The sequence below is a fragment of the Tangfeifania sp. genome, assembly GCF_055108615.1.
This window is the reverse complement of sequence record NZ_JBSQIC010000026.1, coordinates 1-42,915: the sequence shown is the minus strand read 5'-3', so window position 1 is coordinate 42,915 and position 42,915 is coordinate 1. Positions and strand designations below refer to the sequence as shown.

The 42,915-nt window shown below is 41.3% G+C and carries 39 protein-coding genes and 2 tRNA genes; 17 read left to right on the top strand and 24 right to left on the bottom strand.

The features are described from left to right. The first annotated feature begins 233 nt into the window (after window positions 1–233). Entirely contained in the window at window positions 234–1,094 is an 861-nt protein-coding gene (locus ACTCNA_RS07950) for a sigma-70 family RNA polymerase sigma factor (protein ID WP_073171987.1), read from the top strand. 120 nt (window positions 1,095–1,214) lie between these two features. On the opposite strand, the gene ACTCNA_RS07945 is transcribed toward ACTCNA_RS07950, so the two are convergent. After that, the gene (locus ACTCNA_RS07945; RefSeq protein ID WP_462947372.1) at window positions 1,215–2,711 is read right to left on the bottom strand and encodes an OmpA family protein; all 1,497 of its coding nucleotides are present in this window, start codon (window positions 2,709–2,711) and stop codon (window positions 1,215–1,217) included. Window positions 2,712–2,911: 200 nt separating this feature from the next. Further along, window positions 2,912–4,318 carry a 23S rRNA (uracil(1939)-C(5))-methyltransferase RlmD gene (gene rlmD / locus ACTCNA_RS07940; RefSeq protein ID WP_462947371.1) on the bottom strand — a complete coding sequence of 469 codons (1,407 nt, stop codon included), beginning with the start codon at window positions 4,316–4,318 and terminating at the stop codon, window positions 2,912–2,914. Between the two features lie 397 nt (window positions 4,319–4,715). On the opposite strand from rlmD, the gene abc-f reads away from it, so the two are divergent. Together abc-f and rlmB are read left to right on the top strand one after the other, a co-directional pair. Beyond that, window positions 4,716–6,668 (top strand): ribosomal protection-like ABC-F family protein, encoded by a 1,953-nt coding sequence (gene abc-f, locus ACTCNA_RS07935; protein ID WP_462947370.1) that lies wholly within the window; start codon window positions 4,716–4,718, stop codon window positions 6,666–6,668. After that, the gene (gene rlmB, locus ACTCNA_RS07930) at window positions 6,668–7,402 is read left to right on the top strand and encodes a 23S rRNA (guanosine(2251)-2'-O)-methyltransferase RlmB (RefSeq protein ID WP_462947369.1); all 735 of its coding nucleotides are present in this window, start codon (window positions 6,668–6,670) and stop codon (window positions 7,400–7,402) included. The genes abc-f and rlmB overlap by 1 nt, the downstream gene beginning before the upstream one ends. On the opposite strand, the gene ACTCNA_RS07925 is transcribed toward rlmB, so the two are convergent. From ACTCNA_RS07925 to ACTCNA_RS07915, 3 genes are all read right to left on the bottom strand, one after another. Beyond that, a complete protein-coding gene (locus ACTCNA_RS07925; protein WP_462947368.1) occupies window positions 7,399–7,866 on the bottom strand; it encodes an Lrp/AsnC family transcriptional regulator in 468 nt (155 codons plus the stop codon). The two genes, rlmB and ACTCNA_RS07925, sit on opposite strands and share 4 nt — an antisense overlap. A gap of 84 nt (window positions 7,867–7,950) precedes the next feature. Continuing rightward, window positions 7,951–8,433 carry an Lrp/AsnC family transcriptional regulator gene (locus ACTCNA_RS07920; RefSeq protein ID WP_462947367.1) on the bottom strand — a complete coding sequence of 161 codons (483 nt, stop codon included), beginning with the start codon at window positions 8,431–8,433 and terminating at the stop codon, window positions 7,951–7,953. Window positions 8,434–8,584: 151 nt separating this feature from the next. After that, on the bottom strand, window positions 8,585–9,904 hold the full coding sequence (locus ACTCNA_RS07915; protein ID WP_462947366.1) for a mechanosensitive ion channel family protein: 1,320 nt from the start codon (window positions 9,902–9,904) through the stop codon (window positions 8,585–8,587). Window positions 9,905–9,965: 61 nt separating this feature from the next. On the opposite strand from ACTCNA_RS07915, the gene ACTCNA_RS07910 reads away from it, so the two are divergent. Next, on the top strand, window positions 9,966–11,234 hold the full coding sequence (locus ACTCNA_RS07910) for a M64 family metallopeptidase (RefSeq protein ID WP_462947365.1): 1,269 nt from the start codon (window positions 9,966–9,968) through the stop codon (window positions 11,232–11,234). Window positions 11,235–11,287: 53 nt separating this feature from the next. Here the strand turns inward: ACTCNA_RS07910 and ACTCNA_RS07905 are convergent, their stop codons facing one another. Then, window positions 11,288–11,458 (bottom strand): hypothetical protein, encoded by a 171-nt coding sequence (locus ACTCNA_RS07905; RefSeq protein WP_462947364.1) that lies wholly within the window; start codon window positions 11,456–11,458, stop codon window positions 11,288–11,290. A gap of 18 nt (window positions 11,459–11,476) precedes the next feature. Between ACTCNA_RS07905 and ACTCNA_RS07900 the strand changes: the two genes are divergently transcribed. Further along, window positions 11,477–11,854 carry a hypothetical protein gene (locus ACTCNA_RS07900; protein WP_462947363.1) on the top strand — a complete coding sequence of 126 codons (378 nt, stop codon included), beginning with the start codon at window positions 11,477–11,479 and terminating at the stop codon, window positions 11,852–11,854. Between the two features lie 8 nt (window positions 11,855–11,862). On the opposite strand, the gene rfaD is transcribed toward ACTCNA_RS07900, so the two are convergent. Beyond that, on the bottom strand, window positions 11,863–12,828 hold the full coding sequence (rfaD, locus tag ACTCNA_RS07895; RefSeq protein WP_462947362.1) for an ADP-glyceromanno-heptose 6-epimerase: 966 nt from the start codon (window positions 12,826–12,828) through the stop codon (window positions 11,863–11,865). 204 nt (window positions 12,829–13,032) lie between these two features. On the opposite strand from rfaD, the gene folE reads away from it, so the two are divergent. After that, window positions 13,033–13,656: a GTP cyclohydrolase I FolE gene (folE, locus tag ACTCNA_RS07890; RefSeq protein WP_462947361.1), complete on the top strand. Its 624-nt coding sequence runs from the start codon at window positions 13,033–13,035 to the stop codon at window positions 13,654–13,656. A gap of 4 nt (window positions 13,657–13,660) precedes the next feature. On the opposite strand, the gene ACTCNA_RS07885 is transcribed toward folE, so the two are convergent. The 3 genes from ACTCNA_RS07885 to ACTCNA_RS07875 all read right to left on the bottom strand — a co-directional run bounded on the left by ACTCNA_RS07885 (window position 13,661) and on the right by ACTCNA_RS07875 (window position 17,957). After that, window positions 13,661–14,779, bottom strand: coding sequence for a lactonase family protein (locus ACTCNA_RS07885; protein WP_462947360.1), 1,119 nt, complete (start codon window positions 14,777–14,779; stop codon window positions 13,661–13,663). Window positions 14,780–15,352: 573 nt separating this feature from the next. After that, the gene (locus ACTCNA_RS07880) at window positions 15,353–16,903 is read right to left on the bottom strand and encodes a beta-N-acetylhexosaminidase (RefSeq protein ID WP_462947359.1); all 1,551 of its coding nucleotides are present in this window, start codon (window positions 16,901–16,903) and stop codon (window positions 15,353–15,355) included. 127 nt (window positions 16,904–17,030) lie between these two features. Then, complete coding sequence (locus ACTCNA_RS07875; protein ID WP_462947358.1) at window positions 17,031–17,957, bottom strand: metallophosphoesterase family protein; 927 nt, start codon at window positions 17,955–17,957, stop codon at window positions 17,031–17,033. Window positions 17,958–18,147: 190 nt separating this feature from the next. Between ACTCNA_RS07875 and ACTCNA_RS07870 the strand changes: the two genes are divergently transcribed. From ACTCNA_RS07870 to ACTCNA_RS07835, 8 genes are all read left to right on the top strand, one after another. Next, the gene (locus ACTCNA_RS07870) at window positions 18,148–18,849 is read left to right on the top strand and encodes a class I SAM-dependent methyltransferase (RefSeq protein ID WP_462947357.1); all 702 of its coding nucleotides are present in this window, start codon (window positions 18,148–18,150) and stop codon (window positions 18,847–18,849) included. 52 nt (window positions 18,850–18,901) lie between these two features. Next, window positions 18,902–19,120: a PLD nuclease N-terminal domain-containing protein gene (locus ACTCNA_RS07865; protein ID WP_462947356.1), complete on the top strand. Its 219-nt coding sequence runs from the start codon at window positions 18,902–18,904 to the stop codon at window positions 19,118–19,120. A gap of 180 nt (window positions 19,121–19,300) precedes the next feature. Then, window positions 19,301–20,227 carry an aldo/keto reductase gene (locus tag ACTCNA_RS07860; RefSeq protein WP_462947355.1) on the top strand — a complete coding sequence of 309 codons (927 nt, stop codon included), beginning with the start codon at window positions 19,301–19,303 and terminating at the stop codon, window positions 20,225–20,227. A gap of 269 nt (window positions 20,228–20,496) precedes the next feature. Then, window positions 20,497–20,949 (top strand): type II RES/Xre toxin-antitoxin system antitoxin, encoded by a 453-nt coding sequence (gene parS, locus ACTCNA_RS07855; protein ID WP_462947354.1) that lies wholly within the window; start codon window positions 20,497–20,499, stop codon window positions 20,947–20,949. 3 nt (window positions 20,950–20,952) lie between these two features. Next, a complete protein-coding gene (locus ACTCNA_RS07850; protein ID WP_462947353.1) occupies window positions 20,953–21,405 on the top strand; it encodes an RES family NAD+ phosphorylase in 453 nt (150 codons plus the stop codon). A 33-nt stretch (window positions 21,406–21,438) separates the two neighbouring features. Next, entirely contained in the window at window positions 21,439–21,639 is a 201-nt protein-coding gene (locus ACTCNA_RS07845; protein ID WP_462947351.1) for a helix-turn-helix domain-containing protein, read from the top strand. Window positions 21,640–22,255: 616 nt separating this feature from the next. Then, entirely contained in the window at window positions 22,256–22,576 is a 321-nt protein-coding gene (locus ACTCNA_RS07840) for a hypothetical protein (RefSeq protein ID WP_462947350.1), read from the top strand. A gap of 127 nt (window positions 22,577–22,703) precedes the next feature. Then, complete coding sequence (locus ACTCNA_RS07835; protein ID WP_462947349.1) at window positions 22,704–23,288, top strand: hypothetical protein; 585 nt, start codon at window positions 22,704–22,706, stop codon at window positions 23,286–23,288. A gap of 171 nt (window positions 23,289–23,459) precedes the next feature. On the opposite strand, the gene ACTCNA_RS07830 is transcribed toward ACTCNA_RS07835, so the two are convergent. Beyond that, window positions 23,460–23,534, bottom strand: a tRNA-Pro gene (locus tag ACTCNA_RS07830). A gap of 16 nt (window positions 23,535–23,550) precedes the next feature. Further along, a tRNA-Ser gene (locus ACTCNA_RS07825) sits at window positions 23,551–23,639 on the bottom strand. A 249-nt stretch (window positions 23,640–23,888) separates the two neighbouring features. Between ACTCNA_RS07825 and ACTCNA_RS07820 the strand changes: the two genes are divergently transcribed. Next, entirely contained in the window at window positions 23,889–25,628 is a 1,740-nt protein-coding gene (locus tag ACTCNA_RS07820) for an alpha/beta hydrolase (RefSeq protein ID WP_462947348.1), read from the top strand. Here the strand turns inward: ACTCNA_RS07820 and ACTCNA_RS07815 are convergent. From ACTCNA_RS07815 to ACTCNA_RS07800, 4 genes are all read right to left on the bottom strand, one after another. Beyond that, window positions 25,625–26,377 (bottom strand): patatin-like phospholipase family protein, encoded by a 753-nt coding sequence (locus ACTCNA_RS07815; RefSeq protein WP_462947347.1) that lies wholly within the window; start codon window positions 26,375–26,377, stop codon window positions 25,625–25,627. The genes ACTCNA_RS07820 and ACTCNA_RS07815 overlap by 4 nt on opposite strands. A gap of 147 nt (window positions 26,378–26,524) precedes the next feature. Next, on the bottom strand, window positions 26,525–27,466 hold the full coding sequence (locus ACTCNA_RS07810; protein ID WP_462947346.1) for an aminotransferase class V-fold PLP-dependent enzyme: 942 nt from the start codon (window positions 27,464–27,466) through the stop codon (window positions 26,525–26,527). 103 nt (window positions 27,467–27,569) lie between these two features. Continuing rightward, window positions 27,570–27,830, bottom strand: a complete 261-nt coding sequence (locus ACTCNA_RS07805) for a type II toxin-antitoxin system RelE family toxin (RefSeq protein WP_462947345.1) — start codon at window positions 27,828–27,830, stop codon at window positions 27,570–27,572. Continuing rightward, window positions 27,827–28,021, bottom strand: a complete 195-nt coding sequence (locus ACTCNA_RS07800; RefSeq protein ID WP_462947344.1) for a hypothetical protein — start codon at window positions 28,019–28,021, stop codon at window positions 27,827–27,829. The genes ACTCNA_RS07805 and ACTCNA_RS07800 overlap by 4 nt, the downstream gene beginning before the upstream one ends. A gap of 169 nt (window positions 28,022–28,190) precedes the next feature. On the opposite strand from ACTCNA_RS07800, the gene htpG reads away from it, so the two are divergent. After that, the gene (gene htpG, locus ACTCNA_RS07795; protein WP_462947343.1) at window positions 28,191–30,245 is read left to right on the top strand and encodes a molecular chaperone HtpG; all 2,055 of its coding nucleotides are present in this window, start codon (window positions 28,191–28,193) and stop codon (window positions 30,243–30,245) included. A gap of 106 nt (window positions 30,246–30,351) precedes the next feature. Here htpG and ACTCNA_RS07790 read toward each other — a convergent pair whose 3' ends face one another. From ACTCNA_RS07790 to ACTCNA_RS07755, 8 genes are all read right to left on the bottom strand, one after another. Next, complete coding sequence (locus tag ACTCNA_RS07790; RefSeq protein ID WP_462947342.1) at window positions 30,352–31,080, bottom strand: nucleotidyltransferase family protein; 729 nt, start codon at window positions 31,078–31,080, stop codon at window positions 30,352–30,354. A gap of 9 nt (window positions 31,081–31,089) precedes the next feature. Further along, the gene (locus ACTCNA_RS07785) at window positions 31,090–31,533 is read right to left on the bottom strand and encodes a DUF4293 domain-containing protein (protein WP_462947341.1); all 444 of its coding nucleotides are present in this window, start codon (window positions 31,531–31,533) and stop codon (window positions 31,090–31,092) included. A 44-nt stretch (window positions 31,534–31,577) separates the two neighbouring features. Then, window positions 31,578–34,808, bottom strand: coding sequence for a UvrD-helicase domain-containing protein (locus tag ACTCNA_RS07780; RefSeq protein WP_462947340.1), 3,231 nt, complete (start codon window positions 34,806–34,808; stop codon window positions 31,578–31,580). A gap of 56 nt (window positions 34,809–34,864) precedes the next feature. Beyond that, on the bottom strand, window positions 34,865–35,401 hold the full coding sequence (locus ACTCNA_RS07775) for a hypothetical protein (RefSeq protein ID WP_462947339.1): 537 nt from the start codon (window positions 35,399–35,401) through the stop codon (window positions 34,865–34,867). A 95-nt stretch (window positions 35,402–35,496) separates the two neighbouring features. After that, window positions 35,497–36,663 (bottom strand): Wzz/FepE/Etk N-terminal domain-containing protein, encoded by a 1,167-nt coding sequence (locus ACTCNA_RS07770; RefSeq protein ID WP_462947338.1) that lies wholly within the window; start codon window positions 36,661–36,663, stop codon window positions 35,497–35,499. A gap of 35 nt (window positions 36,664–36,698) precedes the next feature. Beyond that, window positions 36,699–39,035: an SLBB domain-containing protein gene (locus ACTCNA_RS07765; protein WP_462947337.1), complete on the bottom strand. Its 2,337-nt coding sequence runs from the start codon at window positions 39,033–39,035 to the stop codon at window positions 36,699–36,701. 155 nt (window positions 39,036–39,190) lie between these two features. Beyond that, a complete protein-coding gene (locus ACTCNA_RS07760) occupies window positions 39,191–39,715 on the bottom strand; it encodes a UpxY family transcription antiterminator (protein ID WP_462947336.1) in 525 nt (174 codons plus the stop codon). Window positions 39,716–39,830: 115 nt separating this feature from the next. Next, a complete protein-coding gene (locus tag ACTCNA_RS07755; protein WP_462947335.1) occupies window positions 39,831–40,643 on the bottom strand; it encodes a hypothetical protein in 813 nt (270 codons plus the stop codon). Between the two features lie 69 nt (window positions 40,644–40,712). On the opposite strand from ACTCNA_RS07755, the gene ACTCNA_RS07750 reads away from it, so the two are divergent. Further along, complete coding sequence (locus ACTCNA_RS07750) at window positions 40,713–42,833, top strand: acetate--CoA ligase family protein (protein WP_462947334.1); 2,121 nt, start codon at window positions 40,713–40,715, stop codon at window positions 42,831–42,833. Window positions 42,834–42,915: the final 82 nt, after the last annotated feature.

The window sequence follows — 42,915 nt, the reverse complement described above, 5'->3', positions numbered from 1 at the left end:
AAAAACCTATTTACGAGGTATCAGATTTTAAGAGAGAAGTTGGAAATGCGAGAGGAGGAATTTTGGTTGAAGGTGTTTATCCGAATGGTGAATCAGCATATTATGTTTTTGGCGTTGATTAATAAATGTATTTGACACCTTTAAATAAGTATTAACAATATTTATACGATGGATTCCACCTTGATCGCTAAATAATAATATTCTATATTTGCACGTTTTTTTAAGGAGAGTTTATGAGACAGCTAAAGATCACAAAGTCTATTACCAATCGCGAAAGTGCTTCGCTGGATAAGTATTTACAGGAAATTGGCAAGGAAGAATTAATTACTGTTGAAGAAGAAGTTGAACTGGCCCAGCGTATTAAGAAGGGTGATCAGGCTGCTTTGGAGAAATTGACACGGGCAAACCTGAGGTTTGTAGTGTCTGTTGCTAAACAGTACCAAAATCAGGGGCTTAGTTTGCCCGACCTTATTAATGAAGGAAACCTGGGGCTGATTAAGGCAGCAGAAAAATTTGACGAAACCCGTGGTTTTAAATTTATTTCTTATGCGGTTTGGTGGATTAGGCAATCTATCCTCCAGGCTCTGGCAGAGCAATCCCGTATTGTCCGGCTGCCGTTAAACCAGGTGGGGTCATTGAATAAAATCAATAAAGCTTTCTCCAAATTCGAGCAGGAACACGAGCGGAAGCCCTCTCCCGAAGAGCTGGCCGATTCGCTTGAATTGCCTGCCGATAAGGTTTCTGACACGCTGCGCGTATCAGGAAGGCACGTTTCGGTTGATGCCCCATTTGTTGACGGGGAAGACAACAGTTTACTCGATGTGTTGGTTAACAACGATTCGCCCAATGCCGACCGTACCCTTATTCAGGAATCGCTGGCGCGGGAAATCCACCGGGCACTGGCTACGCTAACCGAAAGAGAAGCCGATATTATCCGCTTGTTTTTTGGAATTGGCTGCCAGGAAATGACCCTCGAGGAAATTGGCGAACGGTTTGGTTTAACCCGTGAACGAGTTCGTCAGATCAAGGAGAAAGCCATTCGCCGGTTAAGGCATACATCGCGAAGCAAGTTACTTAAAACGTATTTAGGATAAACTTTGTGTAAGAAGATTTTATGTGGAACGGTGTCATTTATGGCACCGTTTTTTTTTTTGCGAAAAAAAAGCTGACTTAAAAATTAAGACAGCTTTCAAAGTATGGTAATTCTTTTGATGTTAGTCCATGCCCAAAATTGTAAATTCAGTACGGCGGTTTTTCCGGTGTTGTTCTTCCGTGCAGTCAACGCCATCGTCACATTCATTTACAAGCTGGGTTTCACCATAACCTTTTGCAGTTATGCGGTCTCTGGAAATTCCCTGCGAAACGATGTAATTTACAGCAGAATCAGACCTTTTCTGGCTCAATCTTTCATTGTAGGCATCGCTTCCGCGGCAGTCGGTATGCGAGCCCAGTTCAACTTCCCAGGATGGGTTGTCTTTCATGATTTTCACCAGCTTGTCCAGCTCAACTTCCGATTCAGGTAAAATGTCCCATTTGTCGAAATCGTAGTAGATATTTTCCATTACAAATTTTTGTCCGACCTCAACTTTTTCAATATTCAAAACAACCTCAACTGTGCCATAAGGTTCGTTTTTGGTTGAAAATGTTTTAGATTCGTTTTGGTAGCCTTCATGTTCAGTAATGGCTGAGTAATCCGTATTGCTTTCAAGGTCCCTGGTAATTATTCCCTGGTTGTTTGTATAAAGCGAGGTGTTATCATTAAAATTAACTTTAACATTGCTGATGGGTTCGCGGGTTTTGGCATCCTGAACCAATAACCTGAGATCGTATTCGCCTTCAAAAATAACTTTGTAGATGTCGTCGTCACCTTCTCCGCCGGATTTTCGCGAAACAAAATAACCAACTTCGCCTTCAGGATGGATAACCAGCCCAAAGTCATCTTCAGGTGAATTTAATTCCGTTAGGTTTTCCGGTGTTTCAAAGCCGGCTCCTGACATGTTTGCGTAATAAATGTCAAGGTTGCCTTGCCCGGATGATAATCCGTTTGAAGCGAAAATTAAGCGTTTGCCTTCATGCAGGAATGGAAACATTTCATTGTCGCTGGTGTTGATTTTTTCGCCCAGATTTACCATTTCTCCCCATTTCCCGTTTTCCCGAACGGTCATGTACAAATCAGTTCCGCCCATTCCTTTTTCAGGGATGTCGGAAGCAAAAATGAGCGTGTCGCCGGTACCTGAAATTGCCGGATGACCTACTGAATACTTGGAGCTGTTGAAAGGTAAATCACTAACGTAGCTCCATCCTGAGCCCGACTTTTTCAGTACAATAATTTTTAAAGGAATGTTGGCTTTTTGGAAAACCACGTTTTTCACATCCGGATTTTCGAAATTGCTCAATGTTACATACAGTTCTCCGGTTTGTTGGCAATAGGAAACCGGTCCGGCATGATACCCGGCGCTGACATCATCAAGTTTTCCTTCCTTGCCGGTTTGAAGATTTCCTTTTGAATCAACCGGCGAAGCAAAAATGTTGTAGAATACATTTTCGGTTTCACCTTGTTGCAACTTGTTTATTTCAGCATTGTCAAATGCTGAAAACCATAGTTGGTTTTCGACAAATGCAGGTCCAAAATCACTGGCTGCGGTGTTAATTTGTGTTTTTTCAACCTTAATGGTTACGTTTTCCAAAAATTCCTGACTAGTTTGACCCATTAAGTACATAGGTAATAAACCCAATAGAAGTAATAGTGTCCTTTTCATTTTCCCGATTTTTATAGATTTTAAGTTATCAATATACTAAATTTAAGGCAAATAATCTCTCAATTTATAATTTTTTTGAAAGATAAATTTGTTTAGCATAACAAATCTATAATACAATGGTTGGGGCTTTTTGTTTAATTCGGGTTTGCGGGTTAAATTTTTTCGAGAAGTACCACATTTTCTACATGATGGGTGTGTGGAAACATATCAACCGGTTGCACCTTGCTCACCTTGTAAAATTCACTCAATAATGAAATGTCACGAGCCTGGGTTGCAGGATTACAACTGACGTAAACAATTTTATCAGGTTTAATGGTAGTCAAAGTTGTAACCACGTCTTTATGCATTCCTGCCCTCGGCGGATCGGTTATCAAAACATCCGGATGTCCCAACTGATTAATAAATGCATTGCTCATTACTTCTTTAATATCCCCTGCAAAGAAATGGGTATTGTCAATTTTGTTTATTTCTGCATTTATTTTTGCATCGGTTATGGCTTCCGGAACATATTCAATTCCTACCACTTTTTTTGCATTGCGGGCAATAAAATTGGCAATTGTTCCCGTACCGGTATATAAATCATAAACTGTTTCACTGCCTTTAAGGTCTGCAAAATCGCGTGCCACTTTATACAGCCGATAAGCCTGTTCTGAATTGGTTTGGTAAAAGCTTTTCGGACCAATTTTAAACTTCAGTCCTTCCATTTCCTCAAAAATATGGTCGCGCCCGTGAAAAAGTTCAATCTCCTGGTCGGTAATGGTATCGTTCCCTTTTTCGTTTATTACATACATGAGTGAAGTAATTTCAGGGAACTCACCTTTTATCGCCTCAAGCAGTTTTACTCTTTTATTTTCATCTTCGTGAAATAATGAAAGAATTACCATCGTTTCGCCGGTACTGCTTGTCCTGATAATTAATGTGCGCAAAAAACCTTTCTTCTCGCGGATATCGAAAAATTCGAGATTGTTTTCAAGCGCATAATTGTAAATGAAGTTTCTGATTTTATTGGAAGGTTCGGGTTGCAACCAGCATTTTTCAATGTTTATTACTTTGTCGAACATGCCCGGAGCATGAAATCCCAGCGAATCTGAATTGGAAAAATCTTTGCTTGATTCAATCTCTTCAGCTGTCAGCCATTTTTTGTTCGAAAAGGTAAACTCAAGTTTATTCCGGTAGAACGTATTTTTTTCTGAACCCAATATAGGAGAAACCTCAGGTAACGAAACTTTGCCAATTCTTTTCAGTTGATCTTCTACCTGCTTTTGTTTGTAGGTAAGTTGTTTTTGGTAGGGAAGGAACTGCCATTTGCAGCCACCACAAGTGCCAAAGTGTTCGCAAAACGCCTCAACTCTGTCTTTTGAATACTCGTGAATTTTTGCAACAAATGCTTCCTGGTATTTTTTACGTTTTTTGGTAACCTGTAAATCAACTACGTCTCCCGGAATGGCTAATTTGGTAAAAACTATCAATTCACCAACTCTTGCCAGTGCTTTTCCTTCCGATCCGATGTCTTCAATCCGAATTTTCTCGTAATATGGTTTTTTCTTGTTTCTTCCCATTTTTTTTCTGCAAATATAGTGTTTATGCGTTATCTGAGCGTTTTTATCCAATAATCCTTATTCCCAAATAGATACAATTATTCCCATATTGGGAAAACAGTTAGGTCACCCCCCTGTTTTGTCCATATTTGTGGTGTAACTATTTTTATTGTAGAATCTTTTTTACCTATATTTGTTATGATTTAATGGTTGGTTTTATTTTCAGAAATAGAGCTAAAAAAGGGGAAAGCATCTTCTGTATTTATGATTGGTTTTGTGTTTAGGGGTTTGTAAATCATCAATCATCTTCAAAAAGCGTCCATAGCTTTCCCCTTCCTTTTTTTTACCCGCGAGGGTATTTTTTTTGCCCTAAACTTTCTTCATTATCATTATCTTTGGCCACTCTGATTTAGTATTTATGATTTCATTAAATAAAGTAAGCATAAGTTTTGGTGGTTTTGATTTGTTGCATAACAGCAGTTTTTTGATTCAGCCCGACGACCGCATTGGATTAATTGGGAAAAACGGCGCAGGTAAAACCACGCTGCTTAAACTCATTGCCGGAACACTCGAACCCAGTTCAGGAGAAGTTAGTTTGCCTAAAGACACCACAATTGGATACCTCCCGCAGGAAATGAAGTTGACCGATACCCAAACATTGGTTGACGAAACGATGCTGGCTTTCGATAAAATATTAAAAATTGAAAAAAAGATTGCCGCGTTAAACAACGAAATTTCTTCAGAAACTGATTTTCATTCTGATGGCTACCTGAAAAAGCTGGATCATTTATCGGAGTTGAACGAGCGATATTCAATTCTTGGCGGTGACAATTACCTGGCAGAGCTGGAGCAAACGCTCCTGGGACTGGGGTTTGAGCGTACTGACTTTAACCGGCCGACATCAGAATTCAGCGGGGGGTGGCGGATGCGCGTTGAACTGGCAAAACTCCTTTTGAAAAAGCCGGACTTGATTTTGCTCGATGAGCCCACCAACCACCTGGATATTGAATCGATTCAGTGGCTTGAGAATTTTTTGAAAAACTATAAAGGGGCGGTGGTTTTGGTTTCGCACGACAAAGCATTTCTCGATGCAGTTTGTAACCGCACCCTTGAAATTTCGCTTGGAAGAATTACCGATCAGAAAATGAAGTATTCTGATTTTGTGGAATGGAAAAAAGAACAGCGTGAAGTTCAGCTGGCATCCTACCGCAACCAGCAAAAAATGATTGAGGATACTGAAAAGTTTATCGAGCGTTTCAGGTATAAAGCAACCAAAGCTGTGCAGGTGCAATCGCGTATTAAACAACTTGAAAAACTAGAACGGATTGAGATAGAGGAGGTGGATAGATCGGCGATAAATATTAAATTTCCCCCGGTACCACGTTCAGGAAGAGTTGTAGTTGAAGCCAAGGCTATCAGCAAAAGATATGGCGAAAACCTGGTGTTGAATGATATTGATTTGAATGTTGAGAATGGAGATAAAATTGCTTTTGTAGGCCGTAACGGAGAAGGAAAAACCACACTTGTCCGAATTATCCTGAATGAAATTGAACACGAGGGGTTTTTAAAACTCGGACATAATGTTAAGGTGGGGTATTTTGCCCAAAATCAGGCGCAACTTTTAAATGAAAATCTCACTGTTCTTGAAACAATAGATGAAATTGCAACCGGCGATGTAAGGACTAAAATACGCGATATTTTGGGCGCATTCCTTTTTTCGGGCGAAGATGTGGAGAAGAAAGTTAAAGTGCTGAGCGGGGGCGAGAAATCACGACTGGCCATGATTCGGCTGTTGCTTGAGCCTGTAAACCTGCTTGTGCTCGATGAACCAACCAATCACCTCGATATGCAATCGAAAGAAATTCTGAAAAATGCGCTGATCCATTTTTCCGGTACAATAATAGTTGTTTCACACGACCGTGAATTTCTCGATGGAATGGTGGATTGTGTTTTTGAATTCCGAAATAAAAAAATTAAGCAACACCTTGGCGGTATTTACGAGTTCCTTCAGAAAAAGAAAATGGAATCGTTGAAAGAATTGGAGGCAGCAAACAAAAAAAGTCAATCAAGGAAGAGCAGTGCCCCAAAAGCCGTTTCCAATACCCCGGATTTAAGCTTTGAAGAACGCAAGGAAATCTCGAAAACAATTACCCGTTTCGAAAAGATAGTTGAAAATACAGAAGACGAAATTGAAAAGCTGGAAACCGAAATTTCGGAGATGGACGAACAACTGTCATCTTCTGAAGTGGTTAATGATAGTTCGGTATTTAAAAAATACGACGAACTGAAAGCCACACTCGATGAGACGCTAAAAAGGTGGGAAAGGGAACATGAGGAACTGGAAAACTGGGAAAAGAAAAAATACTGGTAATGAATAAAGACGATTTTATTTTTGGAACGAGAGCTGTTATCGAGGCCATTAAAAACGGCCGGCCTGTTGAAAGAGTTTTGATTAAAAAAGGGCTCGAAAATAACCTGTTTCGCCAACTCTTTGAATTGGTGAAGGAGAATAATATTCCTTTCCAGTTTGTGCCGTTAGAAAAAATAAACCGGGTTACCCGGAAAAATCATCAGGGCGTTCTGGCTTTTGTTTCGGCAGTTGAATTTACTGATATTGAAATGGTTTTGCCCGGTTTGTTTGAGTCGGGTGTTGAACCGTTGGTGCTTATACTCGACCAGATTACCGATGTGAGAAACTTTGGCGCCATTGTGCGAACTGCCGAATGTGGTGGTGTGCATGCAATTGTCATTCCCGAAAAAGGAATGGCGCGGATTGGTGCCGATGCCGTTAAAACCTCGGCGGGTGCCCTGCATTTAATCCCCATTTGCCGATCTTCAAATTTAGCTTTGGCAATTAACTTCCTGAAGGATTCAGGCATGAAAGTGGTTGCCTCTACCGAGAAAGCAGAAAAAAAATATACCGAGGCAAAAATGAATGTACCACTTGCTTTGGTTATGGGAGCTGAAGACACAGGCATTTCTCCCGCAATATTAAAACTGGCTGACGAGCAGGTAAAAATTCCGCTATTTGGAAATATTGAGTCGCTAAATGTTTCGGTTGCTGCAGGTTTAATGATTTACGAGGCAGCTCGCCAGCGGGGTTAACTGTTTACGGGAATGGTTCTCTTGAAAGATTCTTCGAGCGATATAAAAGTTTCGGTACTTGTAATGCCGGGTATTTTTTGAATCTGGCTGCTCAGTACCTTTTTCAAATGTTCATTGTCTTTCGCATAAACTTTTATAAAAATTGCGTATTGCCCTGTGGTATAGTGGCATTCCACGATTTCAGGAATCAGCTTGAGTTTTTCAACCACTTCTGAAAAAAGCCCGCCTTTGTCGAGAAAAATTCCAATGTAACTGCAGGTTTTAAAATCAACTTTATTCGGATTTATATGGTACCCGGAGCCAATAATTACATTTAGGTCGATCATTCGGTTTACGCGTTGATGAACAGCGGCTCTGGATACTCCTACTTCTTTGGCAACATCTTTAAAAGGGATGCGTGCGTTTTGGGTAATACTATTCAAAATTTTTAGGTCAACTTCGTCTAAACTATTCCTGAGTGTCATTTTTTACAGTTTCTATCAAATTTAGAAAAAAAATCAAAAAAATAAGTGATAAAAAAAAGCCGGATTAACACCGGCTCATTTGGTTTATTTTATCGGAACCTGCCGTTTAAAGTCCATTTCGAGCGACATAAATGTTTCGGTCCGGGCAATTCCTTCAATATCCTGGAGGTAATTGTCGATAATATGTTTTAAGTGTTTGTTTGTTTTGGTTTGAATTTTTATGAAAATGGCATACTGTCCGGTGGTGAAATGACATTCTACTACCTCGGGGATTTCTCTTAAAGCTTCAACAACCTGTGTGTGAAATTTGGCTTTTTCGAGATGTATGCCCATGTATGCACAGGTGTTGTATCCTAATTTTTGCGGGGTGACAATAAATTCGCTTCCTGAAACAACTCCAATGTTTTGCAGCCTTTGTACCCGTTGGTGTATTGCTGCTCCTGAAACACCGCATTCTCTGGCTACCTCCAGGAAAGGTATTCGTGCGTTTTTGGTTATAAGTTTCAGAATTTTTTCGTCAAGCTTGTCGATATTGACAGCCTGATCGAGGTAATCTGGTGTATCCATTTTTTATATTGCTCTTTTAAAGTTTCAATTTATAAAACAAATGTATCAAATTTTTATGATTGCTAAATAATCATGTTAAATAACATGGTAATTATAACAAATCGTCAGGAGCAGGTTTTGATGAACCAATAATTTGTAAAGCATTTGATGCTCAGTTTTTTGAAATTGCCCTGGTAATATCATTTCCGGTAGGTTCCTGGAATACGCGCAGTTCAAACTCGGGAACCACAGCTAAAATATGATCAAAAATATCGGCCTGCACTGCTTCGTATCGTGGCCAGGCCTGTTCTTTTGAAAACGCGTAAATTTCAATAGGCAGCCCCTTGCCCGAAGGGTGGAGCTGGCGTACCATAAAAATCATGTCGTGGTTCACTTTTTGGTTGTGTTCCAGGTATTTTTCAAGGTATTTCCGGAACACGCCCACGTTCGTTTGCCGGCGTCCGCTGATAACATCTTCGTTGGAAATATTGTGTTTTTTATTGTATTCCTCAATTTCATTTTCTTTTTCAGTCACATAATCACGAATCAGGTAGAATTTTTGAAACCGGTCAAGCATTTCCGATGTGCAAAATTTAATGGTCGTCATATCAATTGTAACTGCTCTTTTAATACGTCTTCCACCCGATTCTTCCATTCCTTTCCAGTTGATGAACGATTCGGAAACCATGGCATAAGTTGGAATGGTGGAGATGGTTTGATCCCAGTTGCGCACTTTTATGGTGTTGAGGGTAATGTCAATAACAGGTCCGTCGGCACCTCTGCTTCGCATCTCAACCCAGTCGCCAATTTTCACCATGTTGTTGGCCGAAAGCTGAATGGAAGCCACAAACCCCAAAATGGTGTCTTTAAATACCAATAACAATACAGCTGCCATTGCACCTAATCCTGCAATTAATCCAGTTGGGTCGCGATTCAGCAAAATGGCTACAATCATTATCCCCGACAGGAAGAATATAAATATTTTAAAAAGCTGAATGTAGCCTTTTATGGGCCTGTTTTTCGAATAGGGCGTGGTATTATAAATATCGAGGCCGGCATTTAAAGCCGAGTTCGATACAAATATCACAATAAATATAAAATACATTTGTGCCAGTTTCACCAGGAAACCCGCCAGTGAAAAATAGTAATCCTGCGAAAGTGTATTTAAAACCGAATCGCTTAGTTCGCTAAGTTCCTGGGTAATATTTGGGTACGAAAAGCCTGAAGTGGAGTAAAGGATTATGGCGGGCACCAAATGGGCCAAACCACTGAAAACTTTTCTTTTAATTAAAATATCATCCCAGGTGGTTTTGGTACGTTTTGCAATGCGCGACATTATTCTGATTAAAACCTGCCGGGTGATAAAATGGGCCAGCCAGGCTATAAAAATTATTAACACGAGTGTCGCAAATGTCGCGCCCGGTTTGGCAAAGGATTCAAGCCCGTTGACGTTGCGAATAGTTTCGAGGAGAAATTTATAGACAGATGTCATAATCCGTTTTTGATGTTATTATTAATTTTAGCCAAAAATAATAAATGCTGCGAATATGAAAATGAACTTAATTTTATTAATTCTTTTTTTCCCATTTCTTTCAACAGGACAAGTTGAGTTTGATGAATTTTTTACGGAAAATGCATTGCGTTTCGATTTTTTGCTGGGTGGAAATGCCCAAAATGTAAATGTATATCCGCAGCAGATGAAACAGGAACCTCACTGGGCCGGCTCAAAAATTAATTTAACTGACACCTTTAATTTTGGAACTTACCGGTTTAGGGTTTTCGATGTGAAAACCGGGAAACTGCTTTATTCCAAAGGTTTCAGTACCCTCTTCCAGGAATGGCAAACCACAGCCGAAGCCAAAGAAAAAGGCCGGACTTTTTACCAGGCAGCAATTTTCCCTTTTCCCAAAAATAAGGTCAGGCTTGAAATTGATGCCCGCCAGTGGGAAGGCGATTTTAAAACGATTTACCATACTGAAATTGATACGGAAGACTATTCCATTTTAAAAGAGAATCCGGCACCATTTCAAACAGTTAATATTATTGAAAACGGCCAGCCTGAAAATAAAGTTGACGTGGTGATCCTGCCCGAAGGATATACCAGTTTGGAAATGGAAAAGTTTTTGGAAGATGCCCGGCGGGTAACAGGGTATTTATTTGAAGAAGAGCCGTTTAAATCGGAAAAGGAAAGTTTTAATGTCCGGGCAGTTTTAACGCCTTCAGAGGATTCGGGGACTGATATTCCGGGTGAAAATATTTACCGCAATACGTTTTACAATTCAACTTTTTATACATTTGATGTGCCGCGCTACCTCACAACCAGCGACATGCAAACCATTTACGATGCCGCGGCAAATGTTCCTTACGATCATATTTATATTCTTGTAAATACTGAGCGGTACGGCGGCGGCGGATTCTATAACTTCCTCAATGTTTGCTCTTCCGATAATCAGTTAACCAGGCAGGTTTTTGTTCATGAATTCGGGCACGGTTTTGCCGGGCTGGCCGATGAATATTACTCCTCGGACGTGGCCTACGAAGATTTTTACAATCTTGAAATTGAGCCCTGGGAGAAGAATATTACCACGTTGGTCCAGTTTGATAAGAAGTGGAAAAACATGGTTCCGGGGGATGTTCCGGTTCCCACTCCCCGAAAAGCAAAATACAGTAAAACTGTTGGTGTTTTTGAAGGAGGCGGATACATGGCCGAAGGAATTTACAGCCCGGTAATGGATTGCCGCATGAAAAGTAATGCAGCCAAAGAATTTTGCCCCGTGTGCCAGTCGGCTATCCGGGAGGTGATAAAATTTCACTGCGAATAAAAAAAGCGGATCCGTTTCGATCCGCTTTCTTTAAGAGTTCCCATAATTTTGGGCTAATCTTTTTTGGCAAGTGCATTGGTAATAAAGTGGGCAACAATTAACCCCAGCCCCCCAAAAAAGAGGATCATGGTGAAAAAAGCTGCAACTTCATTAATTACAGTCGAAAGCGCAAAACCTGTAATAACACCAACTGCAAGGGCAATTAAAAATATTCCCCATTTCAAAAGTGCATATTTTGATCCATGTTCCTTAAAAGCGGTCAGCTTGAATCGCCCGGGCCTGATTTTTCTAACCGGGTAATGAATCGGGTTTTTGAGGAAAAAGCCGCACTTGAGCAGGTGAAAAGTGAACCGTTGCTCGGCAAAGGTTTCTGGATTATTCTGGCGCTTTTTGCTGGTTTAATGGCTGTCGTTTTCGTTTTGCAGGGGAGTGGAATTTCAGGGGGCCAAACCTTTAGCTTTCTGAAAGAAGTGAATACAAGCGCTGTGACAACAGGATACCAGAATTTTTTCGAAAAACTGGGCGCTGTTCCGCTTAGTGTTGCCGGAATTTTACTGGGAACTTCAGTATTACTTTTTCTTGAAAAATATCTAAGCAACCGGAGTTATGTGCTTTCATGAAGAAAATACTAATAGCAAAGTTCTGGTTTTAAGTATTTTCCCACGTATGTATCAATGCCTTCTTCAAGTGGGGTAAACGCTTTGGTATATCCAATTTTCCTGAGCTTTTGAATTTCGGCCTCTGTAAAATACTGGTACCTGCCGCGCAAATCAACCGGTGTATCAATAAAGGTAATGTACGGATTCATTTCGAGGCTGGTAAACACAGCGTTGGTTAAATCCAGAAATGAGCGGGCTTTTCCGGTGCCAACGTTGTAAATTCCGGGGTGTTGCTGGTTGTGCATAAAATGCAGCATCACGTCGGCAATATCATCAACATAAATAAAATCGCGGCTTTGCTCGCCATCTTTGTAATCCTGGTGGTGCGAGCGGAAAAGTTTCATTTTCCCGGTTTCCTTAATTTTTCTGAAAGCGTGCAGCACCACTGAAGCCATCCTTCCTTTGTGGTATTCATTGGGGCCGTAAACATTAAAAAATTTCAACCCGGTCCAAAACGGGGGAGTGCGCGTTTGTTTCAGTGCCCAAACATCAAAATCGTGTTTCGACCAACCATAAAGATTTAGCGGCCTGAGGTTGGACACATTGTTGTGCGAATCGGAAAAACCCACTTCGCCGTTTCCGTAAGTTGCAGCCGATGAAGCGTACAACAGCGGCACCTGAATTTCGGAGCAAATATTCCACAACCGCTGCGAATAAATTAAATTGAGTTGCTGGTAAAGTTCCGGTTCCTGCCCAACGGTGTCGGTTCGGGCACCCATGTGAAAAATAAAATCCACATCGGATGCATTTTTTATCAGCCACTTAAAGAATTTATCCCTGTCAATAAATTTGTGGTACTTTTTTTTGAGAAGATTAAAATCTTTGGCCGGATCGTCGAATCGGTCAACTAACACAAGGTCGGTGTATCCCTCCTGGTTAAGCTTTCCGGTTAAATAACTGCCAATAAATCCGGCGGCACCTGTAATTACTATCATTGCTTTAAAACGGTTTAATTTGGTACAGCATTCAATCCTTCGGATTGCATAGTTTAAAACTATAACTGCTGTATGTTTATATTATTGTATTACTTATAAAGTAAATTTTAACATTTACTAAAAATTGCACAAAACCCCGTTAACATTCATATTTTATTCTGAAAAAAAAAGTTAATCTTTGTGTTGAATTTAACAACAATTGATATGAGTGAACCTAAAATAGTTGATTCCAACGGGTATGAAAAAATTGAAGTTTTTGACGAAGCCGCAATTGACGAACTTGCCCTGAATTACAAAAATATATTGCGGATAATTGGAGAAGATGTACAACGCGAAGGGCTCGGCAAAACTCCCGAGCGTGTGGCCAAATCGATGCAGTTTTTGTTGCAGGGGTATAAAACCGATCCGGTTGAGATTTTACGTTCAGCCATGTTTAAAGAAGATTACCGGCAAATGGTAATTGTAAAAGATATTGAAATTTACTCCATGTGCGAACATCACCTGCTGCCGTTTTTCGGGAAAGCGCATGTTGCCTATATTCCCAATGGCACCATTACCGGACTGAGTAAAATCGCCCGGGTGGTGGATGTTTTTGCGCGCCGTTTGCAGGTACAGGAACGATTGACAACTCAAATTAAGGAGTGCATTCAGGACACGTTAAAACCGCTCGGCGTGGCAGTGGTTATTGAAGCCCAGCACTTGTGCATGCAAATGCGTGGAATCCAAAAGCAACATTCCATTACCACGACTTCCGATTTTACCGGAGCTTTTCAGAAAAATGCCACCCGCGACGAGTTTATTAAACTGATAAGCACAAAGTTCAGTTAACGTTTTAATTGATAAATTCGATGCAAACCGGGGCCGGAACCTGCAATTCATTACCTGTGAATTCAAGCGTTCCTTTTCCCGGATGAATTTTAAAAACACTGATATTGTTGCTGTGCTGATTGGCTGCAAGCAAAAACCTGCCACAAGGGCTAAGTGAAAAGTTTCGGGGCCATTCGCCCTCGGTTGAAACCGTTGAAATTAAGTTCAGTTTTCCTGAAGAATTATCAATTTTAAAAACCGATATGGAATTGTGGCCCCTGTTAGAGCCATAAAGAAATCGCCCGTCGCTTGAAACGTGAATATCGGCACAGTAGCTTTTTTCGCTGTAACCGTCGGGTAAAGTTGAAATCGTTTGAAATGTTTCCCATTTCCGGTTTTGTTTTTTCAGCGCTATAACTGTGGAATTTAATTCATTGATTACATAGATAAAATTACCGTTTGGGTGAAAATCGAAATGCCTGGGCCCTGCTCCCGGTTCCATTTTTGCAAACTGCTGCGTAGCAGGCTGCAGTTCGTTATTTTTAAGTTCAAAAATATTCAACTGGTCGGTACCCAGGTCGGCACTAAAAACTGCTGAACTGAAAGGTGAGAACTTTACCGAATGAGCATGTGGCGACGATTGTCTGGATTTGTCGGCTCCCGAGCCTTCGTGTACAATGGTAGTGCTTGCCGGTTGCAAACTTCCATCTTTATTCACCGGGTACAACGATGTGGTACCGCCGCCATAAGTAGCAATGGCAACAAATTTTCCGTCGGGCGAAACATCAACGTGGCATGGATCTGAACCATGAGAAACCTGTTTGTTCAGAAATTGCAGGTTGCCGTCTTTTTGTATCCGGTAGGCAGAAACATAACCTCCCGATTCTTCAATTTCAATGGCTGGCCGGGTTACTACATACAATTTTTCATTGTCGGGCGAAACTTTCAGAAAAGATGGGTTGTCCACCGCCTTAAATGTTTTCTCCAGTGAGAGTTCCCCGGTTTCGGTGTCAAAACCACACAGGTAAATACCTTCGGCTCCCTCAGAAGTAAATGTGCCCACATAAAACCTTTTCATTTCCTGCCCATTGCTTTGCAATCCAAGAAGGGGGAGGAGCAAAAGAAAATAAATAAATGTTTTCATACTATTCAAAATGAACAATTACTTGCAATAAACGCTTTTTAATAGTAACTTTTTCATTAAAAATAAAAGGTAAAACAAATTATTGCCGATGCCGGTGGTGTTGACGGCCTTGAAAAAAATAACGAAGGCGAATTTGTATTTTCCAACTGGGCGGGACGTATTTTTATCCATAAAAACGGAGAAAATATTAAACTTCATGATTCTACTGCTCAGGAAATTAATACTGCCGATATTGATTTTGCACTGAAATACAACTGGGTGCTGGTTCCTACTTTTTTTGATAACCGGGTTGTGGGCTATAAAATTATTCCGGAGTAAATTTTTAATTTGCATTGATTTGAATATTTTTATTGTAAAATCAAAACTTCTGATAAAAGTAAATAACATACTATTGTGAATAAACCAATGTGTGTACCTTCAAACTTCATTAATTGTATAAATTCATCCCGTTTTTATGCTTCCATCATTTCAGAAATTGAAGAAATTGCCAACCACCATGGCTATTTTTGCATCATTTCTTCCTCCGGCGAATCAATTTATAAAGAAGTAGAGTCGGTCAAAAATCAATAATTTTTATTCCTTCCACGGAACCACATCCGAGCGGTAGAAATTGATGTCCTGTGCTTCAAAACGGCTTCCGAAATCTGCCAGCCGGGTTTTGTATTCATCCCAGTTTCTCAGCTCCGGGGCAGTCCAGCCAATCTCTGCATACCCAGGCAGTTGTGGAAAAACCATGTATTCAATCTCCTCCATATTGGTGATGGTTTCCGTCCAGAGCGGAGCTTCCACTCCCAGAATATCTTCTTTGGTAATGCCTTCTACATAAGTCGCCGGATTCCAGTCGTAACCGGTGTCCACTTCAATGTAAGCAGCCCAGTGCAGTCCGAGGTGGGTAGTTGAATCGTACTGCATATCCATGTAGGCCTTTACTGCCGGCGACATCAGCACCTTGGCACCTTTTTCCACGCCCATGGTGGTATTTTCCACATTGGCCCAGAACTGAACGGCTGCATTATCCACCAGTTCGGCGTTGGCAATTTCGTCCCAGCCAATCACTTTTTTTCCGTGCTTCAAAACAATCTCCTGCACACGGTTCACAAAGTAGATGTAATCGTCTTTGGCCGTTGAATGCGATTCGTCACCGCCAATGTGGAACCATTCTCCCGGTGTTAACGCGGCAATCTCCCTGACCACATCGTCTACAAACTGGTAAGTGATTTCTTTGTCGGTGCACAAGGTGCTGAACCCAACCTCAGTTCCGGTGTACAATTCTGTTGCATTGCCATCGCAGTTTAATTCAGCATAAGAGGCGAGTGCCGCGTTGGTGTGCCCCGGCATATCGATTTCGGGAACGATGGTAACATAGCGTTCCTGTGCGTATCTGATAATTTCCGAATATTGTTCCTGCGTGTAATAGCCTCCTTCGCCACCACCAACTTCGGTGCTGCCGCCAATCTCGGTTAGTTTGGGCCACGATTTGATTTCAATGCGCCAGCCCTGGTCATCGGAAAGATGAAGGTGAAGCCGGTTCATTTTGTAGGTTGACAAAAAGTCGATAAAACGTTTTACATCCTCAACACTGAAAAAATGACGCGAAACATCGAGCATGGCACCACGATAACCATATTCCGGGAAATCGCGAACAGCACCTGTGGCAATTTTTAATGGCTCACCGGCAGCGTATTTTACCGGCAGCGTTTGCAGCAAAGTTTGTACGCCGTAAAAAACACCGGCCGGACTGTTGGCTTTTATGCCTGTCATTTTTTTGCCGATATTCAGATCATACCCCTCCGTGCCCAGTTCAGTATCTTCTTGAGGAACTGACAGGTAAAATCCTTCGCGTGGAAGTTGATTTCCGGCAGCTTCTACCGCCAAATCGGTTCCGTTAATTTTTCCGAGTTCTGAAGAAAGGTATTCTGCCACCTGTTCCAATCCATCAATATCTTCCTGAAAAAAGATGACGGTGGATGCATCAATCTCAAATGATTCGCCGGTGGCTTCAACAGAAACCGGCTTCGGGATAAAGCTGGTTTTGGACAAATCAGTGGGAGGTTCCTGTGTGCAGGAAACCTGTAAAAGCATGGCGATTGCGGTTACCATAGCAAATAAAAATTTAGCTTTCATAATTGTATTTTTTTGATTTTTGAATTTTCAGGCTTTAAAATTACGGAAATGGTTTGGAGATTGGATGATAGAATCCAACTTTTTTAATTTTTTAAGAAGATGGTCATTGCAATACTAAAATTGCTTTTCATTTAAGGTCATCTGGAAAAAGAACTTTGTCAATCACTTGTCCGTCGCGCAACCGCATCCAGGTTTTAAAGTGCCGTTTCCCTTTTTCAAGCACTACAATTCGTGAACCGTGCTGCAAATCGCCGTAGGTAGTTTTTCCACCCGACCAGCGCCCGTAAGCCAAACCAATGCCGTAGTGATTTGCAATGTAATCGTTCACATGATCGTGTCCAACGAATGTCCCCGTTACATCGCCGCCCAGCAGCATGGCTGTAAACATCCCTGTGTTTATATCAGGCGAACATTCGTCTTCGTTTCGCTGTCCTTTTCTCTTCGCTTCGCTATCGAAAGCAGTCTGGTATTCCGGCAGCGGAATGTGAAAATAAGCCAGTGCCGGCAACTTTTTTTCGTTTTTCAGGGCATTTTTCCGGCTTTGTTTCCGGTACCAGTTTACCTGGTCGTGCGAAAACCAACCGTATCCTTCAACACTATCAAGTGTGCTGTAGGCGTTGGAATCGAGAAAATAAAGCAATGCATTTTCATCTTTATTTTCTGCATTCACCTTCACCAGATAGTCGCCAAAATCAGATTTAGCATGTGGTTTTTTACCCACATAACCCGGAAAAGTTTTCAGCAATTCACGAATTTGTTGCCGTGATAAATCGTGCTCGTCGTCGTGGTTGCGCAAAGTGGCAGCAAAAGGTAAATCCGCTTCAATTACAGGAGCCAAACCCGTTTTCCATCCGTCGGCTGCCGGACGGCCGGTAACGATATCTCCCGTAAAAGCCACCAAATCGGGTTGCTCCGTTTTCAGAATGTACTTTATTAATTCCAGTGAAGGTTCAGACTCCGGTGCGCCCGGTTTGAAATGAATATCGGTAAACTGTGCGATTTTGAAGGTGCCGTTTGAATTAAAATGCAGTTTATTCTTTGGTTTATTCACCATTCAGGTGTATTGTTTAAATTTCGCCAGACATTTTCTTTAAAGGTAGTTTTTACTTTTCAAATTTCTTTTTTTGATACTGAAAAGGTGAAATGTATAGATTTTTGTCTTACAGGGTTTTGATATTTTTTCCTTATTTCTTTACTCACATCGGAATAGAAATTATCCTATCTTCGCCCAAAATGAAAAACACATGAACGACCCGATTGGACAGGCCATTGCCGATTTTTATAATAACGGAGAAGCTCCCGCAATAGTTATAAATACCAATTACACTGAGGGCGAGAATCTTCCTCCGTCTTATTTTTTTCGGTCTGAAAATGAAATGCCCGAACTTGAGCTGACTGCTTTAAAAAATTGTTGTGGTAAAATTTTGGATATTGGTGCCGCGGCCGGCTGCCATGCACTGGAACTGCAGAAAAGGGGATTCGATGTGACTGCACTCGAGAAATCCGAGTTGGCCTGCGAGGTGATGAAGAAACGGGGCGTAAAAAAAGTGGTTTGCAGCGATTTGTTTCAATTCGAAGAAACCGGATTCGATACTATTCTTCTTTTGATGAACGGCACCGGCATCGGGCAAACTATAGACGGTCTGAAAAAAATGTTACTTCACCTGAAAAGCCTGCTGAATGAAGGAGGGCAAATTCTTATCGATTCGTCCGATATTCAATACCTTTTTCAGGAAGAGGATGGTTCGTTTTGGGTTGACCTGGCAAACGACAGGTATTACGGCGAAATGGAGTATGAATTAGTTTACAAAACTATTTCAACTCAATTTAAATGGCTTTTTACCGATTTTGAAACGCTTGCAAAAGTTGGTGCCGCTGTGGATTTAAATTGCCATTTGATTGAAAAAGGAGGGCAGGATGATTTTCTGGCAAGATTGAGTTTTTAATTATCAATAATCTTCCTATTTTCACTACTTTTATATCCATAAAAAAATCATTATGATGATACTTGGTTATTTGGGGACACAGGAAATAGTAATTCTGTTGCTTGTTTCGCTTGTTATGTTTGTAATTCCGATTATTGCACTGGTTGACATCCTAAAAAATGATTTTGAAGGAAACAACAAACTGATTTGGGTTTTGGTCATTTTACTCACCTGGTTGCTGGGGGCAATTCTCTACTATTTTATTGGCCGGAAACAGAAAATTGAAAGATAATTGAAACGGATTCATTAAAAACGCCGGAAACCATTGAAAAAGAGGAATCAAAAACATGAATAGTTTTTGTGTATTTTAAGGTAGCACGAAAAAAATTGATATTTACTTCCAATTACATTCGAACAATATTATTTTCAACCGGTTTATTATTAATTAAATTGGCTGAAAAAATATTTTATCATGACAAGTAAGTTGAAAATGCATCGCCGTAATTTTGTTAAAGCATTGTCCTTGGGAACGGCACACGTTTTATTCTCCAATCCTTTGTATGCTGCATCAGGTGGCGGTTTTACAACCGATCCGCTTCAAAAGGTAAAGTTGGGAAAATCGGGTATTGAAACCACTATGCTGGGTTTCGGAACAGGTGTACATGCCGGCAACCGAACTTCTTTTTTAACACGACAAGGAAAAGAGAAGAGCCTGGCATTGCTCAGGCACGCCTGGGATAAAGGCATCCGCTTTTTCGACTGTGCCGACACATACGGAACCCACGGTTTTGTAAAAGAAGCACTGGCAGACATGAACCGCGATGAAATGACACTTTCATCCAAAATATGGGTGAGGGGAGGAGGTATTCCCGAGCCGGAACGCCCGGATGCGGACATTGTAGTTGATCGTTTCCGTAAAGAGCTGGATACCGATTATCTGGACCTGGTGCAAATTCACTGTATGATAGAAGAAAACTGGACTGAAACACAAAAACGTCAGATGGATATCCTGGAGAGCCTGAAAGCCAAAGGCATTATCAGGGCTCACGGTGTTTCTGTCCATTCGCTCGAAGCCATGAAAGATGCGCTTGCCAGCGATTGGGTGGATGTAATTCATGTGCGGATTAATCCTTACGGAATAGCAATGGACAAACCCGATCCGGAAGAAGTTGTTGAAGTCATTCTCCAGTTGCACCAGTCAGGTAAAGGGGTCATTGGAATGAAACTTATCGGGAACGGCGAACTGCGCGACCAAAGTGAAAAAATCGACCATGCCCTGCGTTTTGTTTTGGGACTGAGAAGCGTGGATATGATGATTATCGGTTTTGAAGAAAACGAACAAGTTGACAACTACCTGGCCCGCACCGAAAATGCACTGAATGATTTGAACAGGACCTGAAGAACAATTCCTGAATCAAAGTTTCTGCAATTCGGCCTTTATCATGTTGTATCGGTAGTTCCGGTCTTTTTCAGAAAGTCCGTTGAAATAGTTTTTTTCTTCAGGAAACTCTGCAATCGTGGTTGCTTTTTGAGGGTTGTTTTCAAACCTGACTCGAAATAACCAGTCAGTTACCTGTCCAGAATAATTGACAGCGTATGAATGTGAATATTTGTTGGATTAAAACAAAAAATGATTAACTTCGTTCATGTAATAAAATATATTATCACATGATAGAAGAAAAAACAACTGAGCATTACGAAAAACTTGTAGAAGTCCTTGGTAAAAAATATGTAACGGATTTAATTGAAAGCCCTTTTGACTTTATTCATATTGCCAATGCCGGAATCAATGTCAGTGTAATATTGAATTTTAGTAAATATTTTAATTTGACGAAGGAATTGGTTGCCCAAATACTGGATATTTCTGAGCCAACCTTATACCGCTGGACAAGAATGAATAAGAATCTGGATAGAAACTTCTCTGTGAAACTGTTTGAAATAACTGATTTATTTCTCTATGGTGAAGAAGTGTTTGGAAACAGGGATGCTTTTTTTAAATGGCTAAAGTTTCCCAATGAAGCCCTGGGGGGACTGGAACCACAGGAGTTGATTGAGATTCCGGGAGGTATTTCAAAAGTAAAAGATATTTTGGGAAGAATTGAATACGGAGTCTACAGTTAAGTTATGCTTGTTTACAGAATTACAGGTAGGAAATATGCGGGTGACTTGACCGGAAGCGGGGCCGCTATGTTTGGCGGTCGATGGAACAAAAAAGGCTCCCCTGTTTTATATACAGGTGAAAACAAAGAGATTGCCCTGTTGGAAATCCTTGTTCATACACCATCGTTATTAATTCCCGAATTAGATATTCTTACCCTTGAAATCCCTGATGATTCAGTAACTGCAATAGAAATAACCGATTTGCCCAAAAACTGGGCAGTCTATCCTGCTCCGGTAATTTTATCGGAAATTGGCGAAAGATGGATTAATGAGTCTAAAACAATTGCGTTTAAAGTGCCCAGTTGTATTATACACAGTTCACACAATTACATATTGAATTGCCGGCATCCTGAGTATAGAAGAATCCGGTTGGTTGATCAGAAAAAATTCAAATTTGATTCCAGGCTAAAAAAGTAGTTCATTAATGTTCATCATAAATCGTGTCTTTCATTGGGTATCGGCATTGAAGATGCCTGTCGTATCCTGGAGCAAACCACTAATGGTATCAACAAAATGGTACGAAACCAAACAATTCCGCACTATTTAAAGGGTAAAAAGGTTTACTTATTTGAGGATGAACTGATAAAATGGGTGGAAGATGATAGGATTCAACCCATTCAGGAAAAATATTCGTACAGAAAATCTTATTAAAGCTAAGCCATGAAATTTTCAAGAAAAGAATTTATGAATACTCAATGTAATGCCTAAAAACTATTTCGAATTGACCTTTTAAAAATAGTTATTTTACATTGTACGCGCGCAAGGGAAAAATCAACCTAATTATCTGACATTCTATGCGCGTGAGTTATTAGACAAATTAGACACTTTAAAAAGAGGGTTGAACTGAATTGTTATTCGAACGCATAAAAAAGAGAATAACCAGTATTAAAACTGAACGAAATGAACACCCTTAAGAGGGAGTTTTCAGAATTGTTATTTCAACACATAAAAAAGGAATTTCGGAACAATTACGCGGGCGCAAATAAAAAAGGTTAGAAAACGTTTGCAATAGACGACAAATTTTATAAAATATGCAGAAAAGAAAAAAAAATTGAGACGGCCAGAAAGCTGGCCAACAGAAACAAACAGAATTTCACCGCAGAGGAATTGGAATTTTTGACGAAGCATCATATTGATTTGAAAAATAATATCATTATCGTGCTCGATCCTGATGTACACGATAACGAAATAATAAAAAATCTAAATGAAAAACTCTCAAAGGATTTTCGGTTTATATGTTTTGAATCTGCAAATAAAACAGAATAATATGATAGAAACATTTGGAATAAGAAAAGACCTTGAGCAGGCAGCAGGCCAACCGGGTGAACGCACACCGGAGGACACGAAAGCCATAAAACACCAAACAGCATCACTAATGTTCTACCTGGGTGATACTTTAAGAGAGGGGCTAAAAAGGGGCAATTATACAATATATGATGACCCGGCAGTTCGGGAAAATCTTTTGGACTTACAGGTTTTGATTGATGAAAGTACTTTACATTTTAATAACCAAAAAAAACAAATTTACAATGAAAGCAGAAAGCAAATCGAACAACTCGAAAGAGAAAAAGGAAATTTTATTTTATGACCGGGAGCTGCATGAACGTTCCATTAATGAGATGAAAATTTTAGTTGAAACGGCTGAATATTTGAGTGAATAATGGCGCTCAGCCGGGAATTTGCCAGTGTTAACAGGTGAATTATTTAGGCGCTGGTTGGCACAGCCAAATTTGATTTATGAAATGTTTCAAACAGAGGCAAACAAAAAAATTGATGCGGATTACTGGCCGGGCGCACACTTGCAGCAGGAGAATCGGTTTAAACTAAAACTCGAAGATCCGGAGAAAACAAACAGGTTACTGAAAAGTTTTTCCAGTCCTGAATTTAAACCCGGAGACCTTTTTTCTTCAACTGCATGGATTGACTTTGACAATGCTGGCAGGCCTTATTTATCTGATAAAACTCGGGAAATGATTAAGGAAAAATGTACTGTATTTGCTGAACCGGAGCTTCGTGATGCTTTAAAAAACATCGAAACAATGGTTGCCGCTATCAATAAGTTTAAATCCTTTGGAAGGGAAAGAACAGGCCGGGATGTTTCATTAAGTGATTTCCCGGGCTTAAAAATGAACGGAGATGAACTACAAACAGACGTTTCAGGCTTCATACGGGCGTTTTACTTTGAAAACGATCCAGACTATCAGTTAAAGAAAACAGGGTTTGTAACGGGTGCGTCATATCACGGGGGCAGGAAGTCTCCCAAAATACCTGCAGGGTTTGAGCTCAGTGAAAGTGATTAATACTTTCATGTTATTTTGGGGGAGTCGTTCACAAGGGTTCGGCTCCCTTTTTTTTACAGGCTGGCCAACTTCGTTATTGACAACTTTTTCATAAAAGGGGAATATACGGGAAAAATCCATAAAACAAAAAAAGGATTAAGCTGATTTTAAACAACTTAACCCTTTTTATTGTCGGGGTAGCAGGATTTGAACCTGCGACCCCCTGCTCCCAAAGCAGGTACACTAACCGGACTGTGCTATACCCCGAATATATTTTTTAAAGCGGTGAGGGGGGGATTCGAACCCCCGGTACAGTGTTACCCGTACGCTGGTTTAGCAAACCAGTGGTTTCAGCCACTCACCCACCTCACCTAAACTAAATGAACTCACGGGTTACCCCGTTTTTTCGTGCGTGCAAATGTATTAATTGTTTTTACATTGGCAAAATCTTTTTTGCTTCAAAAAGCTTATAGAGAAATGATTTTTTAGTTTGATATTTTTATAAGAATTCGTCAAAAATTAGTTGTTAAATAGAAAAGTGATATAAAATATTGAGCTTCAATATTGAAATACAATCCTTCTTTATTACTTTTTGAATTTCAATATTAATAGCAGACAAAAATGAATATGAACCGAATGTCAACTTTGTTGACTCTATCGCTTTTTTTTTTATTGCAAACTGGATTATCGCAGGAATCCTCTCATTCAGTTTTTAATGCAAACCTGGGCGGCGACCAGCAATGGCTAACATACCAAGACAATCACCGCGCTTTATACCGGATAATTACGAACCAGGCATTTCATTTACTTGAAGAACGTGCAGAGAAAGTTTCGGAAATTCACACTGTCGTAGATTGGAAAACGTACCAAAAAGAAATCAAAACAACCTTGTGCGGTCCGCTGGCAAAGTTTGAGAAAACGCCGTTAAACGCCCGTACCACCGGAATTCTGGAGCGAGAAACATTTACCGTGGAAAAAGTACTGTTCGAATCGCACCCCGGATTTTATGTAACTGCCGGCCTTTTCCTTCCCAAAAGGCGACAAAAACCGGCACCGGCGGTAATTTATGCATGCGGTCACACCGAACTGGGGTTCCGAAGTGAAACCTATCAGCATGTGATATTAAATTTGGTTGAAAAAGGTTTTATCGTGTTGGCATTCGATCCGTTGGGACAAGGAGAGCGCCTGCAATATCCTGGTGCCGAAACCGGAAAATCAAGGGTGGGCGGTTCAACAAAAGAACACTCCTACGCCGGAGTGCAACCCTTGCTCACAGGCACTTCGCTTACTGATTATTTTATCTGGGACGGCATTCGCGTGCTTGATTATTTGGAAACCCGTCCCGAGGTGGACATGAACCGCATTGGCATGACCGGCCGCTCTGGCGGCGGGACCCAAACCGCGCAAATTGCTGCCTGCGACGAACGCATTTATGCCGCAGCGCCCGAATGTTACATTACCAGCTTTAAACGGCTGCTGCAATCCATTGACCCGCAGGATGCCGAGCAAAACCCGTACAATGCCATTGCTAAAGGTTTCGACCATGCCGATTACCTGCATATCCGGGCACCAAAACCCACACTGATGATTACCACGACACACGATTTTTTCAGCATCCAGGGAGCGCGCGAAACCTTTGCCGAAGTGCAAAAATCATACGCTGCATTTGGAAAACCCGAGAACATTCAAATGGTGGAAGACTTGGGTGTTCACGAATCAACTAAAAATAACAGGGAAGATTATGCACTTCCGGTTTACGTTTTCAGCAATGAGAACGATAATTCAGGAAAACTGGTTGTTTGGTTCCATCCCGAAGGGAAAGAGCGAGTGCTTGAGGAACCGCTGCTTGCAGAGTTCGTTCAGAATGGGCACACCGTGGTTTGCGCTGACCTCCCGGGTACTGGTGAACTTAACGATCCTGAGTTTTCCGGTGATGGTGTTATCCAGGGGATTCCGTTCAATTATACATTCGGATCCAACCTGGCCGGGAAAAGTATTCCGGGAATTCAGGCCGGGGCTATCGATTTGGTTCATCAGTTTATTCAAGCTGAAGAGGAATTTGCGAGAAAAGAAAAAATAGCAGTGGTGCAAGGGCTCGCGACTTCTGCTTTTTTGCATTTTGCCACAGTGAAACAATCATTCAGGAAAGTAGTTTTTTTGAATTTTCCCAATTCAGCTTTTGAGCTTTTCAACGATGAATTTTATAATCCGGAAGAAGCCTTCGTGGTTGCCCCCGGGAGTCTGCTACATTACGATTATCCTGATTTAACTGAATATCTTTCCGCTTTAGGAGTTGAGATATTCATGAGCGAAAAATTGTCTGATAATCGGGAGATTATTGAATTCATGAACCCGCGTTAAAAAGGAAGTTCCCGGCTCTTTACCGAGTTATAGCCAAGCTCAAATAATTCATCGGCATGTGAGCGGCTTAAAATATCGTACTGATCGATTCCTTCGGGCTCAATAAAAACCGATGCATATTTCTGAACCAGGTTCATGTTGGCATTCACGCTCATGTAAAATGTGCGCGACGCAATTTGTATCAGGTTTTTGAATTTTTGACGCGGATTGAGCGGGGCAATGTTGACAACAATAATTTGTTCGCAATCGTTTTTGATGGGTTCGATAGGGATATTATCCATTAAACCGCCATCAACATAATATTGTCCGTTAATTTCAACCGGGGCAAAAAGCACAGGAATGGATGATGAAGCAAGCACTGTTTTGCCGAGGGGACCGCTGTTTTTGTATTCAACAGCTCCTTTGTTCATGTTGGCCACAGCCACATAAAACGGAACCGGCAGGTCTTCAATGTTTTTATATTCAACTTTCTCTTCAATAATTTCTCGCAACCCGTCTAATTTCAGCAGGCCGTTCACTGGCAAATTGAGTTTGGTGTATTGAAAAAACCAGCCTTTTTTGAAAATCTTCATGACCTCTTCGGGCGATTTTTGTCCGGCAATAAAAGCACCCACAATTGCCCCTGCACTTGTTCCTGAAATCACTTCAGGGTAAATGTCTTTTTCGTAAAGCGCCGCAATCACTCCCAAATGGGCAAATCCGCGTGTGCCTCCGCCACTGAGTACCAAACCGGTTTTGTATTTATTCATGATGCATTTTTCATTTTTTTTATTCTAATGTAAACCAATCCCGCGTCACATTTTCCCTGCCTTTATCTTTTTTGTGCCAGAAAATGTTTTTGTGGTTGTCGTAGTCGTACTGCTTTTCGTATTCTCCAATGTTTTTTACGATGTCTTTCAGTTCAAAAGCCAGCGCCGCCCTGATTGCATGAAACCGGGAGTTCCGCCATCTTCGCGGGCCTCGATGTCGTCCACATATTTGTATTTTCCCCAGGGGTTGGTCCAGTCAACCGTGCCGCCTCCCGGGTTGTCGGGCACCCGGTTTTTATACATTGAGCGGTCGAAAACCAGCACGCCCGAAGCGCCAGGTCCACCCAAAAATTCGTGTGGTGAAAAAAGTACAGCATCCAGTTTTTCTTTCGGATCTGTCGGGTGCATGTCAATTTTATCGTAGGGTACCGAAGCGGCAAAATCAATAAAACAAACGCCGCCAAATTCGTGCATGATGCGCGCCAGTTCTTTGTAGGGAGTTCGTACGCCGGTTACATTTGAACAGGCGGTGAACGAACCAATTTTAAAGGGTTTGTCTTTGTATTTTTCCAATGCCTTTCTCAAATTTTCAGGATTGACAATCATTTCGTCGCCGGGTTCAATTATCACCACTTCGGCATTGGTTTCGTACCAGCTCGTTTGGTTGGAATGATGTTCCATGTGCGTGATGAAAATCACCGGGCGCTCGCGATCTTCCAGGCATTTCTTGTGTGAAAGTTTTCCACAGTATTTCAGCCCAAGTATTCGCTGAAATTTGTTGATTACAGAAGTCATTCCAAAACCAGCAGTGATGAGAACATCTTCAGGGCCGGCATTTACATGGTTTTTTATGATTTCGTGCGAACGGTGATAAGCGTAAGTCATCAGCAAACCGGTTTCGCTGGTTTCGGTGTGCGTGTTGCCCACAAACGGGCCTAACGCGTGGTTTATTTTGTCCTCAATTGGCTGATATAACCGGCCGCTGGCAATCCAGTCGGCATAAACAATTTTTTGCTTTCCGAAGGGAGACTCAAATTCCTGGTTGATTCCCACAATGTTTTCCCTGAATTTTTTGAAATGCTTTTCCATTGAACTAATACAAGGTGTATAATATGCTCTGCAAAATAAATGGCTTTAATGAATTTGTTATAGAAGATATGTCATGGTTAGTATGAATTATAATAAAACTGAACTATGGAAAATACTTATACATATCTTTTCTGTGAAGAAATCTTTTGAAAATAATTGTGTTTTCTGAGTATGAGAAGCCCAGGCGAAAATTACCGATTTTAACACGAAAAAAATTACCTGAACTTTGAAGTTTCTTAATATTTCTTAATTCTGACAGAGAATTGGTTTGCCTGAATGTTTCAATAACCTTAAAAACTTTATTTTTTAATTCAGGATACTTTTTTACATCTTTAGTAAATTGTTTTGAATAAACAATTTTCATTTTTTAAGCCAATTTTCAAATTCTTTAGCTTCTTTTTCATCAAGAATAGATTGATCGCCATCTTCAATTGATTTAGCAAAGGCTATTTCTTCCATTTCTTCAGTAATAGGATAATGCTGGATGTTTAGCATTTTAGCCAAATGGGTGAATACTCTTAATTGTTTTTTGTTACCTTTTAATAACAGTTCCATATTCATTAAATTTACATTTTTCAAATTTATACAAAATGTACGGATATTGGAAATAAAGTGATTCTTGTGCATACTAAACGTTATGACATTTCGTCATAAAAACCTGTTGGCATACGGTTTGATTTCAGGGGGCAAACAATTCAAAAAGTAATATTTAAATCAAAAAAATATGCAAACAGGAAAAATTGGCGTAACCAGTGAAAATCTGTTCCCCATTATCAAAAAATTTCTCTACTCTGATCATGATATCTTTTTACGGGAAATTGTTTCGAATGCGGTGGACGCAACACAGAAATTAAAAACACTGGCTTCAAAAGATGAATACAAAGGTGATGTAACCGATTTGAAAGTTCGGGTTAAACTCGATAAAAAGGCGAAAACCATCACGGTTTCCGACAACGGTATAGGGATGACTGCCGAGGAAATCGAGAAGTACATCAACGAGATTGCCTTTTCGGGTGCCAACGATTTTTTGGAAAAATATAAAGATGATGCCAACGCTATTATCGGCCATTTCGGACTCGGTTTCTACAGTTCGTTTATGGTTTCGAAAGAGGTGGACATCATTACCAAATCGTATAAAGAAGGTTCGAAAGCGGTAAAATGGACATGCCAGGGAGCACCGGAATTCACTTTGGATGAAGTTGAAAAAGAAGAGGTGGGTACCGATATCGTGATGCACATCAACGAGGATTCGGAAGAGTTTCTCGACGAAAATAAAATCAACGAAATCCTCGATAAGTACTGTAAATTTCTGCCGGTTCCGGTAGTTTTCGGAAAACAGAAAGAGTGGAAAGACGGCAAAGAGGTTGAAACCGACAAGGAAAATCAGATCAACGACACCGAGCCTGCGTGGACCAAAATGCCGGCTGACCTGAAAGATGAAGATTACAATAATTTTTATCGCCGGTTGTACCCAATGGCCGATGATCCACTGTTCCATATTCATTTGAATGTGGATTATCCGTTCAACCTCACTGGTATTCTTTATTTCCCGAAAATTAAAAACAATTTTGAGGTTCAGAAAAATAAAATTCAGCTTTATTCCAACCAGGTTTTTGTGACCGATTCGGTTGAGGGCATTGTGCCTGAGTTCCTGACACTGCTGCACGGTGTGCTCGATTCGCCCGATATTCCGCTGAATGTTTCGCGTTCGTACCTGCAGAGCGATTCGAATGTGAAGAAAATCAGCAACCATATTACCAAAAAAGTGGCCGACCGGCTAAGTGAGATTTTCAAGGAGAGCCGTGAAGATTTCGAGAAAAAATGGGACGATCTAAAAATATTCATCGAATACGGAATGTTGACTGACGATAAGTTTTACGACCGTGCCATGAAATTCTTCCTGTTTAAAAATACCGAGGGGAAATATTTCACTTTTGAGGAATATGAAAAACTGATCAAAGAAAGTCAGACCGACAAGGATAAAAAAGTGGTACACCTTTACACCACCAACCAGGAGGAACAATATACTTTTGTGGAAGATGCCCGCGCTAAAGGTTACGATGTGCTGATTCTGGACGATGTGCTGGCTCCGCACCTGATTAACCGGTTCGAACAGAAACAAACCGACACCAGTTTTGTGCGTGTTGATGCCGACGTGGCTGAAAACCTGATTAAAAAGGAAGATTCGGAAAAAGAAGAACTTTCGTGGGAAGAAAAGCAGGAGCTTTCACCGGTTTTCCAGGCTGTTGTTCCTGAGAAGAATGATCATACTTTTATTGTTGATTTCAAAGATTTGGGCGAAAATGCCAGTCCGATGGTGATTACCCGCAGCGAGTTTATGCGCCGCATGAAAGACATGAGCGCCGCCCAGGGAGGAATGAATTTTTACGGTGATATGCCCGACAGCCTGAATTTGGTAGTAAATACGGCGCATCCGCTCGTGAAAAAAGTTATTGAAGCGAAAGACAAAAAGCTGAGCACGCAGCTTGAAAAAATGAATGCCGACATTGCAGCTAAAAAAGCAGAGGCTGAAAAACTGGAGAAAGCCAAAGAGGGCAAAAAAGAGGAGGAAGTTTCGCAAGCTGATAAAGAAAAACTGGAGAGCGTAAACAACGAGTTGGCCAAACTCGAAGAAGAAAAGCGCAGCAAACTTGCCGATTTTGGTAAGAAAAACAAGCTGGCCAAACAAATGGTTGATTTGGCGCTGTTGGCCAACAACATGCTCAAAGGTGCCGATTTAGATAAATTCGTGAGAAGAAGTGTTGAGTTGATTAAATAACCAAGAAGAATTAATGCACAAAAGAGCAGGCTTATTACGGCCTGCTCTTTTCTTTTTTATGCGGTTGTCAACTTTTCCAATAATGTTTTTGATGGAGAAAAATTCTTTACTTCGAGTTATGGAATATTTTTCTCGCTTCGGCCAACTGTTCAGGCTTGCCCACATCCATCCAAAAATCTGACACGTCGAAAAAGCCTTTTATGATGTGATTTTTTGCCAGCTGGAGGTACCAGTCGGTAATTGAAAAACGCTGCTGGCGGGGAAAGTAATTGAAAATTTCAGGACTGATAACATGAATTCCACTGAATGCCATTTCACTTGCGTCTTCAAAATTTCCAGGTAACGAAATTTTGGTTTCCCCGGTTTTTTTATTGATCCATCCCACCAGTCGCTGGTTTTGGTCGAATTTAAAGTAGCGCTGTGTTTTTCGTTTTCTGACAACCAGTGTTGCCAATGCACCTGACTTTTTATGTTCTTCCGTCACCGCCCGAATATTAAGGTTGGTCAGGATATCTACATTGTAGAGGAGAACCGGTTCAATTCCGGTTAAAAGGGGAGCTGCTTTTTTCAGACCGCCTCCTGTTTCAAGCAATTCAAGGGTTTCGTCGGAAATTGTTACTGGCAGGCCGAAATCCTTGCTTTCAATAAAATTTATCGTCAAATCAGCGAAATGGTGCACATTCACCACGATTTCTGAAATGCCTTCCTTTTTTAATTTTTCAATGGCATGTTGCAATAATGTTTTTCCTCGGATTTCAACCAATGCTTTGGGTTTGTTTTGGGTTTCTTCTTTTAGCCTGGATCCGAGGCCAGCAGCAAAAATCATTGCTTTCATAGCAGCGTTTTACCGAATCCTGTTCAGGCTTCTGATTAGTGCTTCATCTTTCCCGATACCACGAATGGCCAGATAATCGAGAATGATGGCAACCAGTGGAAATGCCATGGGCACTTTATAAGCCACTTGCGCATTGCTGAAAGCAGCATAAGTAAAATAGAAAAATAATCCAAAAAGACCGAGTAACAAAATGATGGTAAAAACGACCATCCGAATTTGCCGGATGCGTTTTTTGTACATGAAAATTGCCACAAAATGCAGCAGTGTAATCAGGCCGATAAAAACCATTACCGGCAGGCCGTCGAAAATTATATTCTCACCATTAAAAATTCCTTTTGCATTAAAAATATGCAGCTCATCATTTACAAGTATTTCAGCAAAATCGAGTTTGAAAAGGGTAGCGGTTAGCAAGCCGGCAACCAGTAAATATACAGTTTGAATTCGTTGAATCATGTTTTAAAATTTTCTGCAAAAATAGTTTTTTTCCTTGTTAGCAATCATATCTCACACACTTTTTCCACTTCGTCCTGATTGATATACCATAAAAATCCTTCCACTTGTTTGAAGCCGGAATCACGGAGCAGTTGGACGTAGCGGCTCACCTGTTTGTTATATTTTCCGGGAATTTTTTCGCCCCATTTGTAATCTACAACCACTGCATTTTCTCCAGAAATCATGATGCGATCCGGGCGGTACAGCTGTCCTGATGAGATAATTTCCCGCTCGTTTAGTACTTTGTAACTCCCGTTAAACCAGTGAATTGTTTGTGAATTTTGAATGCTTTCTGTCAGTTTCTTTTTTATTTCGGCTGCTTCCTCGTCATTAATTTTTCCTTCGTTTTGAGCTTTTTGGCAAGCTGCATCAATATCATCAAATGTTTCAATACCTGAAAGGATTTCGTGCACCAGTTTTCCGGTGTTTTTTACTGATTGATGGAGCTCGCCCGGTATCAGAAAATCTTCGCTGTTCAGCCTCAGTTTTATTCTTTCGCCAAAATTGTTAAAGTGATATTTTGCGATCCATTCTGAGTCGGAGGAGGCTTGTTTTGCAGCAAAAACCGGAAGGTCCCCATAACTGAATTGGGTATTTTCTGCTTTCCAGCAATCTGCAAACGAGGTGTCTTCCAGTTGCTCCAAAGCGAATTTTAAAAGATGGTTGATTGATTTTCCCGGGCCTTTTGAATTGTTTTTCTCATCGGGGTGTTCTGCGTTCACCATTAAAACTGATTTGGCCCGTGTGAATGCCACATAAACCAAATTCAGCGTGTCAATATAAGCGTTTAGTTTTTCCTCGTAATAATCGTTGCTGAAAATTGTTTTTTCCAAAGTCTGTGTAGCCTTTACCGGAAGCAACGGAAAACGGTTGAAGGGCCCTGTTTCAGGGGTGCACCATAAAATGGGCGCCTGGTTTCCTTTCCATGAGCTGTACCAGTTAAAATTGGGCAGCAGAACAGCTTCAAACTCCAGTCCTTTTGCTTTGTGAACCGTCAGCAACCTGATGGCATCTACATCTTCATTCACGCTCACCGGGCTTTTGTAGCCGGTTTCGTTCCACCAGTGCAGCAGGTTGGAGAGGTCGTTTGAAATTGAAATCTTAATGTCTGCTGTTTGGTCGATAAAGGCCTGCAGAAATGGGAGCTCCGATTTCATTTGAAAAAGGCCAAAGAGGGAAGCAATTTCCATTACCGACTCATCGAGTGAAGCCAGCAAAACTTTCGATTTTACTCGCTCAATTGCAGGCTGTAGCTCTTTTTCAAAAACTTGTTCGAAATCAGTATCGAGTTGCCATTTTTCTTCCCGGATACCGGGAATTGTTTGTTGGCCATTGGATTCCAATTCCGGTTTCAGCCAGGAGAGCCATAAGTTTAGCAGGGCTGCTTTTACAATTTTATTGTCGGGGTCAACCAGCAATTCAATAATAAAAATGATGAAATTAACGCCTTTGGAAGCGAACAGGAAAAGCGATTCATTTGAAATGACCGAAAGATTGTAACCGGTATTTTCCTGTTTTTGGGCAGCTTCAACAAAGGTTTCAATAATTTTTGTTCCTTCCTTGTTTGTCCGGATGAGGATTGCCGTATCAGCTGCCCGCAGCCCATTATCCTGCAGTTGTTTTACCTGCTCAATTAGCAATTCGGCCGATTGTTTCTCAAAATCATCTTTTTCAAGAAAATTAATTTGTGCCAGTCCGGTGGGGTTCGTTTCGGTTTTACCGGGCTGCTGGACAAAATGCTCGTAAATGGATGAAAACTTGTTTTTGAATTTTTCATTATTAATATCAGTGAGCAGGTAGTTTTCGAATGTTTGTTTCAGCTGGCCAATTGCGGCATTATTAAAATTGATGATGTTTTGCCGGCTGCGCCAGTTTTTTTTGAGTGGCTTTTCTTCGGGTTGAAAATGTGGAAAATCGGTGTTGATTTGTTCGTCAAGGATGTTCCAGTCGCTGTTTCGCCACCGGTAAATCGACTGTTTTACATCGCCCACCAGCAGGTTGGTGTTCCCCTCAGAAAGTGAATTGGCCACCAGCGGTTTAAAATTATTCCATTGCAACGCCGAGGTGTCCTGAAATTCATCGAGCATAAAATGACTGAACTGGTTCCCGATTTTCTCGTAAATGAATGGCGAATCGCTTTCGCCAATAATTTTGCTTAAAAGCAAGTTGGAGTCGGAAAGTTGTAGTACTCCTTTTTCGTGCAACAGCTCCCTGATTACTTCTTTCAGGTCGGTCAGGATTCCGAGCATCCGGAGCTGTTTGTTTGCTTCAATAGCAGAAAAATAGCGGATTTCGTTATTGTTTTTGAATGCAATAATTTCCTGTAAAAGTGGCTGGAGAGTGGTTTCAACTACGTGCCGAACCAGTTCTTTTTTCGGGCTTTTGGCGGTGTACCATTTTTCAATTTCCTCTGCATGGTCCTCAATTGTTTTGGTGAAATTGGGTAGTTCCCCGGCAGCCAGTTTCAGGAAAAAATTTCCAATACTTCGACTCTTCCCTGAAAAATCATCGGGTTCAAGGCCGGCGTTTTCCATTTGCCTGACGCATTCAGCACCTTTTTGTTTTAATTCCGATTCGTACGAGATGATTATTTTATTCAGCTCGCTTCTGAATTCCTTCAGGTTTTCGCGGGTGTAAACAGAATTTTCCTTTTCCGGGAAAAACAACTGGAACTTTTCTTTAAACAGTTCTTTTCCCAGGTTTTTTATGTCATCTTCAATTTGCTGGCTTTTGTTATCGGTAATTTTTTCTTCGCTGAAACTTACCAGCCATTTTCGCAGTTGCCTGTCGCTGTCAATTTTTTCAAGTAGCCGGTCCGTTGCTTCTTCCAGTAACAAATCATCGTCAAGTTCAAGGGTAACCTGGGGCGAAATGCCCATTTCGCGGTTAAAAGCTTTAATTATCCGCTGGGTAAATGAGTCGATGGTGCTTACTGAAAACCGGTTGTAATCGTGAAGGATATTTTTCAGCACCTGCCGTGCGCGTTGGCGGATAACTTCTTCAGAGAGTGAAGTTTCATTTTCCAGTATAGTGGTATAATCAGTAGGTTGGTTGCCGGCCAGCACATTGAGTTGCCCAAGTATGCGGCTTTTCATTTCGTTGGTGGCTTTGTTGGTGAATGTAACCGCAAGGATGTGTTTGTAGTTGAACGGATTTTTCAACAGCAGTTTGAGGTATTCGGCTACCAGCTGAAATGTTTTGCCGGAACCGGCGGATGCTTTATATACCGTGAGCATGTTTTATTTTTTAGATTTTAAGTTCAAATTTCAGGGCATTTGATGTGAGTATTTACTTATCTGAAATCATTTTGCGGTCCCTGCGAAACACTTATTTTGGTTTCAATTTTAAAGTTTTTGGAAACGTTGTATTGCATGAAAAGCGTTGAGCCGCGGGTGTCAAAATTGTTCAGTCCCTGGCTGGGGAAGGGGGCTGAAATGACCGAATTTCCTCCAAAACTGTAACCTCCCAGTCTGAAGTTTTTCCCAGCCTGATAGCTGCCTTCGCTAAATATAGTTGCATTGCGTAAAAATGGTGAGGACGAAATTCCTCCAAAACCTGGTCCGAAGAAGTTCCCCTGGTAAAATGAAAATTCAGATAGATTGTAGTTCCAGCGGTTGGTCAGCTCCTGTTCGAAATCAAACTCCGGCAGTTTTTGAAATTCCATCAATTCTCCCGTGGGCGTATTACCCTGGAGTAAATTCCGGTACATCAACTGCCGTTCGGTTTCCATTTGCAGTGAATCCTGTTCAGGAAGCAACGGCATCAGCGTTTCCTGGGCTGATACATTGTAAATAGTGATGGTGAATAGTATGAACAATAAACGTTTCACAAATGGCTCCTTCCTTTAAACTTCTTTATTATTGTCATCTTCAAAATTAAAAATAATCCCGAAGAATGGAGAACGGAAGCCACCTTTTCGTAGTATCAGGATTCTGAATTTTCAGTTAGTGAATTGTTGTTGCCTTTTTTGCCCGTGTCAATTTCTTTCCAGTGCTCTTTGGCAGTTTCAATGTATTGGCTGGCAAAAACCCACCCAATGGCAACAATACCGCCCAGGAAAATCCAGATAATCAAAATAATTTTTCGTTTGGGTTTGGTGCGTTCCTGTGGAACAGTAACAGGCTGTATTACCGAAAATACAGGTGTGTCTTCTTTAACTTTAATACGTGCCTGTTCGAGTTGCTGGGCCAGGTTTGAGTAAACCTCAAAAGCCAGTTGGTATTCGTTTTGGAGCCTTTCCTGCTCGGTAAGGGCCATGGCGCTGGTAACGTTTTTGTTGCGGTCGCGGAAAGCTGCAAGGGCGGCCTGTGCTTCCTGAAATTCTTTTTTCTTTTCCTGGTACCGTTCTTCAATAAAATCCAATTGTTCCGATGCCTTTTCAATTTTGAAATCGGTGATGTATTCCTGTAGCAATTCCTGTGCTTTTTGGGCGACCTCAGCCGAAAGTTCGGCTTCATGAAAACTGGAACTTAACTGAATATAACCATCTTTATCGTTTATTTCGAGTGAAATGTTATCTGAAATAATTTTGCGGACTTCTTCTTGTTCTGTTGTAAGCCGGATCGTATTTCCATCTTGAGTTTCAACTGCTGAAGTTTCCTCTTCATCACCTTTTATGGCTTTGCTGATAACACCCGGTAATCCTATGGTATATTTTTTTACCAGGGAAAGAACTCCGGGTTTGCTGTATTCGGTGTAATACTCGAAAAGGGTAACCGGTTCCTCAACATCCGAAAAGATGAATTTGCTTTGCATGAGTTCAAGCTGAAAAGGTACACTTTGCAGAATCTGCGGGTAAGTTTGCGGCAGCAGTTCAGTGGTGCTCTGGTTCATGTTCAGGTTTATACCTGCCATGGAAGCGAGGGAGGAGAGTCCGCCTGTTCTTGAGCTTCCTCCTGTACTCTGTGGGACCATTTTGGTAGATGCGGTATATTGAGGCGGGGAAACCAGTGCCACAATCACGCCGATAACAGCAAAAACAATAACTGTTTTAATAATGAATTTTCGGTGCTCCCATATGGTTTTTGCCAGGGCAATCAAATCAATTTCATCCTCTTCGGCAACCGGCGTATTTTTATTTTCTTCGTTCATTTTACAGGTAATTCAAATTCGAAATTTCAAAAATATTATCGTAACACGGCTGCAATGGCAACGGCTATGGAGGAGAATGTACTGGCAATTGACAGCCACGTTGAAGTTGAAACCCCCTCACGCTCAGGTTTTGCCGGGACAACAATCTGGCTGCCGGGCAGTACTTCGGGATAGTTTTTCACGATAAAACTTTTGGTTGATGAAGTTGCCCCGTTGGGATAACGCACATATACTTTTCTTTTCAGTGCATCGGTTGAAAAACCGCCGCATCTGTCGATATAATATTTTAGTGATTTGCCTTCTTCGTAGGTAACTGAAAACGGGTTTTGAACATTGCCTGTAATTTTCACGGTTTGCATTTCTTCGGGAATATCGAGAATATCACCGTCGCGTAGTAGCAAGTCCTGAGGACCTCCGGGATTGTCGAGGATATTTTGGAGGTCAATAGCGATGAATTCACTTCCTAACTCTTCAGTAACGCGCGAAAAAGTAGCGCCCTCTAAAAATGATTGGGGCGTTAATCCACCAGCCATATCAATCAAGTCGGAAATGCGCTGGTTTTTATGTTGTATTGCAAAATTGCCTTCGTATTTAACTTCTCCTCTTACCATAGCAGATGCATTTTCGAGGAACGAAGGTGCGCGCCTTACTGAAACCTGATCGAAAGGTTTTAACGTGAAGTTGGCATCCCCCTCGTTATTTTTCAAATCGCGTGACAGGTCAAAAGTAAAAATATGCACCATCTCTTCCGTCAGTTCTGCTGCCTCTTCGTACGAAAGCCTTCGGGCAACTTCAATGTATGAACTGTCGGCTGCCTCTGTGAATCCTCCGGCCATGAAAATTGCATCGGCAAGGGTTGTGCTTTCAGCAAAATGAAAATCACCAGGTTCCAACACTTCGCCAGTTACACTAATGTATGGGGTTTGTTTCAAATCCAAAAGCGATTTTATCTGAATGGAATCTTCAGGGTTAAGCAATATCGTATTTTCTCCGCTGAGAATAGAATTCAAATCAAATGAGAGAGTCCTGCGGGTAGAGTCACTGTTCAGGCGGGTGATTATTGCGCGGTTTAAAAAAGCATTCCCTTTCAGGCTGTCGGCCTTATATATTAGGTCTTTCAGGGTCATGTTTTTTTTCCATTCGTACTCTCCGGGGCGAAAAACAGCTCCGGTAATGGTAACCCTGTTTTTAAACAACTCATAAACTTCTCCGTTTGTTACCCTGTCTCCGTCGTGTAATGGGGTATTTTGCATTTCAACAAAGGGGACATCAACTATAACCCTGCCATCAAGTGTTTTTCTGTAAATTTTCAAATCAGACCAGTAGGCATCATCAGTAAAACCGCCTGCAAACCGGACAACATCTTTCAGGTTTTCACCCTCTTTCATTTCAAAAATTCCATTTCGTTTAAATTCACCCGAAATGGTAACCTTTTTTTCAGCAGGGGGAATAAAAATAATGTCTTCGTCTTTCAGCCGGATGTTTTCAGATATATCCGCATCTATCAGGAATTTATAGATATCAATGGTTTTGAAAACTTTTTCATCCCTGATTATATTTATTTTCCTGAACGAACCGATGTTGTTAGGCCCTCCTGATAAATATAGAGCATTAAACGCAGTAGCTGTAACGGGTAATGTGTAAGTTCCGGGGGCAGTAACTTCACCCACCAGGTTTACTTTTATGGAGCGAAGTCGGCCCATGTTCACCTGTGCAAATGTTTGCGGGTTGTCACTGCCCATGTCGGCATAAATTTCGGTAAGCCGCTGTTTTATTTTGGTTTCGGCATTTTTAAATGTCATTCCGGCAATATAAACCGGTCCTACGTCCGGTATCATAATCTGCCCGTTGGTATTAACCGTTAGCTGATAATTATTTTGAGAATTTCCCCAAATGTTGATAATTATCTGGTCGCCAATTCCTATTTCATAATTTTTTGGGGTTTGAATGTTCAGACTGGGTTCGAAGGTAAGGTTGGTACTGTTAAAGAGATATGATCCGAAAATTGGGCTGGAAGATTCCTGGGGTGCCTGACGTTGTGTTAGTTCCCCTGTTTCTGAACCTGCTTCTGAATCAGTTGTTTCTTCTTCACCTTCTGAAGTTTCTGAAGTGAGTTGGTCACCGGATGAGCTTTGTTGCATCAGTCGCTGCTGCATATCTCTGATTTGTTGCTCCGAAGCTCCACGCTGGCGGGCCATGTTGGCCGCTTCTGTTGGCGAAAGTCCGGCCTCTCTGATGGCTTCCTCAACTCTTTTTACATCCGATTCGGGCAATGTTTTTGGATCAACCGAACGAATATCCTGGGCAATGGAGCTAATTGCAAAAAATACTGACAAGAACAAAAGAAGTATTTTTCTTGAGTGGGATTCCATAATATTATAATTTTTTTGGCAATTGGTTTCTATCAATAAATATTAAAAAACTGTTTCACAAACAAAAGGCAAAAATAATTTTTTAAATAATGTAAAACAGGTGAATTGAATTAATTTTTCTGTTTAAATGACTTTCAAAAGTAGCCAAAGTTCTCTTAGGGCAGTGAAGTAATTTTTTCTGCCGGCACTTCAACTGAAAAAACGGTATCAATTTGTTCAATTCGGATGATGAACCTGTTTTTGCTTTTAAATTTTGCCAGTTCTCCCTGCACTCCAACGAGCGGACCGGCAATAATTTCAACTTTTTTCCCGGGCTTAAAGTTATCCGGAGTAACCGATACTTCAAAATCGGTTTGTTTCATCATTTTTTTCAGTGCATCCATTTGTTGGTCGGGAACAATTGCTGCCTTCCCTTCAAAAGTTATAAAGCAAACCACATTGTCGGTTTGCAATACGCGGTCATATTCTTTTCGGGTAATGTGCACAAAACAATAACTTGTTATTACAGGTATTTCAACCCATTTTTTACGGTCTCTCCACCGGCGCAGTTTTTTCTGTAAGGGTAAAAAACACTCAATATTTTGTGCTGTTAGTTCAGCATACACTTTTTTTTCTGCCCGCGAGCGGGTATATACTACATACCAGGCTTTTGGGTTGGCCGGGTTATTTGTCGTGCTCATGAATTATTTTTTCAGACAATTCTGTTGTATGGTACAAAATTAAAAAATAAGTCGGTTTTGTTAGCTGAAATATTTTATAAGAATCATTGAAAAATCGCTATTGATTGACTTTCTGTTAGTCGCATAATATATAGTTTTCGCGCCTGGGGTTCACCAAAAGCACCGGAAGGCCCCGGGCTTGCCTGATGATTTTTTTTTCGGGCAGCCCGATGAGCTTATCGAGTGGCGTAATTACCGAACTGCCCAAAACAACAAACAGATCGCTGCCCGATGATTTTGCCAGTTCCAACGCTTCAAAAGAATTACCCAGGCTTGATTTACGGCCTTTATAAATTTTATGTGTAATACTAAACTTGCTGAATAGTTTTTTGGCCAATAATACATTTTGAGCAACCTGTTTCATATCATTTTTGTCTTTATCGTTTGCAGCCACCGAAATAATTTCGGAGCCGTTAAAACGGCCAAACCACGAACACCATAACGAACTGTCAGTGTTCTCTTTTCTCAAATCAAGCGGCTGAACTATTTTTTTGAAATCAGATGGACTATTCTCCGTGTCAACAAACAGAAAAGGAACAGGACTTTCTGTTACTGCCTTTGCTAAATGGCTGTAATTTTTGGCATCAGCAACCAGCATGATGGTTTCAAAATCGTCGGCAAGCAATTCAGGAATTTCTGCAACCGAGCCGGTAATAATCAACTTCGATGATTTTAGCGACGGTATTTCTTTTTTTACAGTAGCCAGATATTCATCTGATTTTTGTTTGAAAATCGCACGCTTTTTCGAGTCTCTTTTTTTGCAATGAAAAACCAGGCAAAGTTCTTTTTGGAAAATCGCTGCAATTTTTATCCCGTTTAAAATGAGTGTTTTATCAGAAGATGTGAGGGGTATTAAAACCGCTATTTTTTGTTCTTTGCTTTCACTCATTATTGAAGTTTGGCTAAAAATAGCCAATTCAATGAAAGAATTATAAAGTTGGGTTGAAAAATATCAGGAATGGTTGTTTCAGAATTGTCTAATTTTACAGGAAATAAAATTGCATTCATGATAAACGAAAAGTTACTTCGTCCTGACAGTATTGCCGTTATAGGCGCTTCCAATAATATTTCGAAACCGGGAGGTAAAATCGTGAAGAACCTGCTCGAGCATTCTTTTCCCGGAAAATTATACCTGGTAAATCCAAAAGATCCGGAAATTCAGGGAATGAAGTCCTACAGGCAGGCAGATGATTTGCCACAAGTCGATTTGGCTATTCTTGCTATTCCCGCGCAGTTTTGCCTCGATATGGTAAAAGTTTTGGCTGAAAAAAAATCAACAAAGGCCTTTATCATTATTTCAGCCGGGTTTGGAGAAATTAGTAAGGAAGGCAAAAAGCAGGAGCAGCAGATCGTGGATGTAGTGAACCGGCACAATGCGTGCTTAATTGGTCCCAACTGCATTGGGGTAATGACTCCGCATCATGCCAGTGTGTTTACCACGCCAGTTCCGAAACTGACACCCGAAGGTTGCGATTTTATTTCGGGCTCGGGCGCAACCGCGGTGTTTATCATGGAATCCGGAATTCCCAAAGGCCTGCGTTTTGCCAATGTGTTTTCGGTAGGCAACAGCGCACAAACGGGTGTGGAAGATGTGCTGGCTTACCTCGATGAAACTTTCGATGAAGATGCCAGTTCGCGGGTGAAGCTGCTTTACATCGAAAACATTGACAACCCCGATAAACTTCTTTATCATGCCTCTTCGCTGATTAAAAAGGGGTGTAAAATCGCGGCCATAAAAGCAGGAAGTTCGCAGGCAGGCAGCCGCGCCGCTTCGTCGCACACCGGGGCGCTCACCAGTTCGGATGCCGCTGTGGAAGCGCTTTTCCGCAAAGCCGGAATTGTTCGCTGTTACGGACGCGAAGAGCTGACAACCGTGGCCAATGTGTTTATGTGCAAGGAGCTGAAAGGGGAGAAGCTGGCGATTATCACCCATGCCGGCGGTCCGGGCGTGATGCTCACCGATGCGCTGGAAGATGGCGGTCTGCAGATTCCGCGGATTGACGATTCCCCCGAAAAGGAAGCACTCAAAGAAAAACTTTTCCCCGGATCTTCCGTCGAAAATCCCATCGACTTCCTCGCTACCGGAACCGCAGAGCAGTTGAGTGAAATTGTGGATGCCTGCGAGAATGATTTCGATGTGGACGGGATGGCGGTAATTTTTGGCAGTCCCGGTCTTTTTCCCATTCGCGATGTGTACAAAGTGCTCGATAAAAAAATGCAGACGTGTAAAAAACCGGTTTACCCGATTTTGCCGTCCATTATAAATGTAAAAGAAGATGTTGCCTATTTTCTGTCGCACGGAAATGTGAATTTCCCCGACGAAGTTTTGCTTGGAAAGGCGCTTACCAAAGTGATTCAAACGCCAGAACCGGCTTCGGACGAGATTTATGTGAAAGGTATAAATATAGATGCCATCGGAAGAATTCTGAACGAGTCCAAAAACGGTTATCAGCCTCCTGAAATTATTCACCGGTTGTTTGATGCTGCAGGAATTCCGCGGGTAGAAGAAATTGTGGCCAAGAATGAGAAGGAAGCCGTGCTGGCCGCTATGAAAATAGGGTTTCCGGTAGTGATGAAAGTAGTTGGACCTGTTCACAAAACCGATGTGGGAGGTGTTGTGCTTAACGTCAGGAATGCGGAAGAAGTGCGGAAAGAATTTCACCACCTGAATGAAATAGAGGGGGTTGAAGGAGTGCTTATTGCGCAGATGGCTTCAGGAACCGAGCTCTTCCTTGGAGCCACTTACGAAAAGAATTTCGGACATGTTGTATTGTGCGGTCTGGGCGGAATTTATGTGGAGGTACTCAAAGATGTGGCATCTGGTTTGGCACCGCTGAGTCATGATGAGGCGATGTCGATGTTACAACAACTCAAATCTTACAAGTTGATGAAGGGCTACCGGAAAAAGGAAGGCATTAACATTCCGCAGTTTGCCGATATTATGGTGCGGCTTTCAAGTCTGCTGCGGTTTGCTACTGAAATCAAAGAACTGGATATTAATCCGTTGCTCGGCAATGAAAAAGAGATTCTGGCCGTGGATGCGCGGATAAGGGTGGAGAAGAGAAGAAGTGATCAGTGATCGGTGATCAGTTGGCAGTGAAGAGAGAAGGGAAGAAGTGATCAGTGATCGGTGATCAGTTGGCAGTGAAGAGAGAAGGGAA

Excerpts from the sequence above, each read along its gene's own strand:
- abc-f (WP_462947370.1), top strand. The coding sequence starts at position 4,716 with ATGATTTCATTAAATAAAGTAAGCATAAGTTTTGGTGGTTTTGATTTG.
- ACTCNA_RS07865 (WP_462947356.1), top strand. The coding sequence starts at position 18,902 with ATGATGATACTTGGTTATTTGGGGACACAGGAAATAGTAATTCTGTTG.
- ACTCNA_RS07840 (WP_462947350.1), top strand. The coding sequence starts at position 22,256 with ATGATAGAAACATTTGGAATAAGAAAAGACCTTGAGCAGGCAGCAGGC.
- ACTCNA_RS07815 (WP_462947347.1), bottom strand. The coding sequence starts at position 26,377 with ATGAATAAATACAAAACCGGTTTGGTACTCAGTGGCGGAGGCACACGC.
- ACTCNA_RS07765 (WP_462947337.1), bottom strand. The coding sequence starts at position 39,035 with ATGGAATCCCACTCAAGAAAAATACTTCTTTTGTTCTTGTCAGTATTT.
- ACTCNA_RS07810 (WP_462947346.1), bottom strand. The coding sequence starts at position 27,466 with ATGGAAAAGCATTTCAAAAAATTCAGGGAAAACATTGTGGGAATCAAC.
- ACTCNA_RS07885 (WP_462947360.1), bottom strand. The coding sequence starts at position 14,779 with ATGAAAACATTTATTTATTTTCTTTTGCTCCTCCCCCTTCTTGGATTG.
- ACTCNA_RS07800 (WP_462947344.1), bottom strand. The coding sequence starts at position 28,021 with ATGGAACTGTTATTAAAAGGTAACAAAAAACAATTAAGAGTATTCACC.
- ACTCNA_RS07880 (WP_462947359.1), bottom strand. The coding sequence starts at position 16,903 with ATGAAAGCTAAATTTTTATTTGCTATGGTAACCGCAATCGCCATGCTT.
- htpG (WP_462947343.1), top strand. The coding sequence starts at position 28,191 with ATGCAAACAGGAAAAATTGGCGTAACCAGTGAAAATCTGTTCCCCATT.
- ACTCNA_RS07780 (WP_462947340.1), bottom strand. The coding sequence starts at position 34,808 with ATGCTCACGGTATATAAAGCATCCGCCGGTTCCGGCAAAACATTTCAG.
- ACTCNA_RS07915 (WP_462947366.1), bottom strand. The coding sequence starts at position 9,904 with ATGACATCTGTCTATAAATTTCTCCTCGAAACTATTCGCAACGTCAAC.
- ACTCNA_RS07850 (WP_462947353.1), top strand. The coding sequence starts at position 20,953 with ATGCTTGTTTACAGAATTACAGGTAGGAAATATGCGGGTGACTTGACC.
- ACTCNA_RS07790 (WP_462947342.1), bottom strand. The coding sequence starts at position 31,080 with ATGAAAGCAATGATTTTTGCTGCTGGCCTCGGATCCAGGCTAAAAGAA.
- ACTCNA_RS07910 (WP_462947365.1), top strand. The coding sequence starts at position 9,966 with ATGAACTTAATTTTATTAATTCTTTTTTTCCCATTTCTTTCAACAGGA.
- rfaD (WP_462947362.1), bottom strand. The coding sequence starts at position 12,828 with ATGATAGTAATTACAGGTGCCGCCGGATTTATTGGCAGTTATTTAACC.
- ACTCNA_RS07860 (WP_462947355.1), top strand. The coding sequence starts at position 19,301 with ATGACAAGTAAGTTGAAAATGCATCGCCGTAATTTTGTTAAAGCATTG.
- ACTCNA_RS07950 (WP_073171987.1), top strand. The coding sequence starts at position 234 with ATGAGACAGCTAAAGATCACAAAGTCTATTACCAATCGCGAAAGTGCT.
- ACTCNA_RS07755 (WP_462947335.1), bottom strand. The coding sequence starts at position 40,643 with ATGAGTGAAAGCAAAGAACAAAAAATAGCGGTTTTAATACCCCTCACA.
- ACTCNA_RS07920 (WP_462947367.1), bottom strand. The coding sequence starts at position 8,433 with ATGGATACACCAGATTACCTCGATCAGGCTGTCAATATCGACAAGCTT.
- ACTCNA_RS07805 (WP_462947345.1), bottom strand. The coding sequence starts at position 27,830 with ATGAAAATTGTTTATTCAAAACAATTTACTAAAGATGTAAAAAAGTAT.
- parS (WP_462947354.1), top strand. The coding sequence starts at position 20,497 with ATGATAGAAGAAAAAACAACTGAGCATTACGAAAAACTTGTAGAAGTC.
- rlmD (WP_462947371.1), bottom strand. The coding sequence starts at position 4,318 with ATGGGAAGAAACAAGAAAAAACCATATTACGAGAAAATTCGGATTGAA.
- ACTCNA_RS07900 (WP_462947363.1), top strand. The coding sequence starts at position 11,477 with ATGTTCCTTAAAAGCGGTCAGCTTGAATCGCCCGGGCCTGATTTTTCT.
- ACTCNA_RS07820 (WP_462947348.1), top strand. The coding sequence starts at position 23,889 with ATGAATATGAACCGAATGTCAACTTTGTTGACTCTATCGCTTTTTTTT.
- ACTCNA_RS07785 (WP_462947341.1), bottom strand. The coding sequence starts at position 31,533 with ATGATTCAACGAATTCAAACTGTATATTTACTGGTTGCCGGCTTGCTA.
- rlmB (WP_462947369.1), top strand. The coding sequence starts at position 6,668 with ATGAATAAAGACGATTTTATTTTTGGAACGAGAGCTGTTATCGAGGCC.
- ACTCNA_RS07875 (WP_462947358.1), bottom strand. The coding sequence starts at position 17,957 with ATGGTGAATAAACCAAAGAATAAACTGCATTTTAATTCAAACGGCACC.
- ACTCNA_RS07760 (WP_462947336.1), bottom strand. The coding sequence starts at position 39,715 with ATGAGCACGACAAATAACCCGGCCAACCCAAAAGCCTGGTATGTAGTA.
- ACTCNA_RS07945 (WP_462947372.1), bottom strand. The coding sequence starts at position 2,711 with ATGGGTCAAACTAGTCAGGAATTTTTGGAAAACGTAACCATTAAGGTT.
- ACTCNA_RS07770 (WP_462947338.1), bottom strand. The coding sequence starts at position 36,663 with ATGAACGAAGAAAATAAAAATACGCCGGTTGCCGAAGAGGATGAAATT.
- ACTCNA_RS07750 (WP_462947334.1), top strand. The coding sequence starts at position 40,713 with ATGGTTGTTTCAGAATTGTCTAATTTTACAGGAAATAAAATTGCATTC.
- ACTCNA_RS07925 (WP_462947368.1), bottom strand. The coding sequence starts at position 7,866 with ATGACACTCAGGAATAGTTTAGACGAAGTTGACCTAAAAATTTTGAAT.
- ACTCNA_RS07870 (WP_462947357.1), top strand. The coding sequence starts at position 18,148 with ATGAACGACCCGATTGGACAGGCCATTGCCGATTTTTATAATAACGGA.
- folE (WP_462947361.1), top strand. The coding sequence starts at position 13,033 with ATGAGTGAACCTAAAATAGTTGATTCCAACGGGTATGAAAAAATTGAA.